General features: G+C 72.7%; 46 protein-coding genes and 1 pseudogene (2 of these 47 only partly in view). 15 read left to right on the top strand and 32 right to left on the bottom strand.

The features are described from left to right. Positions 1–1,238, top strand: the end of a protein-coding gene (locus AB1673_03305; protein ID MEW6153005.1) for a hypothetical protein. Its footprint begins 2,437 nt before the window's first position; only the last 1,238 of its 3,675 coding nucleotides appear in the window; its start codon lies off the left edge, out of view; the stop codon is at positions 1,236–1,238. Between the two features lie 3 nt (positions 1,239–1,241). Next, positions 1,242–5,894 carry a hypothetical protein gene (locus AB1673_03300; protein ID MEW6153004.1) on the top strand — a complete coding sequence of 1,551 codons (4,653 nt, stop codon included), beginning with the start codon at positions 1,242–1,244 and terminating at the stop codon, positions 5,892–5,894. Positions 5,895–5,960: 66 nt separating this feature from the next. Here the strand turns inward: AB1673_03300 and AB1673_03295 are convergent, their stop codons facing one another. From AB1673_03295 to AB1673_03285, 3 genes are all read right to left on the bottom strand, one after another. Continuing rightward, the gene (locus AB1673_03295; GenBank protein ID MEW6153003.1) at positions 5,961–12,203 is read right to left on the bottom strand and encodes an LAGLIDADG family homing endonuclease; all 6,243 of its coding nucleotides are present in this window, start codon (positions 12,201–12,203) and stop codon (positions 5,961–5,963) included. A gap of 318 nt (positions 12,204–12,521) precedes the next feature. Then, positions 12,522–12,977, bottom strand: a complete 456-nt coding sequence (nrdR, locus tag AB1673_03290; GenBank protein ID MEW6153002.1) for a transcriptional regulator NrdR — start codon at positions 12,975–12,977, stop codon at positions 12,522–12,524. Between the two features lie 55 nt (positions 12,978–13,032). Beyond that, positions 13,033–13,380, bottom strand: coding sequence for a LysM domain-containing protein (locus AB1673_03285; GenBank protein ID MEW6153001.1), 348 nt, complete (start codon positions 13,378–13,380; stop codon positions 13,033–13,035). 283 nt (positions 13,381–13,663) lie between these two features. On the opposite strand from AB1673_03285, the gene lexA reads away from it, so the two are divergent. Further along, positions 13,664–14,302 (top strand): transcriptional repressor LexA, encoded by a 639-nt coding sequence (gene lexA / locus AB1673_03280; GenBank protein ID MEW6153000.1) that lies wholly within the window; start codon positions 13,664–13,666, stop codon positions 14,300–14,302. Here the strand turns inward: lexA and AB1673_03275 are convergent. From AB1673_03275 to AB1673_03265, 3 genes are read right to left on the bottom strand one after another with little or no spacing between them, the layout of a single operon-like run. Further along, the gene (locus tag AB1673_03275; protein ID MEW6152999.1) at positions 14,280–15,590 is read right to left on the bottom strand and encodes a S8 family serine peptidase; all 1,311 of its coding nucleotides are present in this window, start codon (positions 15,588–15,590) and stop codon (positions 14,280–14,282) included. The two genes, lexA and AB1673_03275, sit on opposite strands and share 23 nt — an antisense overlap. 28 nt (positions 15,591–15,618) lie before the next feature. Continuing rightward, the gene (dapE, locus tag AB1673_03270; GenBank protein ID MEW6152998.1) at positions 15,619–16,677 is read right to left on the bottom strand and encodes a succinyl-diaminopimelate desuccinylase; all 1,059 of its coding nucleotides are present in this window, start codon (positions 16,675–16,677) and stop codon (positions 15,619–15,621) included. Beyond that, positions 16,674–17,501, bottom strand: coding sequence for a 2,3,4,5-tetrahydropyridine-2,6-dicarboxylate N-succinyltransferase (locus AB1673_03265; GenBank protein ID MEW6152997.1), 828 nt, complete (start codon positions 17,499–17,501; stop codon positions 16,674–16,676). The genes dapE and AB1673_03265 overlap by 4 nt, the downstream gene beginning before the upstream one ends. Positions 17,502–17,611: 110 nt before the next feature. Here AB1673_03265 and AB1673_03260 point away from each other — a divergent pair, with 110 nt between their 5' ends. Next, positions 17,612–18,643, top strand: coding sequence for a hypothetical protein (locus AB1673_03260; protein ID MEW6152996.1), 1,032 nt, complete (start codon positions 17,612–17,614; stop codon positions 18,641–18,643). An 8-nt stretch (positions 18,644–18,651) separates the two neighbouring features. Here AB1673_03260 and AB1673_03255 read toward each other — a convergent pair whose 3' ends face one another. Continuing rightward, entirely contained in the window at positions 18,652–19,791 is a 1,140-nt protein-coding gene (locus tag AB1673_03255; GenBank protein ID MEW6152995.1) for a glycosyltransferase family 4 protein, read from the bottom strand. After that, positions 19,788–20,387 (bottom strand): class I SAM-dependent methyltransferase, encoded by a 600-nt coding sequence (locus AB1673_03250; GenBank protein MEW6152994.1) that lies wholly within the window; start codon positions 20,385–20,387, stop codon positions 19,788–19,790. Before AB1673_03250 ends, AB1673_03255 begins: the two co-directional genes overlap by 4 nt. Before the next feature lie 20 nt (positions 20,388–20,407). On the opposite strand from AB1673_03250, the gene AB1673_03245 reads away from it, so the two are divergent. Beyond that, on the top strand, positions 20,408–22,243 hold the full coding sequence (locus AB1673_03245) for a S9 family peptidase (protein ID MEW6152993.1): 1,836 nt from the start codon (positions 20,408–20,410) through the stop codon (positions 22,241–22,243). A gap of 39 nt (positions 22,244–22,282) precedes the next feature. On the opposite strand, the gene AB1673_03240 is transcribed toward AB1673_03245, so the two are convergent. Beyond that, on the bottom strand, positions 22,283–22,561 hold the full coding sequence (locus tag AB1673_03240) for a hypothetical protein (protein ID MEW6152992.1): 279 nt from the start codon (positions 22,559–22,561) through the stop codon (positions 22,283–22,285). 281 nt (positions 22,562–22,842) lie between these two features. Here AB1673_03240 and AB1673_03235 point away from each other — a divergent pair, with 281 nt between their 5' ends. Further along, positions 22,843–24,102, top strand: a complete 1,260-nt coding sequence (locus tag AB1673_03235) for a hypothetical protein (protein MEW6152991.1) — start codon at positions 22,843–22,845, stop codon at positions 24,100–24,102. A 16-nt stretch (positions 24,103–24,118) separates the two neighbouring features. Beyond that, positions 24,119–24,640 (top strand): RES family NAD+ phosphorylase, encoded by a 522-nt coding sequence (locus AB1673_03230; GenBank protein ID MEW6152990.1) that lies wholly within the window; start codon positions 24,119–24,121, stop codon positions 24,638–24,640. Positions 24,641–24,724: 84 nt separating this feature from the next. Here AB1673_03230 and AB1673_03225 read toward each other — a convergent pair whose 3' ends face one another. Further along, positions 24,725–25,030: a hypothetical protein gene (locus AB1673_03225; GenBank protein ID MEW6152989.1), complete on the bottom strand. Its 306-nt coding sequence runs from the start codon at positions 25,028–25,030 to the stop codon at positions 24,725–24,727. 181 nt (positions 25,031–25,211) lie between these two features. On the opposite strand from AB1673_03225, the gene AB1673_03220 reads away from it, so the two are divergent. Beyond that, positions 25,212–25,760: a YqgE/AlgH family protein gene (locus AB1673_03220; protein ID MEW6152988.1), complete on the top strand. Its 549-nt coding sequence runs from the start codon at positions 25,212–25,214 to the stop codon at positions 25,758–25,760. Positions 25,761–25,794: 34 nt separating this feature from the next. Then, complete coding sequence (locus AB1673_03215; GenBank protein MEW6152987.1) at positions 25,795–26,466, top strand: YceH family protein; 672 nt, start codon at positions 25,795–25,797, stop codon at positions 26,464–26,466. On the opposite strand, the gene AB1673_03210 is transcribed toward AB1673_03215, so the two are convergent. From AB1673_03210 to rimO, 13 genes and pseudogenes are all read right to left on the bottom strand, one after another. Further along, positions 26,461–27,126 carry an ABC transporter ATP-binding protein gene (locus AB1673_03210; protein MEW6152986.1) on the bottom strand — a complete coding sequence of 222 codons (666 nt, stop codon included), beginning with the start codon at positions 27,124–27,126 and terminating at the stop codon, positions 26,461–26,463. The genes AB1673_03215 and AB1673_03210 overlap by 6 nt on opposite strands. Next, positions 27,123–28,250: an ABC transporter permease gene (locus tag AB1673_03205; protein MEW6152985.1), complete on the bottom strand. Its 1,128-nt coding sequence runs from the start codon at positions 28,248–28,250 to the stop codon at positions 27,123–27,125. The genes AB1673_03210 and AB1673_03205 overlap by 4 nt, the downstream gene beginning before the upstream one ends. A 1-nt stretch (position 28,251) precedes the next feature. Then, positions 28,252–29,382 (bottom strand): aminotransferase class I/II-fold pyridoxal phosphate-dependent enzyme, encoded by a 1,131-nt coding sequence (locus tag AB1673_03200; GenBank protein MEW6152984.1) that lies wholly within the window; start codon positions 29,380–29,382, stop codon positions 28,252–28,254. Beyond that, entirely contained in the window at positions 29,379–30,662 is a 1,284-nt protein-coding gene (gene hflX, locus AB1673_03195; protein MEW6152983.1) for a GTPase HflX, read from the bottom strand. The genes AB1673_03200 and hflX overlap by 4 nt, the downstream gene beginning before the upstream one ends. Further along, positions 30,653–31,357, bottom strand: coding sequence for a diaminopimelate epimerase (dapF, locus tag AB1673_03190; GenBank protein ID MEW6152982.1), 705 nt, complete (start codon positions 31,355–31,357; stop codon positions 30,653–30,655). Before dapF ends, hflX begins: the two co-directional genes overlap by 10 nt. After that, complete coding sequence (miaA, locus tag AB1673_03185) at positions 31,357–32,262, bottom strand: tRNA (adenosine(37)-N6)-dimethylallyltransferase MiaA (protein MEW6152981.1); 906 nt, start codon at positions 32,260–32,262, stop codon at positions 31,357–31,359. The genes dapF and miaA overlap by 1 nt, the downstream gene beginning before the upstream one ends. Positions 32,263–32,297: 35 nt before the next feature. Continuing rightward, positions 32,298–33,692, bottom strand: coding sequence for a tRNA (N6-isopentenyl adenosine(37)-C2)-methylthiotransferase MiaB (gene miaB, locus AB1673_03180; GenBank protein ID MEW6152980.1), 1,395 nt, complete (start codon positions 33,690–33,692; stop codon positions 32,298–32,300). A gap of 226 nt (positions 33,693–33,918) precedes the next feature. Continuing rightward, a pseudogene (locus AB1673_03175) lies at positions 33,919–34,179 on the bottom strand (stage V sporulation protein S). Positions 34,180–34,342: 163 nt separating this feature from the next. Further along, positions 34,343–36,466 carry a recombinase RecA gene (gene recA / locus AB1673_03170; GenBank protein ID MEW6152979.1) on the bottom strand — a complete coding sequence of 708 codons (2,124 nt, stop codon included), beginning with the start codon at positions 36,464–36,466 and terminating at the stop codon, positions 34,343–34,345. A 168-nt stretch (positions 36,467–36,634) separates the two neighbouring features. Further along, the gene (gene thpR / locus AB1673_03165; GenBank protein ID MEW6152978.1) at positions 36,635–37,183 is read right to left on the bottom strand and encodes an RNA 2',3'-cyclic phosphodiesterase; all 549 of its coding nucleotides are present in this window, start codon (positions 37,181–37,183) and stop codon (positions 36,635–36,637) included. Between the two features lie 31 nt (positions 37,184–37,214). Next, positions 37,215–38,444 carry a competence/damage-inducible protein A gene (locus AB1673_03160; protein MEW6152977.1) on the bottom strand — a complete coding sequence of 410 codons (1,230 nt, stop codon included), beginning with the start codon at positions 38,442–38,444 and terminating at the stop codon, positions 37,215–37,217. Then, positions 38,434–38,958 carry a CDP-alcohol phosphatidyltransferase family protein gene (locus AB1673_03155; protein MEW6152976.1) on the bottom strand — a complete coding sequence of 175 codons (525 nt, stop codon included), beginning with the start codon at positions 38,956–38,958 and terminating at the stop codon, positions 38,434–38,436. Before AB1673_03155 ends, AB1673_03160 begins: the two co-directional genes overlap by 11 nt. Before the next feature lie 36 nt (positions 38,959–38,994). After that, on the bottom strand, positions 38,995–40,248 hold the full coding sequence (rimO, locus tag AB1673_03150) for a 30S ribosomal protein S12 methylthiotransferase RimO (protein MEW6152975.1): 1,254 nt from the start codon (positions 40,246–40,248) through the stop codon (positions 38,995–38,997). Positions 40,249–40,336: 88 nt separating this feature from the next. Here rimO and AB1673_03145 point away from each other — a divergent pair, with 88 nt between their 5' ends. Next, positions 40,337–40,786 (top strand): hypothetical protein, encoded by a 450-nt coding sequence (locus AB1673_03145; protein MEW6152974.1) that lies wholly within the window; start codon positions 40,337–40,339, stop codon positions 40,784–40,786. A 25-nt stretch (positions 40,787–40,811) separates the two neighbouring features. On the opposite strand, the gene AB1673_03140 is transcribed toward AB1673_03145, so the two are convergent. Continuing rightward, the gene (locus AB1673_03140) at positions 40,812–41,759 is read right to left on the bottom strand and encodes a hypothetical protein (protein ID MEW6152973.1); all 948 of its coding nucleotides are present in this window, start codon (positions 41,757–41,759) and stop codon (positions 40,812–40,814) included. Between the two features lie 101 nt (positions 41,760–41,860). On the opposite strand from AB1673_03140, the gene AB1673_03135 reads away from it, so the two are divergent. Beyond that, on the top strand, positions 41,861–42,184 hold the full coding sequence (locus AB1673_03135) for a hypothetical protein (GenBank protein MEW6152972.1): 324 nt from the start codon (positions 41,861–41,863) through the stop codon (positions 42,182–42,184). A 151-nt stretch (positions 42,185–42,335) separates the two neighbouring features. Here AB1673_03135 and AB1673_03130 read toward each other — a convergent pair whose 3' ends face one another. After that, positions 42,336–44,747: a DNA translocase FtsK 4TM domain-containing protein gene (locus AB1673_03130; protein MEW6152971.1), complete on the bottom strand. Its 2,412-nt coding sequence runs from the start codon at positions 44,745–44,747 to the stop codon at positions 42,336–42,338. A gap of 135 nt (positions 44,748–44,882) precedes the next feature. Between AB1673_03130 and AB1673_03125 the strand changes: the two genes are divergently transcribed. The 3 genes from AB1673_03125 to AB1673_03115 are packed head-to-tail and all read left to right on the top strand — an operon-like array spanning position 44,883 to position 49,039. Then, positions 44,883–45,512, top strand: coding sequence for a TetR/AcrR family transcriptional regulator (locus AB1673_03125; protein ID MEW6152970.1), 630 nt, complete (start codon positions 44,883–44,885; stop codon positions 45,510–45,512). A 15-nt stretch (positions 45,513–45,527) separates the two neighbouring features. Continuing rightward, positions 45,528–48,086 (top strand): PEP/pyruvate-binding domain-containing protein, encoded by a 2,559-nt coding sequence (locus AB1673_03120; GenBank protein ID MEW6152969.1) that lies wholly within the window; start codon positions 45,528–45,530, stop codon positions 48,084–48,086. Beyond that, positions 48,083–49,039, top strand: a complete 957-nt coding sequence (locus AB1673_03115; protein MEW6152968.1) for a class I SAM-dependent methyltransferase — start codon at positions 48,083–48,085, stop codon at positions 49,037–49,039. Before AB1673_03120 ends, AB1673_03115 begins: the two co-directional genes overlap by 4 nt. A gap of 11 nt (positions 49,040–49,050) precedes the next feature. On the opposite strand, the gene AB1673_03110 is transcribed toward AB1673_03115, so the two are convergent. The 4 genes from AB1673_03110 to AB1673_03095 form a co-directional block, all read right to left on the bottom strand. Next, positions 49,051–50,718, bottom strand: a complete 1,668-nt coding sequence (locus AB1673_03110) for a ribonuclease J (protein ID MEW6152967.1) — start codon at positions 50,716–50,718, stop codon at positions 49,051–49,053. Continuing rightward, positions 50,711–51,613 (bottom strand): 4-hydroxy-tetrahydrodipicolinate synthase, encoded by a 903-nt coding sequence (dapA, locus tag AB1673_03105; GenBank protein MEW6152966.1) that lies wholly within the window; start codon positions 51,611–51,613, stop codon positions 50,711–50,713. The genes AB1673_03110 and dapA overlap by 8 nt, the downstream gene beginning before the upstream one ends. A 118-nt stretch (positions 51,614–51,731) precedes the next feature. Continuing rightward, complete coding sequence (locus AB1673_03100; protein ID MEW6152965.1) at positions 51,732–52,226, bottom strand: hypothetical protein; 495 nt, start codon at positions 52,224–52,226, stop codon at positions 51,732–51,734. Positions 52,227–52,247: 21 nt separating this feature from the next. Continuing rightward, complete coding sequence (locus tag AB1673_03095) at positions 52,248–53,348, bottom strand: TlpA disulfide reductase family protein (protein MEW6152964.1); 1,101 nt, start codon at positions 53,346–53,348, stop codon at positions 52,248–52,250. Positions 53,349–53,572: 224 nt separating this feature from the next. Between AB1673_03095 and AB1673_03090 the strand changes: the two genes are divergently transcribed. After that, entirely contained in the window at positions 53,573–54,439 is an 867-nt protein-coding gene (locus AB1673_03090) for a hypothetical protein (protein MEW6152963.1), read from the top strand. A gap of 24 nt (positions 54,440–54,463) precedes the next feature. On the opposite strand, the gene AB1673_03085 is transcribed toward AB1673_03090, so the two are convergent. The 3 genes in view from AB1673_03085 to AB1673_03075 are tightly spaced (at most 49 nt apart) and all read right to left on the bottom strand, a layout consistent with a single transcriptional unit that may run on beyond the window. Beyond that, complete coding sequence (locus AB1673_03085) at positions 54,464–55,894, bottom strand: hypothetical protein (GenBank protein MEW6152962.1); 1,431 nt, start codon at positions 55,892–55,894, stop codon at positions 54,464–54,466. A 32-nt stretch (positions 55,895–55,926) separates the two neighbouring features. Further along, positions 55,927–56,718: a 4-hydroxy-tetrahydrodipicolinate reductase gene (gene dapB / locus AB1673_03080; GenBank protein MEW6152961.1), complete on the bottom strand. Its 792-nt coding sequence runs from the start codon at positions 56,716–56,718 to the stop codon at positions 55,927–55,929. 49 nt (positions 56,719–56,767) lie between these two features. Then, on the bottom strand, positions 56,768–57,671 hold the 3' portion of the coding sequence (locus tag AB1673_03075; protein ID MEW6152960.1) for a pitrilysin family protein. It continues 368 nt past the right edge of the window; 904 of the gene's 1,272 nt are visible here — the last part of the coding sequence; the start codon falls outside the window, past its right edge — the gene reads right to left on this strand; it ends in the stop codon at positions 56,768–56,770.

Below are 57,671 nucleotides of genomic sequence, written 5' to 3'. Positions count from 1 at the left end.
CGGTGGCGGACGTGACGGCCGCCGTGTCGGGCGCCCTCGGCACCCTGGCGGGCGTGGTCACGGCCCTCGCTGGGACCGTGCGGGACACGCCCATGCCGGCGCCCGTCAAGGCTGCGCTGGAGCGGCTGGTCAACGCCCTCCAGCCCGTACTGGACGCAGCCGAGATGGCGGCCACGATCGACCGCATCGCCCAGTTCGTCAACGGCATCGACCCCGCCGGCCTGTCGGTGCGAGCCAAGTTCGACTGGAGGCCGACCCTCACCAACTTCCCCGACGTGGCCGACGGCGACGCCTTGTTCGTCGTGCGGCCCGACGGCTTCCTGCTGTCGGTCGAGGCCCGGGCGTCGGGCGCCGACGGGGTGGGCGTGGACGTCCTGGCCGAACTGCGCCAGTTCGCCCTCAACCTCCTCCCGGGCGCACCCCTGATGCGGCTGGCCTTCGACCGGATCGCCTTCCGGGCGGCGTCGGGGCGCAAGCCCGAAGTCGACGTGGTCTTCAACGGGATCGAGTTCGTGGGCGTCCTCGGCTTCATCGAGACGCTCAAGCGGCTGATCCCCTTCGACGCCTTCTCCGACCCGCCTTACCTCGACGTGAGCGCCGACGGGGTGGTGGCCGGGTTCGACGTGGCCCTGCCGGGCGTGGCCGTCGGGGTCTTCACCCTGGAGAACGTCAGCCTGGGCGCCGACGCCCGGGTGCCGTTCCTGGGCGACGAAGCCCTCACCATCGGGTTCCACTTCTGCACACGGGACAAGCCGTTCCGCCTGACGGTGATGATGATCGGCGGCGGCGGGTTCGTGGGGATCCGGCTGTCACCCAAGGGCCTGGTCCTGCTGGAGATGGCGCTGGAGGCGGGCGCCTGCTTGTCCGTCAACCTGGGCGTGGCCAGTGGTTCGGTGTCGGTCATGGTCGGCTTGTACCTCCGCCTGGAGGGGGAGGCCGGCAGCCTCACGGGCTACTTCCGGATCCGGGGCGAGGTCGACGTCCTGGGCCTGATCTCGGCGTCGATCACCCTGGAACTGTCGCTGACCTACGAGTTCGGCACCGGCAAGATGGTCGGCCGGGCATCGATCACCATAGAGGTCGAGATCTTCTTCTTCTCGTTCTCGGTGTCGGTGTCGTGTGAACGGCGGCTGGCCGGGTCCAACGGCGACCCGACCTTCGAGCAGCAGATCGGCGTCCTGGCTGACGGCAGCTCGCCGGCGTGGGCCCAGTACTGCGCCGCCTTCGGAGGGGTGTGACCGATGGCCACCGAGTCGTTCCTGGTCACGGCCCTGCCCTACTCGGCCTCGACCGCCGAGCCCTTCCACGTCTCGTTCTTCGTCAGTCACCGGCTGACCCCCGACGGCGCCCAGGGCGTAGTCGGCGACTTCCCCCACGTGCGGGCCTGGGCAGCCTTGCTGGCCGCCACCCCCCCGCCCGCCTTCCGCCTGCGGGGCGGCCGAGCCGACGGGACGGTGGTCGACATCCCCGTCACCCCCCTACTGGGGTCGCTCGACCCCGGCCTGTGGCCTCGTGTCTTCCCGGCCGACCTCCCAGTACGGCCCTGGAAGGTCCCCGACCACACGGCCGTCCCGTGGCGCACCTTCCCGGCCCACCGCATGCAGCAGCACGCCCTGCTCGTGCACGCGGGCTCGCTCCTGTCCTCCCCCGTCGTCCCGCCGACCGTGACCGCCAACGTGATCGCCGGCGCCCTGCTGGCCACGTTGGGCCTCGACCGGCGCGAGCTCCCTCTGGAGATGGTCATCGACGGCCGGGTCGACGCCATAGTGGCCAAGAACGTCGATCGCCTGGTCGGCGCCGGGCTTAACGTCACGGCCGGCTCGTCGGCCGCGTCCCCGCTGGCCCGGCTGGTGGGCGACGTCGAACTGGCCCGCCGCTACTACCAGCGGCCCGAGGAACAGCACCTCTACCGGGAGCGGCCCGACCCGGCGGCCGTGGCCCTACCCGTGAAGAAGCCCGACCCTGACTTCCACGCGCGGGCGGGCATGATCGGCGACCTGTCGCCGTTGCTGCGCCGGCTGGGCCTGGTCGTGGACCTGCGGGTCGACAACCTCGACCTGCTGGCCGGGCTGGTGTGGGCCCAGGGCGACATAGTGGTCAGGGGCCTGGCCAACCCCGTGACCAGCCAGCCCAGGGTCTCCTGCCGGGTGATGGGCCCGAGCTTCACCACCGTGTCGTCGTCGGGGGACTTCGAGGTGGCCATGCTGCGCCTGGGCGACGAGGACCGGTTCACCGTCCTCGACCTCGACCCCGACGCGTCGGGCCTGAAGCTCGAGCAGTACGTCCGCACCCTGCCCCGGCTGGCAGCCGCCGAGAACAACGGGGACGCCGAGAACTCCGCCCCCGGGGAGCTGCGGGCCACGGGGTTCGCCGTAGCCCGGGCCGACCGGGCCGCGTCCCTGCACGGCCGCTTGGACGGGGCCGCGGCCAAAGACGCCGACCTCATGGCCGGCACGGCCGCGCCCCTCACGCTGGAGCAGGTGAGCCGGGGCATCCGCCTCGAGGTGTGGGACGACGTGAGCGGCCAATGGCGTTCCCTGCACCAGCGGCTGCTGACGGTCGACGTCGAGGGCGCGGGACAGGTGCTCGACGGCGTACCCGACACCGGCTTTCTCCAAGGGGCGGCGCTGTCCCAGGCCGACGGCCTGCCGGGCGCGCCCAAGCACGCCCACGAGGTGTTGGCCGGCTGGGAGGGCTGGTCGCTGGCTGCCCCCCGCCCGGGGAACGTGGTCGTCCACGACGGCGGCGAGGAGAAGGTGCTGGCCGAGCCACCTCCCGACCCGTCGCCCGTCAACCCGGTGGCCAGCTCGGGCGTGGTGATGCCCGGCTCCCTACCGCCGCTGCGTTACGGGCGGCGCTACGCCTTTCGGGCTTACGCCGCCGACCTGGCCGGCAACTCGCCCCCCCACGAGGTGGCCGGGGGTGTGGCGCCCGTCGGCGACCAGCCCCCGAGCGGCCCCAGGCCGGCGAAGGCACGGGTTCCGTTCGACGAGAAGGCGGCCACCGGCCACGCCGAACGGCTCTTGGCGTCCAAGGCCCCAGAGGCGACGGTGGCCGCCGCCCTGGAGGACTCGCCCGTGCCCATCGAGGCGGTGCGCGACGGCTTGGCGGTGCTGCGGCCCGCCCCCGTCGAGGGCCCGGCGCCCAGACGGGGCGCGCCCGGGGTCGACCCCGACGCGGTCAAGGTCACCGGCGTGGCCGAGGTCGACCAGCTCGTCGCCCGCCGGCTGGCCGACCGGGGCGGGGCCGCGTTCGCGGCCGGGCCGGGACGCCAGGGCCGGATCGAGACCACCTTCGCGGCCACCGCCCAGGAGTCCCCCCATCTGCTGCGCCGCACCGACGTGCAGACGGCCCCGGGCGTGTACGCCGCGGCCGTGACCTCGCTGGCCGCCGGCCAGCGAGACCTCCTGAGCGCTGTCACCCCCGAACGCCCCGGCCGTCCGGGCCGTCCGGGCCGTCCGGGGGCCGGGCTGGGCCCGGGCGCCTTCCTCGCCCTGGTCGGGACGCTGGTAACCACTCCCCGCCCGTTCCTGCGGTGGGGCCCGGTGGTCGAGCCGGCCACCGTCGCCCGCCATCCCTACACCGAAGGCGAGTCGCTCCTGCGTCTGGTGGTCCGCTCAGGGGTCGAGCAGGCCTCCCCGGGGGACATGGACCTGACGGTCGTGCCCCCGGCGGAGTTCGCGGCACAGACCGTGGCCGCCTTCCCCGGCCTCGACCTGCAGTGGCGCGAGGACAGCCAGCGCCACCTGGCGCCGCCCAAGACCAGCCAGTTCGAAGCCGAGTTGCACGGCCGGTTCGACGCCGCCATGGGCAGCGGTTCGGCAGCCGCCGTGCGGGCCGCGCTGGCCGTGGCCCTGCGGGAGTCGGGCACGTTCTTGGACGTGACGGTGGCCGACCTGGCGAACCCCGGCCAGCGCCTCGCCCAGCCGGGCGTGAGGTTCGTCGTCGCGCCCACCGCCGACGTCCCCGACGTGGCCACACCCGCCGACCTTCCACGGGGTGAGGCGCCCGCGCCCGGGCAGTACGTCGTGCACGACGTCGACGAGCTGGTGCTGCCTTACCTGCCCGACCCGCTGGCTGCCGGGGTGTCGTTCATGTTCCCCGACGCCGGCCGCGACCACCTGCTCAAGGGCCTCCTGGCCCTGGAGGGCACGACCGTGCGTTACCCGGGAGGGTGGCCGTCGCCGACCCCGCTGCGGCTGGCCCTGGCGGGCGGTGACGAACTGGGGGCCGAGGTGGACGGCCACGTGGTGCGCATGACCCTCCCCCCCGGGGAGCACCTGCGGATGCGGGTGTCGTCCTGCCTGGACCGGGCCTCGCTCGAGCTCCTGGGCCTGTGGCGTTCACTGCCGGCCGCCGCCCAGGCCAACGCCCTGCTGGCCGAGGCGGCCGCCGACGGATGGTTCTGGTGGTTGACACCCGCGGCCGAGGTGCGGCTGGTCCACGCCGTGCCCCGGCCCGTCGAGGTCCCCCGGCCCACCGTGCTCGTGCCGCTGAGGGCCGAGGGCGACACGGCAGTGACGCTGTTCGGGGCCGTCGACCTCCACGGCCCGAGCACCGGGCGCATCGACATGGAGGCCACGTGGACCGAGTGGGTGGACGACGTGTCCAAGCCCGAGCCCGAGCAGGTCACGGCCGTGGCCGTGGCCTTCGGGAGCGACGTGTCCTACGACGAGGACCTGGCCGTGCTGGCGGCCAACGACGGGACCGTGACGCTGGGCGGGACGACGGTGCGGCTGCACCAGGCGGTGCACCAGTTGGGCGATACCCGCCACCGCGACGTCGACTACTCGGTGCGGGCCACGACCCGCTACCGGGAGTACTTCTCGCCCCAGGTCACGCCGTCGCCGGCCGACCTCTCGGTGGTCGGCCCGGTGCGGAGGCTGGACGTGCCCAACAGCGCCCGGCCGGCCAAGGTGATCGTGCGCGACGTGCTGCCCCTGTTCCGGTGGGACGAGCGCACCGAGCCGGCCCAGCCCTTCGGCCTGCGCCGGTCCCGCCGGGCGGGCTTGCGCGTCTACCTCGACCGGCCGTGGTACATGACGGGCAACGGCGAACTGCTGGGCGTGGTGCTGTCGCCGTCCAACGACGCGGCCGTGCAGTCCACGGTCAGCCAGTGGGCCGGCGACCCGGTATGGCTCCAGCAGGGCCCGGCCTCACGGTCCGCCCTGCCGCTCGTCGACCTGCTCCATCTGACGGGGCTCGACGACCGCGAGCTACCCGGTCGCCCGGTCGGGGGCCCGGTCAAGCTTCCCCTGGTCGACGTGACCGGCAAGCCGACCGCACTGGTGCTGGGGTACCGGCCCGAGTTCTCGGTCGACCGCAGCCTGTGGTTCGTCGACATCGCCTTCGACCCGGCCACCGCCTTCTGGCCGTTCGTGAAGCTGGCCGTCGCCCGCTACCAGCCCAGTTCCCTGCCCGGCCTGCACCTGGGGCCCGTGCACATCTGCGACTACGCCCAGCTGACCCCCGAGCGCACGGCCACCCTGACCCGTCCCGACGACCGCCACGTCCGCGTCATCGTGACCGGCCCCGTCGGGGTGCCGCGGGTGTCCGTGCCCAGCACGGTCGCGGGCGGCGGGTTCATGGCCACCGTGGCCCTCACCCGGGTGGTGGTGGCCCGGCTCGAGCGCCTGGGCCCGGCGGTCACGACCGACCTGGGTTGGGTCACGGTGGCCAAGCAGGTCCTGCCCATCCTCGGGGCCGCCGGCTCCGTGGTCACCTGGTCAGGCCAGCTCGACCTGCCCGTCGCGATCGCGGCCCGGACCCCGGGCCAGGGCTCTGACTGGCGGGTCACGATCGAGGAGTGGGAACGGCTCCCCGCCGACCCCCTCGGCCTGGACAACCCCGGCTTCGAGGACCGCATCGTCTACGCCGACCACTTCCCTCTCTAACACCCCCACCGGTGTGCGGAACGCGCCACCGCCGACGCGTTCCGCACACCAGCTCGCGGGGTCAGGTCACGAGCAGCCGCTGGTGGTGCCGCAGCTGGAGCAGACGAAGCAGGCGCCGGCTCGTTGCATGACCATGCCGCACTGGTAGCAGTAGGGCGCGTCGGAGGCCGCGGCCTGGGGCTGGGCCGGCGCGGTGACCGTGGCCGGGGCAGGCGGGGCTGCGGCCCGGGCGACGGGCGTGGGGGCGGGGTCGGGCACGACGTCGCTGCCCGTCGAGGACGGGGTGGCCGACTCCTCCACACCGGGCAGGGTGGGCTGCATGCGCTCGCCCACGGTGAGGATGCCGAGCTCGGAACGCTCCTCGAGGTCGAGGTACTCGACGGCCAGGCGGCGGAAGATGTAGTCGACCAGGGAGCTGGCGAAGCGCAGGTCGGGGTCGTCGGTCATGCCCGCGGGCTCGAAGCGCATGTTGGTGTACATGTCGATGAAGGCCTTGAGGGGCACGCCGTACTGCAAGCCGTGGCTCACCGAGATGGCGAAGGCGTCCATGATGCCGGCCAGGGTCGAGCCCTGCTTGGCCACCTTGAGGAAGATCTCCCCGGGGCGGCCGTCGTCGTACTCCCCGACGGTCACATAGCCGTGGCAGTCGGCCACCCGGAACGAGAACGTCTTGGAGTTGCGCCGCCGGGGCAGCTTCTCGCGGACGGGCTCGCGCACCACCGTGGCCACCAGCTTCTCGACGGGCTCGGAGAGCGAGGCCTTCTTGGTGGTCGACAGGGGCTGGGCCACCTTGCAGTTGTCGCGGTAGATGGCCACCGCCTTGAGGCCCAGCCGCCAGGCGTCGATGTGGAGCTGCTCGATCTCGGTGACCGAGGTGTCCTCGGGGGTGTTGATGGTCTTGGAGATGGCCCCGCTGATGAACGGCTGAGCCGCCCCCATCATGCGCACGTGGCCCGAGTAGTGGATCACGTTGTCGCCCATCGAACAGGCGAACACGGCCAGGTGCTCGGCCGCCAGGTGGGGGGCGCCCACGATCGACTTGTGCTCGTCGATGTAAGCGATGATGTCGGCCACCTGGCCCTCGTCGTAGCCGAGCCGGCGCAACGCCCGGGGCACCGTCTGGTTGACGATCGACATCGTGCCCCCGCCCACCAGCTTCTTGGTCTTGCACAGGCCGAGGTCGGGCTCGATACCGGTGGTGTCGCAGTCCATCATGAGCCCGATCGTCCCCGTGGGGGCGAGCACGGTGGCCTGGGAGTTGCGCACCCCGAACCAGTCACACAGCTCGACGGCCGTGTCCCACGCGTCCTGGGCGGCGGCCAGCAGCTCCCCGGGCACCTTGGACCGGTCGATCTCGTGGGTGGCATCGCGGTGCTGGCGCAGGACCCGGTTCATGGGCTCGGTGTTGTCGCTGTAGCCGGCGAACGGTCCCATGCGCGAGGCGATGCGCGACGACGTGGCGTAGGCGTGACCGGTCATGAGGGCGGTGATCGAACCGGCCCATGCCCGGCCCTCGTCGGAGTCATAAGGCAGCCCGAGAGCCATGAGCATGGCACCCAGGTTGGCGTAGCCCAGGCCCAGTTGGCGGAACCGCCGCGACGTCTCGGCGATCCTCTCGGTCGGGTAGTCGGCGTTGCCGACCAGGATCTCCTGGGCGGTGAAAACCACCTCGACGGCCTGCTTGAACCCCTCGACGTCGAAGTCGCCCTGGTCGTCGAGGAACTTGAGCAGGTTGAGGCTGGCCAGGTTGCAGGCCGAGTTGTCGAGGTGCATGTACTCCGAGCAGTTGCGGACCACGAACCCGCCCACCACGTAGGAGTGGTTGCGGGGCTCGGACAGGTTGTAGGTGAGCTCGACACCGTCGTCGTCGCGCGAGACGAGCCGCGTCTCGCCGGGCGCGGCCCCGGCCGCCCCGGCTCGGGCCGCCAGGTCGTCGAGCCGGCCGGTGGCCGCAACGGTCAGCTCCCCGCCCTGGACCGACGAGGCCAGGCCCAGCGTGGACAGCAACCTCTGGGCACCGCGGAGCAGCTCGGCCGAGGTCGAGGTCATCGAGGCCCGCTCGCCGGCCCCACCCGCCTGGCCCGTCGACTCGAACAGCCCGGTCAGGAAAGCGAGCACGACTTCGCCGGGGGCCTGCTCGACCGACCACGGCACGGTGGCGTCGGCCGTGCCCGGGCCGGCGCCCAGGGACTGCAGCAAGCGAGCCAGCACCCGGCTGCTCTGGCGCAGCCGGACGGTGCCGTCGGCCTCGATGGCGGGCGCCGCCGGCCTGTCGCCGCCGATCCCACCCAGCAGGTCGAAGTGGCGGGAGAGGGCGTCGGCCTGGCCGTCGCCCCGCCCGTAGGCGGTGGTGGCCACCTCGCCGGTGAGCGAGCCGTTGCCCACCAGCCACCCCAGGTAGTGGGCCAGCTCGGGTGACCACTTCTCGGGCACGGCCGCCGTCAGGGCCACGCCCGCGGGCGCGGGCAGGCGGGAGTCGGCCCCGGTGGCCGGGGCGGGCACGTCGAGCAGGCGCACGCGGTCGTCGGCCGTCAGCTCGGCGGCCGCCACCCAGCCCCGGTTGGTCGTGAAAAGGGAGTGGTTGGGGGTGCACCTCAGCTCGGCCCCGTTGGCGAAGCGCAGGCGCACGATCTCGTTGACCCCCGTGACCATGAAGGCCTCGGGCCGGGTGACCACCACCCGCTGGGCGGGGGCGTCGGGGTTGGTGGCGTCGTGGGTGTAGACCCCGAACGACTCACCCTCGCGGGCCCGGTCGAACAGCTCGGAGAAGCGGACCAGGCCCTTGTCGGTGTGGACCAGCTGGTCGCCCGGGAAGCACGGGTTGGACCCGTTGATGCGCCCCGTGTTGGACGCCGTGTGCCACCGGTTGATGGTCGTGTCGAACTGCATGCCCGGGTCGGCGCACTCCCAGGCCGCCTCGGCGATCTGGCGGAACAGGTCGCGCGCCCGCAGGGTGCGCACCGTGTCCCCCGTGGTCACGGCCCGCATGTGCCAGTCGCGGTCGTCGACGACGGCCTGCATGAACTCGTCGGTTACCCGCACCGAGTTGTTGGCGTTCTGGTATTGGGTGGAGTGGCTGTCACGGCCGTCGAGGTCCATGTCGAACCCGGCGTCGCGCAGCACGCGGGCCTTGCGCTCCTCGACCGCCTTGCACCAGATGAAGTCCTCGACGTCGGGGTGGTCGGCGTTGAGGATCACCATCTTGGCCGCCCGCCGGGTCTTGCCCCCCGAGTTGTGGGTGACCAGGTTGTTGACGAGGTACTCGTGCACCCCAGCGACGGTCAGGTCGAAGGTGGGGCCCTCGCCCGCGGGCTCGACGGTGACGGGAGCGAAGAGCTCGTCCCCGTAGGCGAAACGGGCCAACCTGGTCGAGGCCAGCTCGTCGGGGAACCGGTCGAGCAGGGCGCGCGCCCGCAGGAGGCTGATCCGCCGGGGATTGCCGGCGCGGCGGTAAGGGGCCAGAGCCCGGCGCAGGGCGGCGTTGCCCGTTCCCGCCCACAACCGGTCGATCTCGGCCCGGGTGTGAGGCAGGGACCACTGGGTCTCGTAGGGGCTGGCGTCCCCACCGGCGACGGCCGCTTCGAGGCGCTGGTGCTTGCGGTGGGACACGAAGCCGACCTGCTTGGCGAACCGGCGCATCCCCTCACGGCCCACCACCCTGACCGTGTACGGCAGCCGCCGGCCGTGGGCGCCGCGGTCGTCGAGGGCCCCGATCGTCGACGGGATGCCGAGCGACAGCAGCAGGCGGTGCACGTCCTGGGCCATGGTCAGGGTCGGCGCCGACATCCAGGCGTAGCCGTTGCCGACGTGGCCGTCGGCCTCGAAGAGGCCGGACAGGAAGGCGGCCCGGGCCGTGGCCGGCGAGGCCTGGACGACGGCCGGCACCCTGGGCTCACCGTTGGCCTCCCGGCGGAGGCCGTTGGCCTCCAGGAAGGCGTTGACCGCCGCAGAGGCGAAGCGCACGCACACCGAGTGGTCGCCCGGACCGTCGCCCGGGTCGGGGTGGCGCTCGGCGTGGATGTGCACGCCCGGGCCGAACACGGCCCGGGTCAGGTCCGTGTAGCGAGCCACGACCTCGGGGTCGTCGCCGCCGATCTGCACAGCCACGAACTTGGCCCCCGACCGGGATGGGGCCGGGCCCTCACCGTGGGCCCAGCCCAGCCACATGGCGAACGCCTCGTCGAGGTGGGTGGGCAGCTCGACACCGGCCCCACCCCCGTCTCCCTCGGCCCCGGCGCCCGTCGCCGCCCCGGGGCGGGCCAGGGGCTGCAGCCGGCCCCGCTCGGCCCCGCCCACGTCGACCAGGACGTGGTCGTCAGGGCGCAGGAAGCGGGCCTCTCTCCAACCCTCCCCATCGCGGCCCCGCACCCAGAAGCGGTGCTCGGGCGTGCAGAGGACCTCGTCGCCCAGCGCCGTCTGCACCCGCACGAGGGGGCGGGTGCCGTTGGCGTGGACGGCGTCGACGGGGCGGAAGCCGAACCGCGTGAGGACCTGGTCGCCGGCCACCGTGTCTTCGATGGCGATGACGCCCCGGTCGGTGACCACGGGAGTGCCCGCACCCAGGCACTTGATCGTGCCCGCAGAGGCGTCGGCGCCTCGCATGAAGCTCACGGGGCCGGAGGCCAGGCCTCCTCCCTTGAGGGTCTCCTTCGACGACCGGATGTTGGACAGGTTGATGCCGGCCCCCGAGCCCCCCTTGAAGATCGTGCCCTCCTCGACGTACCAGTTGAGGATCGACCGCATGGTGTCGTCGACGGCCAGGATGAAGCAGTTGTGCACCCGGAGGTTGCCGCTCAGGTACTCGCCGCTCTCGGTCTGGATGTCGTAGACCTCGGTCTCGCCCAGCACCTCCACCGACTCGACCTCGACCGTACGCACGGCCGTGTTGCGCCCGCCGCCGGGAGCGGCCTTGGCCAGGGCGGCCTCCAGCTCGCGGGTGCGGTCGGGGCCGATGAAGCCGATCTCGTCGGCGAAGCGGCGCCCGTCGGAGCCCACCGACACGTTGAGCACCCAGAAGAGGTTGCCGCCGGCCCTCTGCTCGGCCACCCGGCGCACCCGGGAGAAGATGCCGAAGCGCAGCAGGAGGGACTGGGCCCCCCGCACGAGGGCCTCGGACACCATGGCCAGGCCGATGACCGACCCGGTGTCGGACACCCAGCCCTCGGCCTGGAACAGGCTGCGCAGGTAGCCGGCGGCCACCGGCAGCGGGGCGTTGAACAGCTCGTCGGGAACGGTGGCCTCGACACCCTGGCGGGCCAGGCCCCAGCGCTGCACGAACGGCGCCAGCCCGGTGCCCTCGAGGCGCAGGCGAGCGCCGGGCACGCCCGGGAGCCGGCCACCGTGGGCCGCCCTCTCGGCACGTACGCCGGGAAGGGCGGCAGCCAGGGACTGCCGGAGCCACGTCTCCTCAGCCTCGCCTGAGACGGCCACCTGGCCACCGGCCACGCCCTTGCCCCCGACGTCGACCACGAAGCCACCGGCCTGGACCCAGCCGGCCAAGCCGGCCTCGGCCACCGCCTCCCGGGTGATCTGGCCGTTGCCCCACGACTCGGCCTGGTGCCACTCCAGCAGGTCGCCCCGGGTGATCTGGCGGGCGGGGACGAACTCGCCCCCGGAGCTCCCGGCCTCGCCCGGCCGGGCCCGCCACACGAGGTGGTCGCCGGTGACGTCGAGCACGTAGCCGGCCGACGTGTGCAGGCGCAGGACGGTCTTGCGGCCGTTGGCCTTGACGGCCACGACGCTGGTGAGGCCGTGGGCGTCGCACACCTTGGCCCCCACCGCGCCCTGCTCGACCAGTGCCCCGATGGGGACCAGGCCCTCGGGCGTGCTGACCAGGGCGTGCCACGGCTGGCAGGCCGACGCCTGCTGGGGCTCCCCGGCCACCCCGATGTTGAACCACACGGGCGAGTTGAAGGCCGCCTTCTGGGTGACGACCAGGTGCTTCAGCTCGGCTCGGAAGGCGTCGGCCTCGGCCCCGTCGACGAAGTAGCCGCCCTTCTCGCCCCAGGCGGCGATGGTCTCGACCACCCGGTCGACCACCTGGCGCAGCGAGCGCTCCCGCTCGGGCGAGCCCAGCGACCCCCGGAAGTACTTCTGGGCCACGATGTTGGTGGCGTTCTGCGACCAGGGCACGGGGAACTCGACATCACGCTGCTCGAAGGCCACCGAGCCGTCGCGGTAGTTGGTGATGCGGGCGTCGCGCCGCTCCCAGTCGAGGCGGTAACCGGCACCCCGCTCGTAGGGGTCGACACCTTCGACCGTGAAGTGCCGGCGGAGTCCGATCCCTGCCTTTTCCGGGGCCATGGCCATGGCTGCGCCTCCTGCGACGTCTGGGGTTGCCTCCACACCGGCCATCCTGGCCGCCACCCCCGGGGACAGGGCGCCAAGGCACAAGATGTTGTGGTCGGAGGCCGAACGACCTACGAGATGAGCTTACAATACAACTGCGTAATTTCAGCCGTGTCAATGGTCCGGAGTCAACGTTCCCGCAGTTGCAACACTGCTGGTCAGACCCCGTTCGCGAAGGTTTGCAGGCGGGGCGGGCACGGCGAGGGCCACCGTAGGGGCCCGTTCCTGGGGATCGCTAGGCCGCCAGCCTGGGGAAATCGCGTTGGTTACCCGCGGCCGTCAGGTGGGGGGCTCGGTGAGCAGGCCGGCCTCGCGCTGGAAGTCGCCGGCCGCCTCGAAGCCCTTGTAGACGCTGGCGAAGCGCAGGTAGGCGACCTCGTCGAGCTCGCGCAGGCGGGCCAGCACCTGCTGGCCGATGCGGGCCGTCGTGAGCTCGCCGCCCTCCAGCCGAAAGGACTCCTCGATCTGGGCAGCCACCGAGTCGAGCTGCTCGATGCTCACGGGACGGTTCTTGGCCGCAGCCCGCATGCCGGCCACCAGCTTACCGCGGGCGAAGGGCTCCCGCTCTCCCGAGCGCTTCACGACCACGAAGGGCACCTCTTCGAGACGCTCGAAGGTCGTGAACCGCCGGCCGCAGTCGAGGCACTCGCGCCGGCGGCGGATGGCCGCACCTTCGTCGGCCATCCGGGAGTCGACGACCTTGTCGTCGAGGCTAGCGCAGGAGGGGCAACGCACGACAGAACGGTAGCGCCCACCCGCAGCTACCCGTCTACGCCGCGACCGGGCAGGGCTACGGGAGGCGGAGGCGCTCCCCCACGTGCAGTGTCGTGCCGCCATGGGCAGCCACCATGCGGTCGACTAGGGGCCGGGGATCGGCCTGGGGGCGCAGGCGCACCGCGATCGACCAGAACGTGTCACCGGGCTGGACGACGTAGACCTCGCCGGGGCCTAGGCCGGCCGAGGTCGCGCCCGGGCGCTCGGGGGCGAAGAGAGGGCCGCCCCCGAGCAACCCCAGCGCAACCCACAGGACCAGCACGGCCCCGACGGCCAGGACGGCGGCAACGACCCGGCGGCGGCGGTAGGTGCTGGCGGGGAGACGGTGGCCCGACGGCCCGACGGCCCGACCGGCGGCAGGCACGCCCGGCGCGGCGGGTGCGGCTGTGGGCGCGAAGGGCCGGGGCGCACGTGGCTGTGCGGGCGCCAGGACTGCGACCATCGGGGACCTCCTGTTCCATCTCCGGCGCTGCCGGGCTCGCCGTCCGCCGATCTAGCGAACGCCTGTTCGGAGAAGTGAACCACGAACAGGCGTTCGTCGTCAACCCCTCAGTCGAACGAATGTTTGCCTTCGGCCGTTGTACCTGGTAGCGTCCTGTTCCGAACACCCGTTCGCCCCACCGGGGGGCAGGCCGAGAGGAGCCCAGGTGACCGAGCCCAGCAGCTTGACGCCCCGCCAACAGGGGATCCTCGAGTTCATCGAGGCGCAGATGCGATCGCGCGGCTACCCGCCGTCGGTGCGCGAGATCGGCGAGGCGGTGGGGCTCACCTCGACCTCCACGGTCCACGCCCACCTGGGCACCCTCCAGAAGCTGGGTTACCTCAAGCGCGACCCGACCAAGCCCCGGGCCATCGAGGTCCGCTTCGACGCCGCCTCGGGCATGGTGGCCGAGCGCCGACCCGCCCGCCACGTCCCGCTGGTGGGTGACGTGGCCGCCGGCACCGACGTGCTCGCCCAGGAGAACATCGAAGAGCTGTTCCCGCTGCCGGCCGACTTCACGGGCGACGGCCAGCTATTCATGCTCCGGGTCAGGGGTGACTCCATGGTCGAAGCCGGCATCCTCGACGGCGACTACGCGGTGGTGAGGGCCGACGGCAGCGAGCCCCGCAAGGGCGACGTCGTGGTGGCCGGCATCCCGGGCGAGGAGGCCACCGTCAAGACGTTCAGCCGCCGGGGAGCCAAAGTCGTGCTTCTCCCGGCCAACCAGGCCTACGAGCCGATAGAGCTCGACCCCGCCGACGTGCGGGTGTTCGGCAAAGTGGTCACAATCCTGCGCCGTCTCTGAGGCGCATCCAGCCCACGGTCCCGGCTGCGGCCGCCGCCCCGGCGGCCATCACCGCTGCCAGCACCACGAGCGGCACCGGTAGCGGGCCCCCGTCGCCTGCGTACTCGATGGTCACCCGCCCGAAGGCCTGCTCGCCTCCCCCGGCGTTACCCGCCAGCGCGTCCGGCGGCGGGGGCGCGACGGTCGTGGAGGTCGTGGTGGTCGGCCGGCCCGCGGTCGTGGTCGGCCCGGCCGCAGTCGTCGGCGGGGCCGTGGTGGCCGGGGCCGGTGGCGCCGTCACGGGGGCCGCGGTGCTCACCGGGGCCACGTCGGACACGGCCGCGGCCACGTCGAGGCGGCCCTGGCAACCGTTCCCGCAGGGCACCCGCCTGTCGGCGGTGGCCAGCAGCCGGTCTACAGCCGCGCCCGGGCTGCGGCCCTGGGCCATCACGAGAGCCAGGGCCCCGGACACGTGGGGGGTGGCCATCGAGGTCCCCGCCGCCCGGGCGTAGCCCCCCGGGTAGGTCGAAACGAGGTCGGCCCCCGCCCCCGCGCCGCCCCCGCCGGGGGCCACCAGGCCCCACTTGGCACTGCCGATGGGGCTCGAGTAAGGAGCCACCGAGCCGTCCCGGCCGGTGGCCCCCACCACGACGGCGTTGAGGTTGCCGTAGTTGGAACTACCCAGGTCGAGAAGGCCGACGTTCTCGTTGCCCGAGGCCAGCACGGGCACCGCCCCCCGGGACCAGGCGTACTCGATCCCCGGGCGCAGCGGCGTGCCCAGCAACGAGACGATCAGGAAGTTGGGGTCGCCCAGGCTGAGGTTCACGACCCGCGCCCCCCGGTCGACCACCCAGCGGATGGCGTTGTTGATGTCCTCGACCGACGCCCGCCCCTGGTCGTCAACCGCCTTGGCCACGACCAGGCGGGCGTCCGGCGCCACTGCGGCCACGCCCCGGGCGTTCCCCGTGACGGCCGCTGCGATCCCGGCCACCACCGTGCCGTGGCCGTGGCCGTCGTGGGCCGAGCCCTCCCGGCAGGGCCCGCCCAAGCACGTGGCCAGGGCGTCGATCTTGGGGCCCAGGTCGGGGTGAGCAGCGTCGATCCCGGTGTCCACGATGCCGATCGTGACCCCCTCGCCCGTCGACCTGGCCCACGCCTCGGGGGCGCCGATCTGGGTGAGGTTCCACTGGTCGGGGAAGAACGGGTCGTCGCTGGCCAAGGCCAGGGCGGGCGCGCCCAAGCCCACGACGACCAGGACTAGGCACAGCAGGGCCGCGCCGGACAGGCGCCGGCTCACGGACGGGGACATCGCCAACATGGTGCCCGATCGGAGGTGGTTAGCCGGCGCGCCCAGCCTCGATCACGGCCCGTAGCACCCGGTGGACGGTCTCCAGGTCGGCCCGGTCGACGTGCTCGTCGGCGTGGTGGGCGAGGTTGGGGTCGCCGGGGCCGAAGTTGGTCGCGGGCACCCCCCGGGCCGCGAAGCGGGCCACGTCGGTCCAGCCCAGCTTGGCCTCGGCCGGTTGCCCGGTGGCCTCCAACACGGCCATGAGCAGGGGGTGGGCCAGGGCCGGGAGAGCGGCCGGGGCAGAGTCGACCAGCTCGAACGTGTCCGCGCCGGCCAGTGTGGCCCGGACGTGTTCGGCGGCCTCGGCCACCGAGCGGTCGGGTGCGAACCGGTGGTTGACGGTCAGCACGGCCCGGTCGGGCACGACGTTGCCGGCCACCCCGCCTTCGGCGAACACCGCCTGGAGGCTCTCGCGGAACAGGCAGCCGTCGATGTCGACCTCGCGGGTCTCGTACCCGGCGAGGGTGGCCAGGTCGGGCCCCAGACGGTGGATGGCGTTGCGGCCCAGCCACGGCCGGGCCGAGTGGGCCCGCACCCCCGTGTAGGTGAGCCGGGCCCGCAGCGTGCCCTGGCACCCGGCCTCGACCCTGGCCCCGGTGGGTTCGGCCAGCACGGCGGCGTCGGCCGCCAGCAGCTCGGGAGCCTCCCGGAACAGCCGCTCCACGCCGTTGTAGCGGCTGTCGATCTCCTCGCACTCGTAGAACACATAGGTGACGTCGACGGCTGGCGCCTCCACCGTGCGGGCCAGCTCGGCCAGCACGGCCACGCCGCCTTTCATGTCACAGGCGCCGATGCCCCAGCACTGCTGGCCCACCAGCCGGGCCCGCTCGTTGCCGTTGGGCGGCACCGTGTCGGTATGCCCGGCCAGCAGCAGCCGAGCGGGCCGCCCCAGCGACGTGCGGGCCACCAGGTTGTCCCCGATGCGCACGGTCTCCAGCCACGGCACCGGCCGCAGGAGCGATTCGAGGTGGTCGGTGATGGCCCGCTCGTTGTGGCTGGTCGAGGGGATGTCGACCAGCTCGGCGGTCAGGGCCAGCAGGTCGGTCAGGTGCCCACCCCGTGCTCGCGCAGGATGTCCTCCAGCTTGCCCTTGTCGTGGCGCTCGCCTTCTTGGAGCCGGCGGATGACGAGCGCGCACGGCAGCCCGAACTCCCCGCCCGGGAACTCCCGCCGCCGCGAGGCCTGCACGACCACCGACCAGGGCGGCACGACCCCCCGGCTGAGCTGCTCGCCCGTCTGGGCGTCGATCACCGGGATGCCGGGGTTGAGGATCACGCCTTCGGCCAGCACGCAGCCGTCGCCCACCCTGGCCCCCTGGGTGATCATGCAGCGGCTGCCGATGAGGCAGTCGTCGCCGATGATCACGGGGGCGGCCTGGGGGGGCTCCAGCACGCCGCCGATGCCCACCCCGCCCGACAGGTGGACGTTGGCCCCCACCTGGGCGCACGAGCCCACGGTGGCCCAGGTATCGACCATGGTGTTGGCCCCCACCCGGGCGCCGATGTTGACGTAGCTAGGCATCATCACGACACCTCGCTCCAGGTGTGACCCCCAGCGGGCCGACGCCCCAGGCACGACCCGCACGCCCGCCTCCTCGAAGCCGTGCTTGAGGGGGATGCGGTCGGCGAACTCGAACGGCCCCAGTTCGACGGTCTCCATGGCCGACACCCGGAACAGGAGCAGGATCGCCTGCTTGACCCAGACGTTGACCGTGACCTGGTCGGTCACGGGGTCGTAGTCGGCGGCTCGCACCTCGCCCCGGTCGAGCCGGCGGATCACCTTGTGGACGGTGGCGACGGCGTCGCCGTCGCCGGGCCCGAGCTCGGCTCTCCGTTCCCACAGTTGCTCGATCTGTGCCTGGATGTCAGCCATCGGGGGCCAACCGTAGTTCCGCTGCCCGCGGGCCCGAGGGGCCTGGTGCCCTTCGGCTCACCGCGCCGAGGCGAACACCACCCCCTGGGGGCCCCCGGTAGCCTGCGCCCGTGCCCCGGCCCACAGGTGATCGGCCCGGGGCCGGCCCCCGGCGTCGGGCGGACCGGCTGGCCTCGGCCGTACGGGTCGCGGCGCTGGCCGCCGTGCTGGTCGCCCTGGCCGCCTGCTCGCGCCCGGCGGGGACGGGCGGGGACCGTCCCCCTGCTGCTGACCCGACGGCGGAGACGGCCAACAGAGGCCAGGGCGCAGGGTGGCTCCCGCCCGTTCGCCTGGGCACGCTGGCTCCCGAGGTCGACGAGAGCAGCGGGCTGGCCGCCTCCCGCCGCAACCCCGGGCGGCTGTGGACGCACAACGACTCGGGGGACGGGCCTTTCATCTACTGCCTGGCCCCCTCGGGCGAACCGTGCGGCACGTGGCGGGTGACAGGGGCGGCGGCGCGGGACTGGGAGGACATGGCCGTCGGCCCGGGCCCGGTGGCGGGGACCGACTACCTGTACATCGGCGACATCGGCGACAACCTGGCCGACCAGGCCCAGATGACCGTCTACCGGGTGCCCGAGCCGGCTGTGGGCGACGGCCCGCCCCCGGCTGGTGGTTCGGCCCCCTTGCCCACCGAGGCGGCCGAGGCCATCCGCCTCCGCTATCCCGACGGGCCGCGCGACGCCGAGGCCCTCATGGTCCACCCCACCACCGGCGACCTCTACATCGTCTCCAAGGAGGCCGGGCCCAACGTCTATGTCGCCCGGGCGCCTTTGTCGACCACCGGGACCACGACCCTGGAGAGGGTGGCGACCCTGGGCATCAGCGGGGGCGACCTGTTCACGCTGGTCACCGGGGGCGACATCTCCCCCGACGGGACGCGGGTGGCGCTGTCGACCTACCTGGAGGGAGTCGAGCTGACGCTCCCGGCCGGGGCCTCCTCGTTCGACGCCGTCTGGTCGGCCTCCCCCCAGCCCGTCGACCTCGGGCTCCGGCCCCAGGGCGAGGCCGTGGCCTACCGGCTCGACGGCCAAGCGCTCCTGGCCACCAGCGAGAGCCGGGGAGGGGCGGCGGCCCCCATCTTCGAGACCGTGCGGCGCTGACGCCGGTCTCAGCGAAGCAGGTCGTAGTAGAGGTCGAGGGTGCGGTCCACCACCTGCTCGACCCTGAACTCTCCCTCGACCAGGGCCCGGCCCCGCTCCCCCATGTCCGCACACTGGGCCCGGTCGGCCAGAAGGTCGCCCACAGCCTGGGCCAGCGCTTGTGGGTCGCGGGCCCCCACCAGCAGTCCCGTCACGCCGTGCTGCACGACGTCGCGGCACCCGGGCGTGTCAGTCGTGACGATCGGGCGGGCCGAGGCGGCCGCTTCCAGCAGGACCTTGGGCACACCCTCGCCGTAGTACGTGGGGAGCACGACCACGGTGGCCTCCCTCAGCACCGAGGGCATGTCGTCGCGCACACCCCACCACTCCACGTCGCCGGCCTCGGCCCAGCTCTCCAACTGGTCGCGGCTCACGCTGAACGAAGAGTCCTCGTCGGGCGCGCCGACGAGCACGAAGCGGGCCCCGGGGTGGCGCCTGCGAACCGTGCGGGCCGCCTCGACGAACTCCCCGACCCCCTTGGGCCAAAGCAACCGGCCGGCCATCACCACCACGGGAGGGCCGTCGGGCAGGGCCGACGGCCTGAAGAGCTCGCAATCCACCCCCGAGCCAGGGATCACGTGCGCCCGGTCGGGCGGGAAGCCGTAGGACTCGACGAACTGCCGGCGGTCGTCAACGTTCTGGAAGATGGCCAGAGCTTGGCGGCCCCGCATGACGACGGCGACCGCACGGGCCGCCGCCCGGGCTGCCACCCTTGACGACCGCGACCCTCCACCCACGGCCAACCCGCCCTGGCCGGCCACGGCGTTGACCACCTTGGTCCGGCGCACGAGGCGGGCGGCCAGCGACCCGTACAGGATCGACTTGAGGCTCACGTGGTGGGCGATGTCGGGCTTCACCGCCAGGTAGGCCCGCACCACCTGCACGAGGGGCACCACCTCCCGCAGTGGGTTGAGGCTGGCCCTGCTCATCGAGAGGGGGACGAAGTGCATGCCCCGGCTCTCGATCTTGGCCCGAAAGCCGGTGTCCTTGGCCGCCACCCACACTTCGAACCCGCGCTCTCGAGCGGCCACCGCCAAGGGCAGGCGATGGGAGACGAAGAACCAGTCGACGTTGACGACGTAGAGCAGCCGCCGGCGGCCTGCGTTCACCGGCCGCCGGGACCGGCCCCGGACCGGTGGACGGACACGGCATAGTCCCCGCCCGCGTAGGGCTGGCGGTACCACGTGGCCCACCGCTCGACCAGCGCCAGGCCGGCCACGGCCGCGCACCGGTCGTAGGTCGCCAGGTCGAGGCGACCGGGCTCCAGCTGGAAGCCGGCCACCAGGGCTCCACCGGGCTCGAGATGGCGGGCCAGGGCAGCCACCACCTGGGCCTCGGTGCCTGGGGCCACGAAGATCATCACGTTGCCGGCCAACACCACGGTGTCGAAGCGCCGGCCCAGCTCGACAGTGGCCAGGTCGGCCTGGGCCCAGTCCAGCGCCGGGGCCTTGGCCCGGGCCTTGTCGAGCATGGCGGGGTCGAGGTCGACGCCCACTACGTCGAAGCCCCGCCGGGCCAGTTCGATGGCCACCCGGCCCGTGCCACACCCGGCGTCGAGCACCGACCGGCCGCCCAGGGAGGCCACGAAGTCGGCCTCGCCGTGGACGTTCTCGCCCTGGGCGGCCAGGTCCGACCAGCGGTCGTCGTAGGTCGAGGCCCGGCCCTGGGCCTCGGCTGACCACCGGCTGCGCGGCGACTGGTCCATCACCGCGAGACTGTACGGCCATGAACGTCCCTCTCGTCCCCCGCCAGGTGCTGTTCGGCAACCCCGAGCGCACCAGCCCCCGCATCTCCCCCGACGGCCTCCGCCTCGCCTGGATCGCCCCCGACGAAGGCGTGCTCAACGTCTGGGTGTCGCCCGTCGGGCAGATGGACGAGGCCGAACCGGTCACCAACGACCGCGACCGGGGCATCCGCAGCTACTTCTGGGCACACGACAACCGCCACCTGCTCTACATCCAGGACAAGGGGGGCGACGAGAACTGGCGCCTCTACAGCGTCGACCTCGACTCGGGCGACATCGCCGACCTGACCCCGTTCGACGGGGTGCAAGCCCGCATCGAGGAGGTCGACCGCCACTACCCCCACGAGATCCTGGTGGGGCTCAACCGCGACAACCCCGAGCTGCACGACGTCTACCACCTCGACCTGCGCACCGGGGAGCTCGACAAGATCGTCGAGAACCCCGGCTTCATCGGGTTCGTGATCGACGCCCAGCTCCAGGTGCGGGGCGGGGTCGCCCCCCAGCCCGACGGGGGCCTGTCCGTGCTCGTGCGCGACACCCCCGAGGACGAGTGGCGCCTGCTGTTCCAGGTCGGCCAGGAGGACGCGCTGTCGACCTTCCCCATCACCTACACGGCCGACGGCAAGGGCATCTGGGCCATCAGCTCGGTGGACGCCAACACCGGGCGGTTCGTGCGCATCGACGCGGCCACGGGCGAGGCCGAGGTGGTGGCCGAGGACCCCCAGTACGACGTGTCGGGCGTGAAGCTGCACCACGAGAGCCGCGAGCCGCAGATGATCTCGTTCCTGCGCGACCGGGTGGAGCACCAGGTGCTCGACCCCTCCATCGCCGAGGACATCGCCATCTTGGAGGCCCTGGAGGACGGCGACCTGAGCCTGCTCAACGAGGACGACGCCGACCGGACCTGGCTGGTGGCGCACATGAACGACGACGGGCCCGTCCGCTACCACGCCTACGACCGCGAGGCCAAGAAGGCCACCTTCCTCTTCGAGCACCAGCCCGCGCTGGGCCAGTACACGCTGGCCAAGATGGAGCCGTTCACGTTCACGGCCCGCGACGGCCTGGAGATCCACGGCTACATGACCTTCCCCCCGGGCGAGGAGCGTTCGGGCCTGCCGGCCGTGCTCAACGTGCACGGCGGCCCGTGGGCGCGCGACTCGTGGGGGTACGACGGCGAGGCCCAGTGGCTGGCCAACCGGGGCTACCTGTGTGTCCAGGTCAACTACCGGGGTTCCACGGGCTACGGCAAGTCGTTCGTCAGCGCCGGCGACCGGGAGTGGGGCGCCAAGATGCACGACGACCTCGTCGACGCCGTGGCCTGGGTGGTCGAGCAGGGCCACGCCGACCCCGATCGGGTGGCCATCTACGGCGGGTCCTACGGCGGGTACGCGGCCCTCGTGGGTGCGGCGTTCACCCCCGACCTGTTCCGCTGCGCGGTCGACATCGTGGGGCCGTCCAACCTGGCCACCCTGATCGGGTCGATCCCGCCCTACTGGGCGCCCATGATCGCCCAGTTCCACACCCGGGTGGGCAACCCCGAGACCGAGCCCGACCTCTTGTGGGAACGGTCCCCGCTGTCGAAGGCGGGCGACATCCGCATCCCCCTGCTCATCGCCCAAGGGGCCAACGACCCCCGGGTCAAGCAGGCCGAGGCCGAACAGATCGTGGCCGCCCTCACCGAGAAGGGCATCGACCACGAGTACATGCTGTTCCCCGACGAGGGCCACGGCTTCGCCAAGCCCGAGAACCGGCTGAAGTTCTACGCGGTGGCCGAGAAGTTCCTGGCCCGCCACCTCGGGGGCCGCTTCGAGGAGTGAGGGCGGCGCCCGGGCCCGACGCCGGCGCCCCTGCCGCGCTCAGTCGTAGTCGTTGTAGTCCCCGTAGCGGGCCTTGGCGTTGACCGGGCTGGTGCCGAAGATCACGGCCAGGTCCTCCCATGTGACCCCCTGCTCGCGCGCCTCGTTGACCAACCGGCGGGTCAGGCCCTCCATGTAGGCCTTGGACGCGATCAAGGCCTGGATGCGGGCCGTGGGTGAACCTGCCGGGTCCTTGGCCTGGTCGATGAGGCTGGTCAGCCCGAGCAGGATCTCGTCGGGTGCGTCGGGGTCGGGCGTCGCCGCGTCTTCGTCGTCCATCGGCCGGGAATGGTAGGCGCCCGGCCCGGGCCCGGTCCGCGATCACTGACTGGGCGGTACTCTGGGCCTTCGTGGGCAATGACTCGCGGCTCGTGCCTCATCAGGAGAGGCTTGCCTCGTTCCTCGCTTGACCCAAACGGCTGTTCGCCACAGATGAGCTGCCCAGGACCAACCGGAAGTAGGGCGAGAAGCGAGGCAAACTTTGACCGTGGAGGCACTAGATTGCGTCGGGCCCAGCCGGGTTGGTCTGGCACGTCTTGCGAACGGGCGGTGGTGCGCTGATGGGTGACAAGGAGACCCTCTACGTCTGGCCGACTCCGCTCACGCCCCACGCGCTGGTAAGCCTGTGCCCGTCGGTCCAGATGCGAGGGGGTTTCTTCGCCCCAGCCGAGGTCGTCGTCTTCCCCGAGGCGGTCGTGTCCTCCGGGTACACAGTGATGTCAACCGAGGCGTACCTCGAAACCGGCCAGGACCTCCATGTCACGGCTTCGGCAGTACGGATCAATGTCGGTAGCCCCGGCAAGAACGAACCTTTCTCGCTGATCTGGACCCCGCTGCCGGGGCACAGCGAAGCAAAGGGCCTCGCTCACGTGGTTGCCCGGCCGGGTGCGCTCCCGATCATGGAGGACATGATTAGCCAGTCCGCCACCTCCGAGACGGACGCGCGAACCGTCATCCGCGAGGCGCAGGACCTGAACGGCCCTCGGGTGCCCTCAATGCTCCGCCCTCCCTCAGAAGCGGGGCTGGTCAAGTCTCTCAGCATCCCCGCCAGCAACCTGCGGCTGATCAGCCGCCTCAGCGACGAGTTGCTCAAGCGTGACGCGACGATCGTCCACGAGGTCGTCATCGCCGCTGCCGTCCCCGAAGCGGTCGAGAACGCGCAAGGTCTGCGGTGCGAGGTCTCCGTCTTCCCACGAGGACTGGTGCGCATCACCAGCGCTCCAGCAGGTGCCCAACACACGGTCGTCGGGCCCGTCGAGCCGGAGTGGGGCCGCCCGCCGGAAGGCCGTACCGGGATCGGGTCACGGTACGTGCTCGAAGGGCTGGTGAGCCGGAACGAGTTCGTGGTGGACGCGCCTTCGATCGACGGCGGAGTCCGGACCGGCCGTTTGGGTTCCGTCGTGCGAGCCCGCGTCCGGTTGCTGAGAGGCAACGAAGAGGTCTGCCGGCTCAACCACTTGTTCGAACTCGAGCACCATGACACGGCATCGCCGTTCGCCGAGGTTGTTCAGCATGTCATCGAAGCAGGAAGGCTGACGGACCTCGACGTGGCACAGGCGACGGGCGTGGCTGTTGAAACAGTACGTGCCTGGCTGCGCGACGACGAGGAGCCGGCGGGCATCGAGACCGCTCGCCTCAACGAGCTCTCCGGGATAGTCGAGCGCCTCGCCGATGTCATCGACGCCGACTTCATACCGCTCTGGCTGCGCAAGCCGCTTCGGGTGCTCGGGGACCAGAAGCCGCTCGACCTGCTCGCTCGCGGTGACTACAGGAAGATCAGCCGGATGGTGGCCGGCCTCGAGTCCCCGGTCGCGTCATAGCTGTTAGCGGCTCCGAGTGGCCTCCCCAGAACGGCGACGGTTGGCGGGAACCTGGCTCCGCCACGCCCGGACCGACCGGTCACCGCTGGCTACGCCCGCCGATCACGCGGACGGAAGGTGGCAGCGCGGACGAGTCATCGGGGGCTTCTACCTCGCCGAGTCGGAGGACACAGTTCGTGCCGAGTGGTACCGGTACCTAGCGGAGTGGGGGATCCCGCCACTGAAGGCCGACCTCCGCCACCTTTGGCGTTTCGACGTGGACATCGAAGTCGCCGACCTTTCCACCGCCGAGCGGTTGGCCGAGCATGGGCTCGCGCTGCCCACACCAGACTCGCTCACATGGGCCCCGTACCAGGACGTCGGCGAGCAGTTGTTCCGGGAAGGCTGGGACGGGTTGGTCGCTCCTTCGGCAGCCCGGCCAGCGGGGGAAGTCTTGTGCCTGTTCTGGCGAAGACCCGAACTTGGGGGCGTCAGGGCAGTGCCGCCGCCGGATCGTTGGGAAGAGCCTCCGGTCCCACCCCGCGGCATGACCACGTGACTTGGCACCCGATCGCCAATGTGCCCATCGCCGGTGTCCATCGCCGGTGTCCATCGCCGGTGTCCATCGGACGGCTTTGGGCTGTCAGTCGTGGCGGCGGAACCGCCAACCTAGGCCCCGGCCCGAGGAGCGGTCGGGGGGCCGGGGCGGGTCGGGCTCGGTGAGCCAGACGGTCTCTTCGATCCCCAAGCTGAGCTGGGCCGGGCCCAGGAGGTGGTTCTCGCAGGACACCTCCACCCGCTCGGACAGCTTGCCGAAGAAGTCTCGCTGGGGGACGCGCTGCAGGCGCAGGACCGTGTACTTCCAGTCGACGCCAGGGGTGGGCGGCTTGTACGTCTCCCGGTAGAACGTGTCGCCCACCTGGAGGTCGGCGGCCGTCTTGCGGATCACGGCCAAGAGTATTCGTGACCTGGGCCCGGGAGGCAAGGGCCGCCGCTCGGCAGGGACCTGGCCGGGCGCTGGTAGTGTCCCGCGCCGGCGGCCCGGCCGCCCATCGCCCGACCATGGACCGCCCTCCGACTGCCCCCGAAGTCGAGCCCTCCCGCCGGCTCCGGGCGCCTGGCCGGCCGTGATGTCGCTCAGGGGCCGTCTGCTGGTGGCCTCGCCCGTCCTCGTCGACCCCAACTTCGACGGCACGGTGGTGCTCGTCCTCGAGCACGGCGACGACGGGGCCGCGGGCGTGGTCCTCAACCGGCCTACGGCCACCGACGTGGGCGACCCGCTCCCCGGTTGGCACCGGCTGGCCCTCGAACCGGCGGTGGTGTTCGACGGCGGCCCGGTGTCGCCCGACGGGGCCATCTGCCTGGGCCGGTCGTGGCCCGACGAACCCTCGCCCGCCTGGGAGCCGGTGGTGGGGGCGGTCGGCACCGTGGACCTGTCGGTCGACCCCGGCGAGGTGTCCGCCGGGCTCCAGGGCATCCGGGTGTTCGCCGGCTACGCGGGCTGGGGTGCGGGGCAACTGGAGGACGAGGTGGAGGCGGGCGCCTGGTTCGTCATCGACGCCCGGCCCGAGGACGCTCTGTCGTCGGAGCCCGAGAACCTGTGGCGGTCCGTCCTGCGCCGCCAGCGGGGCCGGCTGGCCATGTTCGCCAACTTCCCCGACAACCCGGACGCCAACTGAGCCGGGTGGGGCGGCGGTCCGTACTGTATCGGGGGTGCAGCCGCTGACGCCCGTCCAGGTCCGGGTCCTGGGGTGCCTGGTCGAGAAGGAACGGACCACCCCCGACAACTACCCCCTCACCATGAACGGCCTGCTGACCGCCTGCAACCAGACGACCAACCGCTCGCCGGTGGTGACCTTCACCGAGGCCGTGGTGTCCAACGCCATCGTCAACCTGCGGGCCGACAACCTCGTCCGCATCGACCACAGCCGCTCCAACCGCGCCGACAAGTACCGCCACGTGCTCGACCAGGTGCTCGGGGTGGGCAACGCCGAGGTCTCGCTCCTGGCCGTGCTCATGCTGCGGGGCCCCCAGACGGTGGCCGAGCTGCGGGCGCGCACCGAACGGCTCCACCGCTTCGCCGGCCCCGACGAAGTGGATGAGGCCCTAGCCCGCCTGGCAACCCGTTCCCCGGCACCGCTGGCGGTGAGGCTGGCACCCCTGCCGGGCCACCGCGAGGCCCGGTGGGCGCACTTGCTGGCGGGCGACGTGGGCCCCGAGGAGCTGGCCCTGGCCTCGGCCTCGCCCCCGGGGGGCGGGGACGGGTCGCGCGGCCAGTCCCGGACCGAGCGCATCGAGGCCCTGGAGGACGCCGTCGCCGTCCTGCAGGCCGAGCTGGCCGAGCTCCGGGCCGAGGTCCGTGGCTCCCGGGAGCGACCGTCATAGGCGACCGTCCTCCATGCGCACCACCCGGTCGGCCAATGCCAGGGCGCGCTCATCGTGGGTGGCGCACAGCACGGCCTTGGACCGCGAACGGACTTCGGCCAGCAGGGCCATGACGGCCGCCCCGGTGGCCGAGTCGAGGTTGCCGGTGGGTTCGTCCGCCAGGACCAGGGGCGGGTCGTTGGCCAGGGCCCGGGCCACCGCCACCCGCTGCTTCTCCCCGCCCGACAGCGTGGCCGGCCGGGCCGACAGCCGGTGGCCCAGGCCGAGCCCGACCAGCAGGTCGTGGGCCCGGGCGGCGGCCGCCGCCCGCTCCCAGCCGGCTGCCTCCAGCACGATACGAACGTTCTCCAGGGCCGTCAGGTTGGCCAGGAGCTGGAAGGACTGGAAGATGAACCCCACCTTGGCCAGGCGCAGGGCGGGTAGGCGCTTCTCGGTCAGGGCCGTGACCTCGGTGCCGTCCACCCACACCCGACCGGCCGTGGGGCGCAGCAGGGCACCCGCGAGCTGCAGCAAAGTCGACTTGCCGGCGCCCGACGGCCCCATGACCAGCACCATCTCGCCGGCCGCCACCTCCAAGGTGGCAGAGGACACGGCCGTGACCTGCGAGGGCCCGGAACCGAACACCCTGCTCACCCCGTCGAGCCGTAGCAGCGGGTTCAAGCCCGGAACACCTCGGCGGGGTCGAGGCGGGCCACGGGCCGAGCGGGGATGAACGACGCCACCACGGCCATGGCCAGCGCCCCCGTCCCGGCGAACACCACGTCGCGCCAGCGCACCTCGGTGACGAACACGGGCACGATCTGCTCGATGGCCGGGCCCAGGCCCAGGCTGAGAAGGCAGCCCAGGACGAACCCGGCCATGGCGGCCACCATCGACTGCTGGAACACGATGGCGTACAGCCTGCGGTTGCTGAACCCGATGGCCTTCAGCACCCCGTACTCCCGGGACTTCTCCAGCGTGGCCGTGTAGATGATCAGCCCGATCACGGCCGTTCCCACCACGAAGGCCACCACCACCAGCACCCACAGGACGGGCAGGAAGGCCTCGCGCAGGTTGTCGGAGTTGCGGTCGGCCAGCTCGGTGCCGGCGAACACCTGGGTGCCGGGCACGGCCCCGACTATGGCGTCGCCGACATGCCGGGCGGCCTCGGCCGGCACGTCGGGGCCACCTTCCACGGTCACCAGGAAGTAGCTGGTGAACCCAGCGGCCCCCGAGATGGCAGCCACGTCGTCGAGGTTGGCCCAGGCGAACTGGTAAGCGAAGGCGTTCCCCCCGCTGACCACGGCCGCCACCCGCAGCCCGCCGGGGCCGATGTCGAGGGTGTCGCCCACCTTCACGTCGAAGTTCTTGGCGAACACCCGGTCGACGGCTATCTCGCCGGGGGCCAGTGGACGGTCACGGCCGCGTACGGCCTCGGGCCAGCCCACTCCCCCGCCCGCGGGCGCCCCCAGCAGGAAGAGGTCGGCGTCCTTGGCCCCCACCCGGAACCCCGCGGGCCGGCTGATCAGGGGCGCCACGCCCACCACCCCCGGCACCGCCGCGATGGCCTCCCCGGCGGCCAGCGGCAGGATCGACCGGGACTGCAAGAAGTCGCCGGGCGTGCCCTCCTGGGCGACCCACAGGTCGGCGCCCGAGGTCCGCACGTAGCGGGTGGCCTCCTGCACCACCCCCCAGTACAGCGCCCGCAGGATGACGACGAGCACGACCGACAGGGCGACACCCGCCACCGAGATGGCGAACCGGGTGCGTTCGTGGGCCAGGTTGCGCCAGGCGATGTTGGTCAAGTCAGCCCGTGGCCGGCGCGCCCAGCCGCCGGCCCACGAGGTGGAGCCGGTCGAGGGGTTGCACTACAGCCAGGCGCACGTGGCCCGCGCCCGCCGGGCCGTAGAGGTCACCGGGCGACACCAGCGCCCCGGCGTCGGCCGCCAGGCGGTGGGCCAAGGCCCACGCGTCACCGCCGGGGGCCGGCACCCACAGGTAGAACGAACCCCCGGGCAGTGGGGCGGGCAGCCCGGCCTCGGCCAGAGCACCGGCGAGATAGCGCAGGCGCTCGTCGTAGCGGCCCCGCTGCTCGTCGACGTGGCCGTCGTCGTCGAGGGCGACGGCTGCGGCCGCCTGGACGGGCCCTGGCATCATCAGCCCGGCGTGCTTGCGGGCCTCCCCCAGGTAGTGGACCAGAGCCGGGTCGCCGGCGTAGAAGCCAGCCCGGAGACCGGCCAGGTTGGAACGCTTCGACAACGAGTGGACGGCTAACACCCCATCGAGGCCGGCCTCGAGGACCGTCCGGGGGCGGTCGGCCCACGTGAACTCGGCGTAGCACTCGTCCGAGAGGACGGGAACGCCCCGGGCCCGGCCCCAGCGGGCGGCCGCTCCCAGGTCGTCGAGGTTGCCGGCCGGGTTACCCGGCGAGTTGACCCACAGGCACAGCGCACGGGCCGCGTCCGCTTCATCGACGGCGCTCAGGTCGAGCCTCCACCGGCCGTCCACGGGGACGGGTACGGCCCGGCACCCGGCCAGCACCGCGCCCATCTCGTAGGTGGGATAGGCCACGGCCGGGTACAGGACGGTGTCCCGCCCGGGCGAACGCAGGTGCAGCATCTGGGGCAGGCTGGCCACCAGCTCCTTGGTCCCCACGCAGGCGGCCACCGCCTCGGGTGGCACGTCCACCCCGAAGCGACGGGCCATCCAGGCCACGGCCGCCTGGCGGAAGCGGGCGTTGCCCAGCGAAGCCGGGTAACCCCGCTCGGCCCCCGAGGTGGCTAGGGCCTCGACCACCGCCCGCGGGGGCGGGTCACAGGGCGTGCCGATCGACAGGTCGACCAGCCCGCCCTCGTGGGCCGCGGCCAGGGCCTTGAGGCCGTCGAGGCGGTCGTAGGGGTAAGGCGGGGGCTCCCAGCCCACCTCAGTGGCCGTCACCCGGAGGACCGGACGAACTCGGCAAAACGGGGGGCGTCGGACTCGTGCAGCCTCGCCCGCAGCCGGGTGGCCTCGGCCTCGTGCTCTTCGGACAGGACCTCGCCGGCCCGGTGGACGGCGGCCAGGACGTCCCCCCGGTCGTAGGGCACGACCAGCTCGACCACCCGGAACAGTGCCCGCAGCCGGTCGGACAGAGCGGCCAGCAGGCCGTCGACGCCCTCGCCGGTGACGGCCGAGATGAGGACCGAACCCGGGTGGCGCTGGCGCAGGCCGGCCAGCAGGGCGTCGCTCCCAGGGGCCAGGTTGTCGGCCTTGTTGAAGGCGATGAGCTCGGGCACCTCGTGGGCACCGATCTCGGCCAAGACGTCACGGACAGCCCGGATCTGGCCCTCGGGATCGGCCGAGGACACGTCGACCACGTGCAGCAGCAGGTCGGCTTCGATCACCTCGTCGAGCGTCGAGCGGAAGGCCTCGACCAACTGGTGGGGCAGCTTGCGCACGAAGCCGACGGTGTCGGTCAGCAGCACCGGCTCGCCCCCCGGCAGCGTGAAGCGCCTGGTGGTGGGGTCGACGGTGGCGAACAGCCGGTCCTCGACCACCACGCCGGCGTCGGTCAGGCGGTTGAGCACCGTCGACTTACCAGCGTTGGTGTAACCGACGAGCGCCACGGTCGACAGGTTGGAACGGGCCCGGGCCTTGCGCTGGGTACGGCGGTTCTTGGACAGCTCCTTGAGCTCGGCCTCCAGCTTGGTGACCCGGCGCAGCAGACGCCGGCGGTCGACCTCCAGCTTGGTCTCGCCCCCGCCGAACCGGGTGCCGATGCCGCCCGACTGCTGGCTGAGGCCCTTGCCCCGGCCCCGCAGCCGGGGCAACCGGTAACGGAGCTGGGCCAGCTCGACCTGGTTCTTGCCCTCCTGGGTGTGGGCGTGCTGGGCGAAGATGTCCAGGATGAGGGCCGTACGGTCGATGGCCGTGCGGCCCAGGATCTTCTCCAGGTTGCGGCTCTGAGCGGGGCTGAGCTCGTCGTCGAAGATGACCGTGTCGGCGTCCACCGTCTCGGATATCTCCCGCAGTTCGTGGGCCTTGCCTTTGCCCACGAAGGTGGCCGGGTCGGGCTCGTCGCGCCTCTGCAGGACCCGTTCGGCCTCGTCCGCCCCGGCCGTGTCGGCCAGGGCAGCCAGCTCCTCGAGGGACTGCTCGGCGGCCTCGACGGTCGTGGGGGGGATGGCCACGCCCACCAGGACGACGGTCTCCCGCCGCCCCCTTTCGATCAGGGCCATGGCACCTCCGCCTCGAACACGAAGACCGCCGGCCCGGTCAGCACCACCGGGTCACCCAGCTCCACGGTCACGGCCCCCCCAGGCTGGTTCACGGTGACGGTGGGCCCGACGAGCCCCTTGGCGTGGGCCACGGCCGCGGCCGCGCACGCCCCACTGCCGCACGCCTGGGTCTCGCCCACCCCTCTCTCGAACACCCTCATCGACAGTTGGCCCGTACCCGGGCCAGCCACCACGTACTCCACGTTGAGGTCAGGGCGGTCAGGACCGGTAACCGCCGCCAAGTCCTCCACCAGCTCCACTCGGTGGGGGTTGCCCATGTCGACGTGCTGGCCGTCCACGGTCGCCGTGCCCATCTCCACGCTGACCAGCCCGTCGGGACGGATGCGGGCCCGGCGGGGGCCGGCATCGGTCGTGATCGTCACCTCGGGCCCGGTGGCCAGGCGGGCGTCGACGGCCGCCCGGGCCACGCAGCGCAGGCCGTTGCCGCTCGTCTCGGCCCGGCTGCCGTCGGCGTTGTACAGCTCCATCACCGGGCCGTCGGGCCCGGGGGTGACCCGTATGAGCCCGTCGGCCCCGACCCCCCGGTGGCGCTCGCACAGGGCGCGGGCCATGGCCGCGCCCGCGGGCACCGAGCCGTCGCGGTCGACCAGCACGAGGAAGTCGTTGCCCAGTCCGTGGTACTTACGCAGGCGCATCAGGCCGACCAGTGTTCCAGCAGCGCGGCCTGTAAGGCGACCGGGTTAGCGGGCGCCCCGAACCAGGCGACACGCGGGTCACGTCGGAACCACATGCGCTGGCGCCGGGAGAGCTCGCGGGTCCGGCGCCCGGCCTCCTCGATCGCCTCGGCCAAAGAGCACTCCCCGGCCAGGTGAGCCAGCAGCTCGCGGTAGCCGAGAGCCTGGCGGGCGGTGCGGGACAAGCCTCGGGGCCGGCTCGCCAGGGCCCGGACCTCGTCCACGAAGCCGGCCTCGACCTGGGCCCGGTAGCGGGCGGCGATGCGCCCGGCCACAGCCACCCGCGGCAGCCACACCCCGGCCAGGCGGAACCGGCTCGGAGGGTAGGCGCCTACCCCCGGCCCGAAGGAGGAGAACGGCCGCCCACTGCCCAGTGTGACTTCAAGGGCCCGTACCGTTCGCCGGGCGTTGGCCGGGTGGATGCGGGCCGCGGCCACCGGGTCGGCGGCTGCCAGCCGGCGGTGGAGCGTGGCCACCCCCGCGGGCTCGGCCGCCACGGCTTCGAGCTCGGCCCTCAGCTCGGGCCACGAGCCGGGCACGTCCAGGCCGTCGACCACCGCCTGGACGTAGAGCCCCGTCCCCCCGACGAGCAGCGCCCGGTGGCCCCGGGACTCGATGTCGTACACCACCGCCCGGACCTCGTTCTGGAAACGGGCCACCGAGTAGTCCTCGGCCGGGTCGGCCACGTCGACCATGTGGACGACCACGCCCTCGAGCTCGGCGGCCGTGGGTTTGGCCGTGCCGACGTCCATCCCCCGGTAGACCGCCATCGAGTCGGCCGAGACCAGCTCCACGTTCCCCAGCCGCCGGGCCACGGCCACAGCCAGGGCCGTCTTGCCCGACGCCGTCGGCCCCACCAATGCCATGTGGCGGGCGGGGGTGCCGGAGGCCGGGGGTGCCCTCAGACGGCCACCACGGGGATGCGGGTGCGGTGCCGGGGGCGGGCCGTGACCTCCACCAGCTCGCCGCTGAGGTGGTGGGGGGCGGCCGCCGTGACCCGCACGGTGGCATAGCTGCCAGCCGGCAGGGGGCGCTCACCCGCCGCGAAGTGGACGAGCTTGTTCTGCCTGGTCCGGCCGGCCAGGGCCGTCCCCTTCTTACCCGGGCCCTCGACCAACACTTCCTCGACCCGCCCGACCCGGGCCTGGTGGCGGGCCAGGGCCGAACGCTCGACGACCACCCGCAGGCGCTCGAAGCGGTCGGCCACCACGTCGGCGGGGACGAACTGATCGGTGCGCTCGGCCGCCTCGGTACCCGACCGGGGCGAGAACACGAACGTGTAGGCACTGTCGTAGGCGGCCTCGGCCACCACCTCCAGGGTCCGCTCGAAGTCGTCGTCGGTCTCCCCCGGGAACCCGACGATGAGGTCGGTGGTCACGGCCAGGTCGTCGATCGCGGCCCGGGCCTGCGCCAGCCGGGCCAGGTAACGCTCGGCCGTGTAACCCCGGTGCATGGCGGCCAGCACCCGGTCGCTGCCCGACTGCAGGGGGAGGTGGAGGTGCTCGCACACCGCCCCGCCGGCCGCCATGGCGGCGATGGTGTCGGGCCTCAGGTCCTTGGGGTGGGGGCTGGTGTAGCGCACCCGCCGGATGCCCTCGACAGCCCCGACGGCGCTCAGTAGCTCGGCGAACAGGGGCTTGAACTGCCGGGCTGCCAGGTCGCGGCCGTAGGAGTTCACGTTCTGGCCCAGCAGGGTGACCTCGGTGGTGCCGGCCGCGGCCAGGGCCTCGACCTCGGCCACCACCTGACCGAAGGGGCGGCTGATCTCCCGGCCCCGCACGGCCGGGACGATGCAGAAGGCGCAGGCGTTGTCGCAGCCGATCTGGATGGTCACCCACGCCGACCAGGCCACGTCCCGGCGGACGGGCAGGGCCGAGGGGAAGGCCGTCTCCTCGTCGAGGTCGGCCTCGTCCCAGATCTCCATGACCGGGCCGCCCCCGGCGGCCGCCTCGTGCAGCAGGTCGACGGCCCGGCCCACGTTGTGGGTCCCGAACACGGCGTCCACCTGGGGGGCGCGCTGCTGGACGAGGTCGCGGTCCTTCTGGGCCAGGCAGCCCCCGACCGCGATCTGCATCCCGGGCCGGCGGGCCTTGACCGCCTTCAGGTGGCCGAGATGGCCGTAGAGCTTGTTGTCGGCGTTCTCACGGATGCAGCAGGTGTTGAGCACCACGACGTCGGCCTGCTCGAGGTCGTCGGTCGCCTCGTAGCCGTCGGCCTCCAGCAGGCCGGCCAGGCGCTCGGAGTCGTGCTCGTTCATCTGGCACCCGAAGGTGCGGATGAGGTACCTGCTGGTCATAGGCGCCCCAGGTTAGGGGGCGCCGGACGGGTCAGGAGCCGAGCAGGTTGGCGGTGGCGTGGGTGCCGTTGTAGACGGGCCGGTAGGAACCCCGGGCGACGGTGGCCGGCTCCCCCACCGGGACGGGCGGGGCGGTCGTCGGGACCGGCGGCGGGCCCAGCGCCGACGCGGTCGGCGGCGCCGTCACCCGAGCCGGCACGACGGTCTCGGCCCCGGGGCGGCGCGACCGGTCTTCGACGGCCAGGCGGATGGCGGTGCGGCTCTCGCCGTCGATCTCGATGTCGGCGAACGTCGGCACACATACGAGGTCGATGTTGGACGGGGTGACGAACCCCCGGGCGATGGCGATGGCCTTGATGGCCTGGTTGAGGGCCCCAGCTCCCACAACCTGCACCTCGACCACCCCGGCCTGGCGGAGGACGCCCGCCAGCGCACCTGCGACCGCGTTCGGGTTGGACTTGCTGGATACCTTCAGGACCTCGACCATGCTGTCCCCCACGATCAGCGCCGAAACTAGAGCTGCCCCCAGCTCACGGCTTTTCTGGAGTACCGGTTCGACAGGCTAACCGCCATCTCCTGCCCGGGCCCGACCGATGACCCAGGGGGACGGGTGCCGGAGTGGTGGCCGGCCACCCCGGCACCCCTCGGTGCTAACCCAGGGTTATGGGCTCGTCGTCGGGGTCACGCTGGTTCTCCGCCAGCCCATCGTCGCCCAGGACATCGACGGCCAGCCCGCCACCGGCAGCGATGCCCACCGCCACCCGGACCCGCTCGGAGACCTCCACCATGATCTCGGGGTTGTCGATCAGGAAGGCCTTGGCGTTCTCCCGGCCCTGGCCGAGCTGCTCGCCCTCGTAGGTGTACCAGGCACCCGACTTCTTGATGATCCCTCGGTCGACACCCACGTCGAGCAGCGAACCCTCCCGGCTGATGCCCTTGCCGAACCCGATGTCGAACTCGGCCTGCTTGAACGGGGCGCTCACCTTGTTCTTCACGACCTTGACGCGGACCCGGTTGCCCACGACCTCGACCCCGTCTTTGATCGACTCGATGCGGCGGATGTCGAGGCGCACTGACGAGTAGAACTTCAGGGCCCGCCCACCGGGGGTGACCTCGGGCGAGTTGTGCACCATCACTCCGTCGACGAAGTAGTTGTGCGAGCCCTCGACCTCGATGTCGAACCGGTGCGTCGAGCGGGTGGGTGCCTTGGTGGCGATCTTCGTGATGGGCATGGGCACGAGCTCGTACCGCATCGGTCGCAGGTCGGGCTCCACCGCGAACCGGCCCCGGAAGCGGGGAAGCAGCTTGTGCTCCATCGACGGGTGGACGAACGGCGCGATCAAGGCGTGGAGCTTGGCCGTCTCCTCCTTGGCGAACACCAGCACGGCCTTGCCGGCCTCATTCACGAGCGTCGGCGAGATGCCCCACGTGTCGCGCAGGTAAGCGGCGACTCGTTCGCGCGTGGCCGGGGCCATGGCCTCCACGCAGATCTCCGAGCGACCACTGCCGTGGGCCGTGCCGGCGTCCTGGTACCAGACGGCCAGCGACAGGGGCGTGAGCCCCTTCAACCCGTCGTCGTCGAAGACCTTCTGGCCGAGCGGGCCGTAGACCGACCGTCGCAGCTCGGCCAGCTCCGGCAGCGCCCCGAAGTCGTGGGACACGGCCCCGTCGCTTTCACGCACCGACCGGCTCACGCCCACGTTGGCCAACAAGGAGGCCTTCCAGTCGGCGTACTCGGCCTGCGCCTCGCTGTGGGACAGCCGGAGGCGGGCGCCATGGCCGCTACGGGTCGGCGAGAGGCGGCCGTCACCCATCAGCGCGCCTCGCACGACCTCCCACTGCCGGTCGGACAGCAGGTGGGGCACCGCCTGGAGCACCCGGTCGCCGACCGACAGCTCGCCGGCCTCGCGCCAGCCGCCGGGCGTGCGGATCAGGTGGTTGGCGGTGCAGCCGAACTGGGCCCGGCCGTTGCCCGCCCCCTTGGCCACCGTGAACTGGAGGAACTGGTCGGTCTTGCCGTTGTCGAACCAGCTCACGACCCTCTTGGGCACGACTGCGCCCACCTCGGGGTCGTAGGACAGCACCTCGACGGGGAGCTTCTGGTTGACGATCTTGCCGATCGGCATCGAGGTGCCGTCGGCCAGCACGACCCGGGAGCCATAGGAGAAGCACCCGTACATCACGCCGATCTTCTCCCGGAGCTGGTTGATGAAGATGGCGATGGTGTTGGCCTTGTTGAGGGTGGCCGTGAGCTTGCGCAGGGCCTGGGACATAAGGCGGGCCTGGAGCCCGACGTGGCTGTCGCCCATCTCGCCCTCGATCTCGGCCCGGGGGGTCAGGGCGGCCACCGAGTCGACCACCAGCACGTCGAGGGCGCCCGAGCGGATCAGCATGTCGGCGATCTCCAGGGCCTGCTCCCCGGTGTCGGGCTGGGAGATCAGCAGGTCGTCGACGTTGACCCCGATGGCCCGGGCGTAGACCGGGTCCATGGCGTGCTCGGCGTCGATGTAGGCGCAGATGCCACCGTTGCGCTGGGCCTCGGCCACCACGTGCATGGCCAGCGTCGACTTGCCGCTCGACTCCGGCCCGAAGATCTCCACGATGCGGCCCCGGGGCAGACCGCCCACCCCCAGGGCCAGGTCGAGGGCGAGGGCCCCGGTAGGCACCGCCTCGATATCCATGTGGGGCTTCTCGCCCATTCGCATAACCGAGCCCTTGCCGAACTGCTTGTCGATCTGGGCCATCGCCATCTCGAGGGCCTTGTCACGATCCACGGGTGGTCCCTTCTCTCTTCGTGTCGAACGTCGGGGGGAGTGGCTGCCCTCACCCTACGAAGGGGGTATGACAGTTACGTCGGTGTACTTTCAGGAGGGTAGTTGCGAACGGGCGTTCGATCAAGCACCGCCAGGCCAGGACCGCTCCGGGGGCCGGGCGCCGGCCGCTCAGCGAGGGCCCAGGCGCCAGCGTCCCAGCACCTCGTAGCGGGCGCCGGCGGCTGACAGGTGGCTCTCGACCAGGGTCACCTCGTCCACCGTCCACGAGCCGGCCACCTCGACGCCCACCAGGCCCGCGACCCCGCCCACGGCCCGGGGCCGGCCCCGGGCCTCGCGCACGCGGGCCAGCGTGACGTGCCCCGTGAAGGGGTGGCCCGGCTTCTCCCGGCCGAAGCCGGCCGTGGCCCCGGCCACCACCCCGGCCAGGTCGTCGAGGCCGGCCACAGGCACGTGGAGCACCCGCCGGCCCAGCCAGGCCACGCCCGGCCCGAGCGTGGCCAGCGGCCCGACCGGGAGGGGCGCGCCGGCCAGGGCCTCGGATAGCGCGGCGGCGTCGGGTACCGCGCCGAGAAAGCGCAGGGTCACGTGCCACTGCTCCGGGGTGGTCCAGCGCACGGGGGCGTCCGGGCCCAGCACGGCCCGGGCCTGGCGGGCGGCCCCGGTGATGGCCTCGGCCACCTCCGGCGGCGGCCAGGCGGCGACGAACAGGCGGGGCACGCCGGCAGCCTCCTGGACCGGAACGGCCCGCTCAGGTCGACAGCAGCCGGCGGCGGGCCATGTCGAGAAGGGTGATGGCCGAGAAGTGGCGGACGTGCTGGCGGTCACCGGGGAAGTGGGCCTCGGCCGTGGTCACCTCGCCTCGGACCGACACGGCCATGAACACGGTCCCCACGGCCTGGTCCTCCTGGGTGGCGGGGCCGGCCACGCCCGTGATCCCCAGGCCCACGTCGGCCCGCAGGGCCCGGCACGCGCCCCGGGCCATGGCGGCCGCCGCCTCGGCCGACACCACCGGGCCCTCGGGCACCCCGAGCAGGTCGAACTTGACCTGGCTGTCGTAGGCCACGACCGAACCACGCAACCAACGGCTCGCCCCCTCGGTCTCGGCCAGCCGGGCGCCCACCAGCCCGCCCGTCAGCGACTCGGCCACCCCCAGGGACAGGCCTCTCTCCTCGAGGAGCACCGCCACCACCTTCTCCATCGTCTGGTCGTCGACGCCGAAGAGCCGCTCACCCAGCAGGCGCCGCAGCTCGGCCTCCTCGGCGTCGAGCAGGTCGGCGGCCGCCCCCGGATCGGCCGCCTTGGCCGTCAACCGAAGGTTGATCCCCTCGATCCCCTGGGCCAGGAAGGCGATCGTGGGGTTGGTCTGGCGGTCGACGCGCGGCGCCACCAGCTCGGCCAGGGCAGCCTCGGCCAGGCCCCAGGTGCGCAGGAGGCGGCTCACGATGACGGCCCGGGCGCCGGCCCGGCGCACCAGGTCGGGGACCACCGCCCGCTCGACCATCTCGACCATCTCGTGGGGCACGCCCGGCACCGCGTAGATCACCTTGCCGCCGCCCGCCTCGCAGATCAGGCCGGGCGCCGTCCCCCTCACCTGGGGGACGAACGTGGCCCCCTCGGGCCGGTCGGCCTGGCGGACGTTGGCCTCGGGCATCTCCCGGCGGCGGGCCGCGAAGATCTGGCCGATCGACTCCAACATGGCCCCGTCCCGCACGAGGGGCACGTCGAGCACGGCGGCCAGGGCTTCGCGGGTGATGTCGTCCTGGGTGGGGCCCAAGCCGCCGCACACCAACACGGCATCGCTGCGGCCCAGGGCGACCCGCACGGCGTCCGCGATCCGGCCCTCGTTGTCGCCCACCCGGGTCTGGAAGCGGCAGTCGATGCCCGCCATGGCCAGGCGCTGGCCCAGCCACGCCGAGTTGGTGTCCACGACCTGGCCGAGCAGCAGCTCGGTGCCGACCGCTACGACCTCACAGTTCATGGATGACCCGGCGCCCGTCCCACAGGTACTGGGAGCCGGTGACGAGGGTCAACGCCACCGCCACCCACACCAACGCGGCCAGGGCCACGTCGAACCCGCGGCCCTCGGCCGGCACCAGGGCGACGAACACGGTGATGGCCTGGGCCCAGGTCTTGGCCTTGGCCAGGGGCCGGGCCGGGACCGACACACCCCGGCGGCCCACGTAGGACCGGTAGGCGCTGATGGCCACCTCCCTCAGGCCCATGACCACCACCGGTAGCCACCACAGGCGGCCCACCGACACCAGGGCGGCCATGGCCGCCAGCACGACGATCTTGTCGGCCAGCGGGTCGAGGAAGGCCCCCGAACGGGTGGCCCCGTGGCGGCGGGCCAGCCATCCGTCGAACACGTCGGAGATGGCCAGCACGGTCCAGAACCCCACCAGCCCCCAGCCCGCCTCCTCGGAGAGGATGAGCGCCACCAGGAACGGCGTGGCCAGCACCCGGGTGAGGGTGATGGCGTTGGCCGGCGTCATCAACGCCGACGGTCCGTAGGCCGGGGTGGCCACCGCTCAGGCGGCCTGCGCCTCGATGTCGGGCCCCGCCGCCCCGGTCACCACGACCTTGCAGAACGTACGAGGCGCCAGGTCGCCGGGCACGGCCACGACCCCGTCGATCTCCGGTGCCTCACGGTGGGAGCGGCCCACGCCCGGCTCGTCGACCAGGACCTCGATCGTGCGGCCCACGAGGGCCGCCCGGCGCCCGGCGGTGACCCGGTCCTGGGCCTCGCCGAGCTCGGCCAGCCGGTCACGCACCAACCCGGGGTCGACGGCCCCGTCGAGGGTGGCGGCATGGGTACCGTCCTCGGGCGAGAAGGCGAAGAAGCCGGCCCAGTCGAGCTGGGCGTCGTCCACGAAGGCCAGCAGCCGGTCGTGGTCGTCCTCGGTCTCGCCGGGGTAGCCGACGATGAACGACGACCGGAAGGCGGCGTCGGGCTCGCGCGCCCGGATCGAGCCGATGCGGGCCAGAAAGCGGGGGCCGTCGCCCCAGCGCCGCATGCGCCTCAGGAGCGGCTTGGAGACGTGCTGGAGGGACAGGTCGAAATACGGCACCCCGGTGGCGCAGATCGTGTCGACCAGCCCGTCGTCGAGCTCGGACGGGTACAGGTAGAGGAGCCGCACGCGCGCCACCCGGGCGGCCACCGCTTCGACGAGCGGGATGATGTCGCCCTTGCGGCCCAGGTCGCGCCCGTAGGACGCCAGGTCCTGGGCCACCAGCACGACCTCGGGGACACCCAGGGCCTCGGCCTCGTCCACCACCGATGCCATGGTGCGCGACCGCTGGCGGCCCCGGAACGAGGGGATGGCGCAGAAGCCGCACGTGCGGTCGCAGCCCTCGGCCACCTTCACGTAGGCCCACGACCCCGGTACGGCCGGCCTGGGCAGGTTGAGCAGGTCCATCTCGGGGACAGCGGCGGCCGCGCCGGTGCCCCGGGACGGTCCCAGCGTCACCGGGACGCCGAAGCCGGCCACCTGGTCGACTTCGGGCAGGGCCTCGGCCAGCTCGGCGCCGTAGCGCTCGGCCATGCAGCCGGTCACCACCAGGCGGGCGCCGGGTCGGCGGGCCTCGGCCAGGGCGAGAACCGCCTCGACCGACTCCTGGCGGGCGGCCTCGATGAAGGCGCAGGTGTTGACCAGCACGAGGTCGGCCTCCGACGGGGTGGCGGCCGCCACCATGCCGTCGGCCGTCAAGGTGCCGACGAGCTTGTCGGAGTCCACCTGGTTCTTGGGGCAGCCCAGCGTCTCCACCCAGTAACGGCCGGTCACCTCCGGAACTGTATTGGGCCCACAACCCCTCAGGTCCGGGACCGGACCTGCCGATAGCAGCCGCGTACCCACGTACCGGGAGGTGGAAGTGACCACGAGAGCGATCGACGGCCGGCCCCGGCCCGCGGGGGCGAGCCCCGAAGACCTGGCCGAGGAGCTGACGCTGCACCTCGGGGCGCCGTTCGTGGCCACGCCCGAAGGGCGGATCACCTTCCGCCAGAAGCTGCGGGTGACCGACTGGGCCGTACCCCTGCTCTTCGACGGCCACGCCGGCTACACCGGCGACGGGCACGGCGGGGCCCACAGTGGCGGGCTCGTGCCGACCAGCGCCGTCGGGCGGCTGCTGTGGCCCTCACTGCGGGCCAGCCGGCCCCAGGCCGGCCACCGCCTGTGGTGGACGTGCTCGCTCCGCCCCGAGACGGCAGCGGAGATCCTCGACCACCTGCGCCCCGGCAGGGGCCCGGTGGCCGACGGGGAATGGCGGGCGGGACGCGACTTCGACCTCAAGCCCCGCCGCCGGCCCCCCCTGGCCGCCTGACCCCGCCTCGACCTGGCGGCCCGTTTCAGGTGGCGCGGGCCACCAGCGGGGGCTGAGCGGCGGCACGACCCGGTCGCCCGGACCGGCTGAGGGCCAGCAGGACGCCGGCGGTGGACGAGCCCGCGATCGCCGCGCCCCAGGCCAGGAGCACGAGGTTGGCCCCCTCGTCGGCCGAGGCCGGCGCGGTGACCGGCGCGGTGACCGGCGTGGTGACCGAGGCCGGCGCGGCCGAGGCCGGCGCGGCCGAGGCCGGCGAGGCGGCCGGCGCGGCGGCCGGCAGAGGCGGCGTCCCTTGCAGGACAGGGAACTCAGGCCGCGGGCCCAGGGGCGCGGGTGGCTGGGCCTGCTCGGTCTGCACGGGTGGGAACCGCCCAGGAGGGCCGGGCCCGTTGGCAGGGCGCACGACGGTGGTCACCACGCCGGCGAGGGCGTCGGCGGCCGTGGTCACGTGGCCGGGGGCGCTGACCAGCGCGTCGGGCGCCAGGGCCCGGACCATGGGCTCGTCCAGGGGCCACTCCCGCACCATGGGCGCCACCGCCGCGACCCCCACGTTGACGACCGCGCTCCCCACCAGGTCGCCCAGGCCCCCGGTGCACGGGTCGTTGCAGTAGGTGACCTCGTAGTGGCCGGACGGCAGGTCGGCCGGCAGTAACACCTCGAGCGAGACCCGTAGCTCGGCCCAGCCGGCTGACCCGGTCGGTTCGACGGCCAGCGGGCCCACCGGCAGGCCGGCGTCAGGCGGCGCGGCGGCGGTCGACAGCGGGCGCAGGTAACCGTAGAACGGCCCGTCTTCGAGCCAGCCCTGCGTGCCCCGGCCCACGTAGCCGACGAGGGTGACCGACGACCCGGGCTCGTAGCGGTCGCTCACCGGGTAGAGCCACGACCCCCCAGCGGCTGCGGGGGACGCCGTCACCGCCAGCGCGGCGGCGATCAGGCAGAACCCGGCAGAGGCTCGGGCCAGCATGGACAGCACCCGCCCAGTCTCGCACCCAGCTCTGGGCCGGTGGTGTCACTTTCTTGGGCGGCCAGCGGTCGGAATGATCGGCAACACGCCATCAAAGGAGACAAGGGAACATGTACGAATTCGCCGCCCTCGCATTGCTGGGTCTCGTGACGCTGAAGGTGGTCGACCTTCTGACTGATCTGGTCCCCGCCATTGCCCGCAGCCGTACGCTCGCCATGTTCGCCGTCGCCATCATCGCCGTGGTCGTCCTCGACTACTCGGTGTTCGGTGGCTTCGGCATCACCGTCCGCAACGAAGCCATAGCCACGGTCTTCACCGGTCTGATCGCCGGTTCGCTGGCCGCCGCCTGGCAGGCCGTGCTCGGCTGGTTCGGTTCGCCGGCCGGTGCCGGCACCGACGGTCGCCGGGCCGAACGTCCCCGTATCGCCGCCTGATCAACCGGCCCCGCTCCGCCGATGGCGCCCCAACGAGGGGGCGCCTTCGGCGCGTCCGGTCCCAAGTGACCCAGCCAGCCGGACGCTTGTACAGGAACCAACCCGAGAGGGTGTTTACTTGCATAAACACGCCCTGCTGGTCTAGCGGTCCTCAGCCGGCGGCCCGGCCCCGGCGCTCGTCGAGCTCCTCGGGTGTCATCAGCACGGCGCGGGCCTTCGAACCCTCGGACGGGCCCACCACCCCCCGCAGCTCCAGCAGGTCCATGAGCCGGCCGGCCCGGGCGAAGCCGACCCTCAGCTTGCGCTGGAGCATCGACGTCGAGCCCAGCTGGGACCGTACGACTAGTTCCATGGCCGCCTCGACAAGGTCGTCGTCGTCGGAGCCGGCCCCGCCCTCCGCCCCAGCCCCGTCACCCAGTCCGGGTTCGTCGCCTTCGACCCCCTGCACGTAGTCGGGGGTGGCTTGGCGGCGCCAGTGGGCCACGACCTTGTGGACCTCGTCCTCGCCCACCCACGCCCCCTGCACCCGGCGGGGGACGTTGGAGGAAGCGATGGCCATGAGCATGTCGCCCTTGCCGATCAGCCGTTCGGCCCCCATCTGGTCGAGGATGACCCGGCTGTCGGCCAGCGAGGAAACGGCGAACGCCAACCGGGACGGGATGTTGGCCTTGATGACGCCCGTGATCACGTCGACCGACGGCCGCTGGGTGGCGATCACCAGGTGGATGCCCACGGCCCGGGCCATCTGGGCGATGCGGCAGATCGACTCCTCCACGTCGCGGGCGGCCACCATCATCAGGTCGTTGAGCTCGTCCACCACGACCAGGATGAACGGCAGGCGCTGGTACTCGGTGGCCGGCTCCGCACCGCGCTCGTCGGGCCCGGCCCGCAGGTCGCCCCGGTCGTAGGCCGCGTTGTAACCGGTGATATCACGGACGCCCACCTCGGACAGCAGGTCGTAGCGCCGCTCCATCTCGTGGACGGCCCACGACAAGGCATTGGCCGCCTTCTTGGGGTTGACGACGACCTGGGTGAGCAGGTGAGGCAGGCCGTTGTAGTTGCCCAGCTCCACCCGCTTGGGGTCGATCAGGATCATCCGCACCTGGTCGGGAGTGGCCCGCATCAGGATCGAGGTGATCATCGAGTTCATGCACGACGACTTGCCCGCGCCGGTGGCCCCGGCGATGAGCACGTGGGGCATGTCGGCCAGGTTGGCCAGCACGGCCCGGCCGGCGATGTCACGGCCCATGGCTGACTCGAGGGGGTGGCTGGCCCGCTGGGCCTCGGGCGAGGCCAGGACGTCGCCCAGCAGGACGAGCTCGCGCTGCTTGTTGGGGACCTCGACGCCGATGGCCGACCGGCCGGGGATGGGGGCCAGGACCCGCACGTCGGCCGACGCCATGGCATAGGCGATGTCCTTGTGGAGGTTGGTGACCTTGGCCACCTTCACCCCTGGGCCCAGCTCCAGCTCGTAGCGGGTCACGGTGGGCCCAACGGTCATGCCCACCAGCCGGGTCTCGACGCCGTGGGCGGCCAGGGCGGCCTCCAGGGCCCGACCGCCGGCCTCCACCTGCTTGTGGTCGATGCGCTGGGCACTGCCCCGCTTGAGCAGAGACAGCGACGGCAGCTTCCACGAGCCGGGCTCGGCCGCCGGGCCCAGGTCGATGGCCAACTGCTCACCCTTGGGCTCGGGGCCGGTGGGCACGTGCACGGCCACCGGCGGGTCGGGCACGAGGGGCGCCGGCTCCGGTCCGGCGACGGTCGGCTCGACGGCCACCTCGGGCCGGGGACGCGGGGTCTTCGGGCGCTTCGGTGGGGCCTGCGGGGGCTCGGCCCCGTCGGGCTCACCCGGCAGGTGGACGAGCCCCACCACCGCCCCCGACACCCACCGCCAGCCCCGCCCGCCTACCCGGGCCAGCCGGGCCGCACCGTCGTGGGCCGTGGTACGGGTCACGACCAGCAGGGCGGCGACCATGGCCGTCACCAGTACGAGGGTCGCGCCCCAGGGCCCGACCACGGCCCGCACGGGCTCGGCCATCACCAGGCCCACGGCTCCCCCGGCCCGGCCCAGGGCATCGGCCGTGGCGCCTTCGAAGGCCGGCCCACCCCGGGCGATGTGAAGCAGACCGGTGGCCCCGGCCACCAGCACGGACAGACCGGCAGCCAGGCGTAGCGGCCCGGTCAGCGGCCTCCTCCACAGGACGAGCCCGCCGGCCACGACTACCACCGGCGGGACCACGAAGCGACCGGCCCCGAACACGGTGGCCGTAGCCGTGGCCAACGAACTGCCGGCCGGGCCGGCGAGGTCGGCGAACACAGCCAGACCGGCCAGTACGCCGGCGGCCACCAAGGCCAGGCCGGCCATGTCCTGGCCGTGGCCGGGACGCCGCTCGGGCCCTGCTGCGGACCGCCCCGCGCCGCCCCGCCCGTTCCCGCCCCGGCCTGCCCCGGGCCGCGCGCCGCCGGGACGGCCGCCCGGAGGCCTGGCCGGTGTGCTCTTGCGGGCGCCACTGCCCTTGCGGGCCGGCGGCCCGCCCCGCTTGGCCGTCGTCTTCGTGGCCACAGTGCCAACAACCGTAACAGCAGCAACAGCCCCGGACCGGCCAAACACCCCGGTCCTTGACAGTTCCGCCGGGGTGAGTCATAACTTATGAACAGTCATAAGTTCTGACACCAGACCTGCAAGGAGGGACCCCGATTGGCTGACCCGGCCCCCACCACCGCCGAACGCATTCTCGACGCCCTCGTCGCGGTGATAGTCGAGGGCGGGCTCCCGGCCTTCTCCGTCCAAGAGGTGGCCGATCGGGCCGGGGTCTCCCACCGCACGGTCTACCGCCACTTCCCGACCCGCGAGTCGCTACTGGAAGGCCTGAGCAAGGCCGTGGGAGCACGGATGAAGGCCGAGGGCGTGATCGACGAGCCCGGCGGGCTCGACGAACTGCCGGGAGCCGTCGCTCGCAACTGGAGGCTGTTCGCCCGCCACGCCCGGACGATGGAGGCCAGCGTCCGCTTCGGCGTGGGTGCCGCCATCGAGACCAGGGACCGCCGCCAGCGCTCGGACCTCTTCCACGAGCTCGTGGCCCAAGGCCTCCCCGTGCCCTCGGAAGCCGACGCCGTCATGGGGGCGGCGGTGGTCAGGCTGATGGCCAGCAGCCGGGCTTGGCTCCACCTGCGCGATGCCGGCCTCGAGGACGAACAGGCCGCCCGGGCGGCGACCTGGGCCACGACCGTGCTCATCGAGGCCCTACGGGCGGGCCGCACCCCCTCGCTCGAACCCCTACCGGACGCGCTGTCCCTGACCGCCTCCGGCCCAGTCCCGCCGCCCTGACCCAAGGAGCGTCTGATGTCCGCCACCGCCCCGTCGCCCCTGCCCACCCGCCACCTCCCGACCCTGGACGACGAGGTCTCCACTGACCCGGCCACCGTGGGCCACAAGGCCGCCACGCTGGCCCGGCTGCGCCGAGCCGGGCACCGCGTGCCGCCCGCCCTCGTCGTTCCCGTCCAGCTGGCCGCCTCCCTGGGCGACGGGCCGGCCGCCGACGTCCTGCCCCCCGACATCCGCCACGAGCTGGAGGAGGCCATCGCCGTCCTAGGGGTCGTCGCCGTCCGCTCGTCGGGGGTCGTCGAAGACCGACCCGATGCATCGTGGGCGGGGCAGTACGAGTCGGTCCTCGGCGTGCGCTCGGCGGCCGAACTGTGGGACGCCATCGACCGGTGCGCGGCCAGTGCGTGGTCGGCCCGGGCCACCGGGTACGGCCGCGACACGGGCACCGGCCCAGGCCCGATGGCGGTGATGGTCCAGCAGCAGGTCGAGGCCGAGGCGGCCGGCGTGGCCTTCACCGCCAACCCCGTGACCGGCGACGACGAGGTGCTGGTCAGCGCCGTACGGGGCCTGGCGGACCGCCTGGTGGCCGGTGAGGTCGACCCCGAGGAGTGGGCCCAGCGGCCCGGCGCACCGCCGGTCCGAAAGGGCGGGCCCGAGACCGTGCTGGGGCCCGCCGACGTGGCCGAGGTGGCCCGGGAGGCGCTCCGGCTGGCGGCTGCGATCGGCGCCCCCGTCGACATGGAGTGGGCCATCAGTGGAGGCCTCCTTCACGTCCTCCAAGCCCGGCCCATCACCGCCCTGCCCGTCCCGCCCGACATCGAACTGCCCACCCAAGGAACTTGGATCAAGGACACCAGCCACTTCACCGTGCCCCTCACTCCCGTCGGGTCCTCGCTCTACCTCGCACCGATCGACGCCGCCGTGGCCGAGATGGCCCGGACCTACGGCCTGCTCATCGACGGGGTGGAGACCCGCTCGCTGGGAGGCGAGATGTACACCCGGGTCATCCCCCCGGGCGGCAAAGACGGCCCGGCCCCGCCGTGGTGGCTGATGGGCGTGCTCCTGCGGGCCGTGCCGCCCATGCGGGCCAAGCTGCGGGCCGCCCGGCGGGCACTGGCCGAAGGCTTGCCCGACAAGCTCGTCGAGCGCTGGCCGACCGAGCTGCGCCCCGCCCTCGAAGCCCGTATCGCCGAGCTCCGGGCCGCCGATCTGGGGTCGCTCGACGCTGCTGGCCTGAAGGCCCACCTCGACCGGGTCGTCGAGCTCACAGTGGAGGGCCAGCGCATCCACTTCCTGCTGTTCGTCCCTTATGTGATGGCTCTCCACGACCTCACCACCACGGCCCATGACCTGATCGGGTGGGACGAGGGCCAGGCCCTGGAACTGGTCGGTGGCCTGTCAGGGACTTCGTCGGCCCCCGCTCGCCACCTGCGCGCCCTGGCTGGCCTGGCCCAGGACCACCGGGGGGCCTGGGACCAGTTGGCGGCCTGGTCAGGCGAACCACTCGGCGACGTGCTGGCCGCCCTCCGGGCCAGCGGAGCGAACGAGATCGCGGCCGGCATCGAAGCCCATTTCGAGCGGTTCGGCTGCCGCACCACCGGCTACGACCCCGGGCAGCCGTCCATCGCCGAGCGCCCCGACCTGGTGCTCGGGGCCCTGCGGGACCTGGTGGCCTCGGGGGCTACTCCCGGTGGTCTGGATGAGGCACTAGCGGGGCGCCGGGCCGCGGCCGATGCTCGTCTGCAGGAGGCCCTGACTGTCGGCCAGGTCGGGGCACAGGACCGGGCGCGGCTCCTCGATGTGGTCGACAGGGCCCGCCGGGCGTGGCCCATGCGGGAAGACAACCTCTTCTACACCGATTCGCTGCCCTCGGGCCTGCTTCGCCTGGCCGTGCTCGAGCTGGGCCGTCGCCTCGTCGCGGCCGGCGCCCTCCGCCAGTCCGACGATGCCTGCTGGCTGGAGGCCCCCGAGATCTTCGCGGCAGCCGGCGGCGGCCATGCCGAGTTGGGCGACCTGCGGGCCAAGGTCGCCCGCCGCAGGGCGGAGTGGGCCTGGGCCCTCGCCCACCCCGGCCCGGCCGTCATCGGCCCGCCCCCCCATCGCCCGCCCGACCTCAGGGCCGCCCCCGAGGCGGTCCGGCGAACGACGGGCGCCATGCTGTGGGCGATCGACCAGGAGTACCCCGGCGAACGCCAGGCGGGCGAGGGATTGCGAGGGGTGCCCGGCGCTCCGGGCCGCTACACAGGCACGGTCCGGGTGGTGCTCGACGAAGCCAGGTTCGGCACGGTCCAGGCCGGCGAGGTGCTGGTCTGCCCCATTACCAACCCGGCGTGGTCGGTACTGTTCGGCCGGGTGGGGGCCATGGTCACCGACGCCGGGGGCGCCCTCTCGCACGCCGCCATCGTGGCCCGCGAGCACAACGTGCCCGCCGTGCTGGGTACGGTGAACGCCACCACCGTGCTGCGCGACGGTCAGGTCGTCACCGTCGACGGCACGTCAGGCACGGTCGAGGTCCACGGCGCCCCCGTCGGCACCGTGGGCGCCGAAGGCGGGACCGGCGTCGGCCCGCCCCGGTGAGCCGCGCCACGCGGCCGCCCCGTCTCGGGGCCCTCGAAGCGACCTTCCTCCCGGCCGCCGCCCTGCGGGCGGCCATCGCCACCGGCGCTCTGACGACCATCTCCGGTGAGGGCGAGGGCGGGCTGGCCGCCGGCGACGTCGCTCGGCGCTGCGGCCTCGACCCCCACCGTACGGCCGTGATGCTGGGAGTGCTGGCCGACGCCGGGGTCGTCGAGCGGGCCGAGGACCGTTTCCGCGCCCACCCGTGCGTCGGGACCCTGGCCGCCATAATGGAGACCAAGCTCGCCGGCCTGCCCGCCGCCCTGGCCGCCGATCGCGCCGGCAACGGGGCCGACCACGGCCTCTACCCCCACGTCGTGGGCCCACTCGGCTCCATGGTGGCGGCAATGGCCGAACGGGTGGCGGAGTTGGTGGGCAGGCCCGGAGCTCACGTGCTCGACGTTGGCGCGGGGGCCGCCCCCTGGAGCCTGGCCGTGCTGCGGCGTGAGGCGACGGCCACCCTCACGGCCGTCGATCGGCCCGAGGTCGTGCCCGAGACCACGGCCGCCGTCGTGGCCGCGGGCATGGAGGGCCGAGCCACCGTGCGGGCCGCGGACTTCACCGTCGACGACCTGCCAACCGGGGCCGACGTTGTCTTCCTGGCCCACGTGTGCCACCTGTTCGACGGGCACCAGGCCGAGGCCCTCGTAGGTCGGGCCGCGGCCGCGCTGGCCCCGGGCGGGAGCCTGGCCGTCATCGACATCGTCAGCGGGCCCGGCGGCCAGACAGCACCCGACACGGACAAGCTGCTCCGACGCTACGAGCTCGGGCTCTTCAGCCGCACCACCCACGGCCGGGTGCACGCCATCGCCGACTTGTCCCGCTGGTGCAGGGCCGCCGGCCTGTCCCGCCAGGAGGTCCACCCCCTAGGAGGCGAACCCCCCATGACCCTGGTGGTGGCCCATCGGCCCTGACCGCCGAGGCACTAGGCCTCCACCACGACGGGCACGATCATGGGGCGGCGCCGGGTGCGCTCGGCCACGAACCGGCCCACCACCTGGCGCACCCGGCGCTTCAGGGTCTCGACGTCGATGGTCCCCTCGGTGGGCGTGTGCTCGGCCAGCGCCTGCTCCACCCGGGCCCGGGCCTCGTCGAGCAGCGTCTCGGCCTCGGGGGCATGGACCCACCCCCGGGTGATGATCTCGGGCGCAGCCACCACCTCGCCACTGTGGGCGTCGACGGTCACGACCACGACCACGAACCCTTCCTCGGCCAGCACCCGGCGGTCGCGCAGCACGCCGTGGCCCACGTCACCCACCATGCCGTCCACGTAGAGGTAGCCGGCGGGCACGGTGGCCACGAAGTCGAGGCTGTCGTCGGTCAGCTCGACCACGTCACCGTCCTCGGCCAGCAGCACGTGCTCCTCGGCCACCCCCATCTCCATCGCCAGCCGGCAGTGGTGGGTCAGGTGGCGGAACTCGCCGTGCACGGGGATGAAGTACTCGGGCCGGGTGACGGTCAGCATGGTGCGCAGCTCGCCCTGCATGCCGTGGCCGCTGACGTGGACGTCGGCGATCCCCGCGTGCACGACCTCGGCCCCCAGGCGGTAGAGGCCGTCGATCACCTTGTTCACGGTGTACTCGTTGCCGGGGATGGCGTGGGCGCTGATGACGACCAGGTCACCGTCGCCCAGCTTGATCCACTTGTTCTCCCCGGCGGCCATCAGGGCCATGGCCGACATGGGCTCGCCCTGGGACCCGGTGGAGATGACGCACACCTGGCCGGGCGGCAGTTCGCCGATACGTTCGATGTCGACCAGGGCGTCGTCGGGGATGTGGAGCAGGCCCATCTGGCGGGCCAAGGCCACGTTCTTGCCCATCGAGCGGCCCAAGGTGGCCACCTTGCGGCCGGTGGCCACGGCCGCGTCGGCGATCTGCTGGACCCGGTGGATGTGGCTGGCGAAGCAGGCCGTCAGGACACGCCGGCCGGTGGCCGAGCGGAACAGGTCCTTCAGGACCCGGCCCACGGCCTTCTCGCTGGTGGTATGGCCCGGTTCTTCGGCGTTGGTGGAGTCCGACAGCAGGAGCCGGATGCCCCCGGGCGCCGAGGCCAGGGCACCTATGCGGGCCAGGTCGGTGGTCCGGCCGTCCACCGGGGTCAGGTCGATCTTGAAGTCGCCGGTGTGCAGGACCACGCCCTGGGGCGTGTGGAAGGCGGTGGCGAACCCGTCGGGCACCGAGTGGGTCACGGGGATGAACTCGCAGTCGAACGGCCCGATACGCCGGCGCTCGCCGTCGGCCACGGGGATCAGCTCGGTGCGGTCGAGAAGGCCGGCCTCCTCGATGCGGTTGCGGGCCAGGCCCAGGGTCAGAGCCGACCCGTAGACCGGGAACGACAGGTCGCGAAGCAGGAACGACAGCGCCCCGACGTGGTCCTCGTGGCCGTGGGTGAGGATGCACCCTTCGATGCGGTCGGCATTCTGGCGCAGCCAGGTGAAGTCGGGCAGGACCAGGTCGACTCCCGGCATCTCCACGTCGGGGAACATCAGGCCGCAGTCGAGCAGCATGATCCGCCCGGCGATCTCGACGGCTGCGCAGTTGCGGCCGATCTCGCCCAGGCCGCCCAGGAAGGTGATGCGGACGGGGTCAGCCATCGGCACGGGGCTCCGGCGCCCGCAGGTCGGCGATCACGGCCCTGGCACGGTCTTCGAGACCGGCCGGGGCGGGGCCCATAGGGAGCCGGCACTGGCCGACAGGGTGGCCGAGAAGGCGCATCATGGCCTTGGCCGGGACAGGGTTGGGTGCATCGTCTCCCGTTTCGAAGTGGTAGGAGGCCAGCAGGCGGGTGTTGGCCTGCTGGGCCCGGGCGAGGTCACCCTTGGCGAACGAACTGATCATGTCGGCGAACTCGGGGCCGGCCCAGTGGGAGGCGACGCCGATGACCCCGACGGCACCGATGGCCAGAAGGGGCAGGGTCAGGGCGTCGTCGCCGCTGTAGACCTCGAAGGCGCCCGGCGCGTCGGCCACCAGGCGGGCGGTGGCGGCAGGGTCGCCGGCCGCGTCCTTGACGCCCACCACCGTGGGCACCTGGCGGGCCAGCCGCACCAGGACCTCGTGGGAGACCTTGCGGCCCGTGCGGACCGGGATGTCGTAGATGAGCACGGGCAGATCGCTGGCCGCGGCCACAGCCCGGAAGTGGGCCTCGATCCCCGACTGCGAGGGCCGGTTGTAGTAGGGGGTGACGACCAGGGCACCGGCCACGCCGCAACCGGCCGCCCGCCGGGTCAGCTCGATCGTGTGGGCCGTGTCGTTGCTCCCGGTGGCGGCCACGACAGGGACGCTGACCGCACCCGCGACCGCCCGCCACAGATCGGCCTTCTCGTCGTCGCTGAGCACCGGGCCCTCGCCGGTCGTGCCGGCCAACACCAAGCCGTCGTTGCCGTTGTCGACCAGCCAGCGGGCCAGGGCCACGGCGGCGTCGACGTCGAGCGAGCCATCGCCTGCGAACGGGGTGACCATGGCGGTGACCACCGCCCCGAACCGGGCCATCTATGTGTTTCCTTTCCCCGGCGGGCGACCGCCCGCCCCACGGCGGCAGGGCCCATCGCCCCACCCGCGCCCGGTGACCCTACCAGCGGGCGCGATCGGCGCCGCCGGGCCCGAAGGGCTAAACCGGGACGCACACCCCGGGCGAGGGGTATCCCTGGCACACGTAGCCGGGACCGCACGAGGTGTTGCCGCAGCACGTGAAGCTGGCCGGCTCGCAGTGGGGCTCGGTGCCGGTGGTGCAGCACTGGGTGACGCCGATGACACAAGCGAACCGGCCGCAGCAGAAGGCCGCCCAGTCGGGCGGTGCACAGAAGTTGGGCACCGCGGTGGTGCAGCATTGCTGGGGAGGCAGGCAGGCCTGGTTGCCACAGCACTGAGCGGTGTCGGGGGCGCAGAACGGGGCGGCGGGCGACACGTTGGTCGTGCAGCACTGCTGGTCGACCCCACACCCGGGGTTGCACTGGGCCCCGGCCGTGCCCTGCTGGACGGCGATGACGGCGCCCGTGCTGGCCAGGCCCATCGCCCCGCCCAGGGCGTACTTGATGGCCTTGCGCCGCGACATCCCGCTACCGAGGATGCGCGTCACCGAGTCGAACCGCTCGCTTGTACCCACCAGATGCCTCCCTTGCCGCCCTTACTCGGTCCCGCCCGCCGCTGGGACCAACGCCAGGATGTCTTCTACGCCAGTGGCGACGTCGTGCGTGATCGTACCGTGTTCGTCGATGAGGAACGCGACTGGCGTGGCAAAGATCCCGTAGTCACGGGAAACTTTCCATCCCTCCTGTAGCACTACCGGAAACTCCATGCCGAACTTCTCGGCCTTCTGCCGGTTCTCGTCCACATCCCCGCGGCCGACCATCACCACCGCGAGGTTGTTGGCCGCGTGGTCGCGGTGGATGCGGACCAGCTCGGGGGCGAGGGTGTCGCACGGGCCGCAGTCGGGCGCGCTGAACGTCAGCAGCACGCGGCGTCCCTTGAAGTCCTCGAGCGAGACGGGGTGGCCGTCGAGGTCGGGCAGGGTGAACGGAGGGGCGGGGGTACCGGCCTTCAGCCCGTCGCGCACCAGCCGGCTCTCGCTCAGGTTGCGCATGCCCCGCAGGCGCTTCTCGCCACCACCGGGGCCTCCGGCGTCGGCCACGTCGTTGGCCAGGAGCGGCACCTGGTCGGCCCCGATGGCCAGCGTGGTGGCCACCTTTCCGTCGGCGTCGAGCAGGAACCCGCTCGGGGTACCCAGAGACTGGAACCCGGCGGGGTTGGCCTCCCCGAGCATGAGCACGGGGGACTTCAGCCCGTAGCGCTCGACCAGCGCCCGGTTGGCCTCGACCTCACCGTGGGCCAGCAGGACCATGGCGGTCCCGGCCTCGGCCAACCGGGGCTCGAGCTCGGCCAGGTCGGCGCCGATGCGGTCGCAGAACGTGCACGTGGGGCTCCAGTTCACGACCAGCACCTGGCGGCCCCGGAAGCTCTCCAGAGCCACGTCGTTGCCGTCAAGATCGGGGAGCGTGAACGGCTCTAGAGCCGACCCGACGGGCAGGCCTACGGGCGTGCCGACAGCCTGGCTGCCGTGGGCCACGTGCCCGATGTGGCCGTCACGCGCTCCCCCGCCCACCCCGAGCAGGCGCTCCAGCTCGTCGATGCGCAGCATCATCCGGCCCTGCTGGCGGACGACCTGGTAGAGCACGAGGCCGCCACCGGCGACGAGTGCGGCGCGCGAGGCGGCGGCGAGGGGCTTCACCGCGCCATTCTCCCGGCCGCCCCCCGCCGATGCAACTACTCGGCGGACGCAGGCCCGCCCGCGGACCGGGACGGCCCAGGCCGGTCCTATGCTTGTGGTCGAGAGTTTGGCCCACCTTGCTCTCCGGCAACCCCCGCCAGAGATGGCGGGGGTTCGTCGTTCACGCCCTTCCGCACCGGCCTGCTCCACGCCCAGGCTTGCGGCCACGTAGCGTCGCACCCCGAGTGGACGAGCTGACCGAACCGGCCGAGGACGAACAGGAAGCGACGGCGGCCACCGCTGGGCCCCAGGACGGGGCCGCCGGGGACGTCAGCCAAACCCGTCCCGAGGCCACCGCGGCCGTCGAGGGGGCCGAGGGTGGCGAGGGCGAGGGCGAGGGCGAGGGCGAGGGCGAGGGCGAGGGCGAACGGCCCAAGCTGTCGCGGCGCAAGCTGGTGCTGCTGGTGGCGCCCATCGTCGTGCTGGCCATCGTGGGGACGGTCACCACCGCGCTCACGCCTGCCCTCGCGGCCAAGCACCCCCTGCTGCTCATCATCCTCGAGGCCCGCAACCGCAACCTGATCCTGGCCCGCGAGGTCGACCTCATCCCGTTCGTGCTGGCGGCCACCTTCCGGCGCCTGCTGACCGACCCCCTCTACTACCTGCTCGGCTATTACTACGGCGATGCTGCCGTACGTTGGCTGGAGGTCAAGGCCGGCCTTCAGGACTACGCCCGGCTCATGGAGCGCTTGTTCCGCCGGGCCGCCTTCCCGGCCGTCTTCTTCTTCCCCGGGGCCGTCGTGTGCGCGCTGGCCGGTGTCGTGCGCATGCGGTTCAGGGTCTTCCTGGCCCTCAACGTGGCCGGCACGCTGACGGCCGTGCTCGCCCTCAAGGCCTTCGGCGAGGTGGTGGCCTCGCCCGTCGAGGCCCTCGTCGGGTTCTTCGAGCGCAACATCGTGGCCACAACAACCATCAGCATCGTGCTCGTGACCCTCTCGGTCATCCTCGGACGAGTGCAGGGCAAGACGGACATGTCGATGAAGGACATCGACGAACTGGGGGCGGCCGGCGGCCCCGGTGAACCGGCCGAAGGCACCGGCGACCGGCCGTGATCACCCAGGGCCCAGACCGCCGGGTCAGGCCCCCCGCCGCAGGTACTTGGTGATGCAGTGCACCACACCCTGGCGACGGGCGAACGGGTTGAAGTCGCCCAGCAGCACGACCTCGAAGCCCAGCCCGGCCCACAGGTCGGCCATGGCGGCATCGAGGGGGGCCAGGTCGTCGTCGGGCGGGTGGCCGAACGTCGGCAGGTAGACCCGGCGCCGGTCGGTGCCCGCCTCGACCAGGCAGTTGTTCCAGGTGACGTGGTGCCAGGCCCGCACGCGCACGGCCGAGCCGTCGACGGCCCCGGCCGCCGCCAGTTCGGCCAGCGGTTCGAGCAACACCTGGTTGCCGGGCCGGGCGGCCATGGCCTTCAGTTCGGCCAGGGTGAACGTGGCACCCAGCTCGGGCCGGTGGACGAGCGGGTTGCGCACGACCTCCATCCCCAGCCCCTCGAGGCCGGAGGCGACCGCGTCGTAGACGTCGTCGAGGGCGAACGGTGACTGCGTCCCGAGCGCCCGGTCGGCGGCCGCCGGGCTGCCGACGAGCACCCGGAACCGCCCGCCGGGGCCCGGGGCCGGGCCGGCCAGGGTGAGGAACATGTCGATGTGGAAGATCGGTTGGTAGGTACCGGCTCCGTCGGCCGCGATGTCGAGGAAGTAATCGTCGCCCTGGCGGGTGCCGTAGAGCTCGCGCAGGGCGATGGGCCGATCGGTGCCCACCACGACCAGCTCCCGGCCGGCGTCGAGGTAGTCGGCGTACAGGCTCGTCACGAAGTCCCCGGGCGCGGTCGAGGGCGGAGCGAGCACCGGGGGGCGCTCCCCGTCCACCAGGGCCAGGCTGTCGGCAAAGTAGTCCTTGCCCAACAGCCAGAACCGGTCCCCGACCAGGCAGTTGCCGCCCTGGAAGATCAGCGGAGCCTGGCCGGCGCGTACCCCGGTGTGGTCCTGCACGGCCTCGGCGATGAGCGCGTCGCCCCCGCGGGGGAACTCCCACGGCTCCATCAGGCAGAGCGAGCCGTCCACCCCGTCGAGAACGGAGGCGTAGGCGTCCTCGGCCCAGTCGGTGAAGTTGACGTAGTCGGCCAGCGGCACGTAGATCACGTTCTCTGCCGGGTGGCCGGCCTCGGCGAACCACCCCTCGACGGAGGCCCGCTGGGCCCGGTGGTGGACGACCACGAACTCGGTGCCCGTCGGCATCGACGTGATCACCGACCGGTAGGCGGCGGCCAGGGCAGGGTCGGCCACGCCCCAAGACGGGAAGGCCATCAGCAGGCCGTCGATGGTCCCCTGCCAGGAGGACACCAGCGTCGGCGCCCGCAGACGGGGACGGGCGTCGGGTGGGCGCAGCCGGGCCGCCAGCCGGGCCCGGAGCTCGGCCTCGGGACTGGGATAGGTATCCCGGTCGGTGCGGCGGTGGAGGGGTGCCGCCGGTACGAGCTGGCGGTAGAGGCTGGCCGTGACCATGTTCCCCCTTGCTCGCCGGCCGGGGCCGGCCGTCAGATGTCGATGAGGGCGTCCAGGCCGATCGTAAGCCCTGGCCGGTCGGCGACCGACTTCACGGCCAGCAGCACCCCGGGCATGAACGAGCTGCGGTCGTAGGAGTCGTGGCGGATCGACAGGCTCTGGCCCATGGTCCCGAACAGCACCTCCTGGTGGGCCACCAGGCCCCGCAGGCGTACGGCGTGCACCCGTATACCCCCGGCCGCCTGGCCTCCCCGCGACCCCTCGACCACCTCGTTGACGGTCGGGTCGGGAGCCCACTCCGACGACGCGGCCGCCACCCGCTCGGCCGTGAGCATGGCCGTGCCCGAGGGGGCGTCGGCCTTCTGGTCATGGTGGAGCTCGATGATCTCGGCCGTCTCGAAGTAGCGGGCGGCTAGCTCGGCGAAGCGCATCATCAGCACTGCCCCGATGGCGAAGTTGGGGGCCACGAAGCAGTTCGAGGACGTGAACCGCGCCCGCAGGTCGTCGTAGTCGTCGGCCAGGAACCCCGTCGTCCCCACCACCGCGTGCACGCCGTGGGCCGCGCACCAGGCCAGGTTCTCGCGGGCGGCCGAGATGTGGGTGAAGTCGACGGCCACCTGGGCCCCGGCCAGATCGAGGGCCTCGGCGTCGGACGAGATGCGTACCCCGGGCACGTCGGCTCCAGTGATGCGCCGCAGGTCGAGGCCCTCGTGCAAGGGGTCGATGGCTGCCACCAGCTGCAGCTTGGGGTCGTCGGCCACCGTGCGGCACACGAGAGAGCCCATCCTGCCCCCGGCGCCGAACACGCCAACGCGGATTGTCATGGTGGCGCGAGGATATTTCCTGGCCGCGGCCTACGCGAGAAGCCGAGGATCAGCCGGCCAGGAGGGGGGAGGAGGCGAGCTCGTCCTCGTCGAAGGGGCCGACCACGGCCAGGGCCCGGGGGCCGCCGATCACGTTCTCGATGACCCGGCGCACGTCGGCCGGGGTGACGGCCTCGGTGCGCTCGACCATCTCCTCCATGGTCATGACATCGCCGTGGACGAGCCGGGCTCGGCCGATGCGGCTCATGCGGCTGGAGGACTCTTCGAGCGAGAGCACGACCGAGCCCTTCACATGGCCCCGGGCCACCTCCAGCTCGCGCTCGGATATGTCCTCTTGGAGGAGCCGGTCGAGCTGCTCGTTCACCAGTTCGAGAACAGTCTTGGCCCGAGCTGGGGACGTGCCCGCGTAGATGGCCAGCAGGCCCGTCTCCAGGTAGGCGCCCCGGTAGGAGTACACCGAGTAGGCCAGGCCCCGCTTCTCCCGCACCTCCTGGAAGAGGCGGCTCGACATGCCCCCGCCCAGCACCTGGTTGAGCACGGCCAGGGCGTAACGGTCGTCGTCGTCACGAGCACCGGCCCGCATACCCACGACCAAGTGGGCCTGCTCGGTCGCCCGCCGGTCGACGGTGACGGGCACGGGGGGGCCCGGGACCGTCGCGGTACGGGCCGGGCCCGCGCCTTCGGGGCCGGCGAAGCGCTTGTCGACGGCGGCCACCAGGTCGTCGTGGTCTACGTTGCCGGCGGCTGCGACCACGATGGAAGCCGGCCGGTAGTGGGCGGCCCAGTAACCCCGGATCTGGTCGCGGGCCATGGCCGTGATGGTGTCGCGTTCACCCAGCACCTCCCGGCCCAGCGGGTGGCCGGGGTAGAGGGCGGCCTGGCACAGCTCGTGCACGAGGTCGGACGGCTCGTCCTCGTGCATGTTGATCTCTTCGAGGATGACCTGGCGCTCG

It is taken from the genome of Actinomycetota bacterium, from assembly GCA_040754375.1.
Taxonomy (GTDB): domain Bacteria; phylum Actinomycetota; class Acidimicrobiia; order Acidimicrobiales; family AC-14; genus JBFMCT01.
The sequence above is the reverse complement of the archived record's forward strand: the minus strand, read 5'-3'. Positions and strand labels throughout refer to the sequence as shown.

What these genes read in the sequence shown, in the direction of transcription:
- AB1673_03300 (MEW6153004.1), top strand. Translation starts at nt 1,242, where the DNA reads ATGGCCACCGAGTCGTTCCTGGTCACGGCCCTGCCCTACTCGGCCTCG.
- AB1673_03295 (MEW6153003.1), bottom strand. Translation starts at nt 12,203, where the DNA reads ATGGCCATGGCCCCGGAAAAGGCAGGGATCGGACTCCGCCGGCACTTC.
- AB1673_03275 (MEW6152999.1), bottom strand. Translation starts at nt 15,590, where the DNA reads ATGTCCCCGTCCGTGAGCCGGCGCCTGTCCGGCGCGGCCCTGCTGTGC.
- AB1673_03265 (MEW6152997.1), bottom strand. Translation starts at nt 17,501, where the DNA reads ATGGCTGACATCCAGGCACAGATCGAGCAACTGTGGGAACGGAGAGCC.
- AB1673_03250 (MEW6152994.1), bottom strand. Translation starts at nt 20,387, where the DNA reads ATGGACCAGTCGCCGCGCAGCCGGTGGTCAGCCGAGGCCCAGGGCCGG.
- AB1673_03245 (MEW6152993.1), top strand. Translation starts at nt 20,408, where the DNA reads ATGAACGTCCCTCTCGTCCCCCGCCAGGTGCTGTTCGGCAACCCCGAG.
- AB1673_03240 (MEW6152992.1), bottom strand. Translation starts at nt 22,561, where the DNA reads ATGGACGACGAAGACGCGGCGACGCCCGACCCCGACGCACCCGACGAG.
- AB1673_03235 (MEW6152991.1), top strand. Translation starts at nt 22,843, where the DNA reads ATGGGTGACAAGGAGACCCTCTACGTCTGGCCGACTCCGCTCACGCCC.
- AB1673_03220 (MEW6152988.1), top strand. Translation starts at nt 25,212, where the DNA reads ATGTCGCTCAGGGGCCGTCTGCTGGTGGCCTCGCCCGTCCTCGTCGAC.
- hflX (MEW6152983.1), bottom strand. Translation starts at nt 30,662, where the DNA reads ATGGCCCTGATCGAAAGGGGGCGGCGGGAGACCGTCGTCCTGGTGGGC.
- dapF (MEW6152982.1), bottom strand. Translation starts at nt 31,357, where the DNA reads ATGCGCCTGCGTAAGTACCACGGACTGGGCAACGACTTCCTCGTGCTG.
- miaA (MEW6152981.1), bottom strand. Translation starts at nt 32,262, where the DNA reads ATGGCATTGGTGGGGCCGACGGCGTCGGGCAAGACGGCCCTGGCTGTG.
- miaB (MEW6152980.1), bottom strand. Translation starts at nt 33,692, where the DNA reads ATGACCAGCAGGTACCTCATCCGCACCTTCGGGTGCCAGATGAACGAG.
- AB1673_03160 (MEW6152977.1), bottom strand. Translation starts at nt 38,444, where the DNA reads ATGAACTGTGAGGTCGTAGCGGTCGGCACCGAGCTGCTGCTCGGCCAG.
- AB1673_03155 (MEW6152976.1), bottom strand. Translation starts at nt 38,958, where the DNA reads ATGACGCCGGCCAACGCCATCACCCTCACCCGGGTGCTGGCCACGCCG.
- AB1673_03135 (MEW6152972.1), top strand. Translation starts at nt 41,861, where the DNA reads ATGTACGAATTCGCCGCCCTCGCATTGCTGGGTCTCGTGACGCTGAAG.
- AB1673_03120 (MEW6152969.1), top strand. Translation starts at nt 45,528, where the DNA reads ATGTCCGCCACCGCCCCGTCGCCCCTGCCCACCCGCCACCTCCCGACC.
- AB1673_03110 (MEW6152967.1), bottom strand. Translation starts at nt 50,718, where the DNA reads ATGGCTGACCCCGTCCGCATCACCTTCCTGGGCGGCCTGGGCGAGATC.
- dapA (MEW6152966.1), bottom strand. Translation starts at nt 51,613, where the DNA reads ATGGCCCGGTTCGGGGCGGTGGTCACCGCCATGGTCACCCCGTTCGCA.
- AB1673_03085 (MEW6152962.1), bottom strand. Translation starts at nt 55,894, where the DNA reads ATGGTCACGGCCAGCCTCTACCGCCAGCTCGTACCGGCGGCACCCCTC.
- dapB (MEW6152961.1), bottom strand. Translation starts at nt 56,718, where the DNA reads ATGACAATCCGCGTTGGCGTGTTCGGCGCCGGGGGCAGGATGGGCTCT.